The organism is Streptomyces sp. NPDC002125 (assembly GCF_053593715.1).
Genome location: NZ_JBSFDD010000017.1, coordinates 51,901 through 108,372, shown reverse-complemented (window position 1 = coordinate 108,372; position 56,472 = coordinate 51,901). Strand labels below are relative to the sequence as shown.

Annotated in this window: 56 protein-coding genes (1 of these 56 only partly in view); 36 read left to right on the top strand and 20 right to left on the bottom strand. The window is 67.8% G+C overall.

Annotation, left to right across the window (positions count from 1 at the left end):
- Window positions 1–36 carry the end of a helix-turn-helix domain-containing protein gene (locus ACWCQM_RS26475; RefSeq protein ID WP_382850460.1) on the top strand. 129 nt of this gene lie to the left of the window's left edge, so only the last 36 of its 165 coding nucleotides appear in the window; its start codon lies off the left edge, out of view; the stop codon is at window positions 34–36.
- Between the two features lie 109 nt (window positions 37–145).
- On the top strand, window positions 146–1,093 hold the full coding sequence (locus ACWCQM_RS26470; protein ID WP_450917609.1) for an AAA family ATPase: 948 nt from the start codon (window positions 146–148) through the stop codon (window positions 1,091–1,093).
- 557 nt (window positions 1,094–1,650) lie between these two features.
- On the opposite strand, the gene ACWCQM_RS26465 is transcribed toward ACWCQM_RS26470, so the two are convergent.
- From ACWCQM_RS26465 to ACWCQM_RS26450, 4 genes are all read right to left on the bottom strand, one after another.
- Window positions 1,651–3,645, bottom strand: a complete 1,995-nt coding sequence (locus ACWCQM_RS26465; RefSeq protein ID WP_450917608.1) for an ATP-binding protein — start codon at window positions 3,643–3,645, stop codon at window positions 1,651–1,653.
- Window positions 3,646–3,823: 178 nt separating this feature from the next.
- On the bottom strand, window positions 3,824–7,288 hold the full coding sequence (locus ACWCQM_RS26460) for a DEAD/DEAH box helicase family protein (RefSeq protein WP_450917607.1): 3,465 nt from the start codon (window positions 7,286–7,288) through the stop codon (window positions 3,824–3,826).
- A 65-nt stretch (window positions 7,289–7,353) separates the two neighbouring features.
- Window positions 7,354–8,562: a restriction endonuclease subunit S gene (locus ACWCQM_RS26455; RefSeq protein WP_450917606.1), complete on the bottom strand. Its 1,209-nt coding sequence runs from the start codon at window positions 8,560–8,562 to the stop codon at window positions 7,354–7,356.
- Window positions 8,559–10,079, bottom strand: coding sequence for a type I restriction-modification system subunit M (locus tag ACWCQM_RS26450; protein WP_450917605.1), 1,521 nt, complete (start codon window positions 10,077–10,079; stop codon window positions 8,559–8,561). Before ACWCQM_RS26450 ends, ACWCQM_RS26455 begins: the two co-directional genes overlap by 4 nt.
- 235 nt (window positions 10,080–10,314) lie before the next feature.
- On the opposite strand from ACWCQM_RS26450, the gene ACWCQM_RS26445 reads away from it, so the two are divergent.
- Window positions 10,315–10,797, top strand: coding sequence for a hypothetical protein (locus ACWCQM_RS26445; protein WP_450917604.1), 483 nt, complete (start codon window positions 10,315–10,317; stop codon window positions 10,795–10,797).
- A gap of 256 nt (window positions 10,798–11,053) precedes the next feature.
- Window positions 11,054–11,344, top strand: a complete 291-nt coding sequence (locus tag ACWCQM_RS26440) for a hypothetical protein (RefSeq protein ID WP_450917603.1) — start codon at window positions 11,054–11,056, stop codon at window positions 11,342–11,344.
- Between the two features lie 56 nt (window positions 11,345–11,400).
- Here ACWCQM_RS26440 and ACWCQM_RS26435 read toward each other — a convergent pair whose 3' ends face one another.
- The 12 genes from ACWCQM_RS26435 to ACWCQM_RS26380 form a co-directional block, all read right to left on the bottom strand.
- Window positions 11,401–11,661 (bottom strand): hypothetical protein, encoded by a 261-nt coding sequence (locus ACWCQM_RS26435; protein ID WP_450917602.1) that lies wholly within the window; start codon window positions 11,659–11,661, stop codon window positions 11,401–11,403.
- A gap of 10 nt (window positions 11,662–11,671) precedes the next feature.
- Window positions 11,672–11,953, bottom strand: a complete 282-nt coding sequence (locus tag ACWCQM_RS26430) for a DUF7848 domain-containing protein (RefSeq protein WP_450917601.1) — start codon at window positions 11,951–11,953, stop codon at window positions 11,672–11,674.
- Window positions 11,953–12,153 carry a hypothetical protein gene (locus ACWCQM_RS26425; protein WP_450917600.1) on the bottom strand — a complete coding sequence of 67 codons (201 nt, stop codon included), beginning with the start codon at window positions 12,151–12,153 and terminating at the stop codon, window positions 11,953–11,955. Before ACWCQM_RS26425 ends, ACWCQM_RS26430 begins: the two co-directional genes overlap by 1 nt.
- 67 nt (window positions 12,154–12,220) lie before the next feature.
- Window positions 12,221–13,051 carry a helix-turn-helix domain-containing protein gene (locus ACWCQM_RS26420; protein ID WP_450917599.1) on the bottom strand — a complete coding sequence of 277 codons (831 nt, stop codon included), beginning with the start codon at window positions 13,049–13,051 and terminating at the stop codon, window positions 12,221–12,223.
- Entirely contained in the window at window positions 13,048–13,593 is a 546-nt protein-coding gene (locus ACWCQM_RS26415) for a DUF6879 family protein (protein WP_450917598.1), read from the bottom strand. Before ACWCQM_RS26415 ends, ACWCQM_RS26420 begins: the two co-directional genes overlap by 4 nt.
- A complete protein-coding gene (locus tag ACWCQM_RS26410; protein WP_043408965.1) occupies window positions 13,577–13,768 on the bottom strand; it encodes a hypothetical protein in 192 nt (63 codons plus the stop codon). The genes ACWCQM_RS26415 and ACWCQM_RS26410 overlap by 17 nt, the downstream gene beginning before the upstream one ends.
- A gap of 457 nt (window positions 13,769–14,225) precedes the next feature.
- Window positions 14,226–15,473, bottom strand: coding sequence for a tyrosine-type recombinase/integrase (locus tag ACWCQM_RS26405; protein ID WP_299528246.1), 1,248 nt, complete (start codon window positions 15,471–15,473; stop codon window positions 14,226–14,228).
- Window positions 15,474–15,511: 38 nt separating this feature from the next.
- Window positions 15,512–15,694 (bottom strand): helix-turn-helix domain-containing protein, encoded by a 183-nt coding sequence (locus ACWCQM_RS26400; RefSeq protein ID WP_450917597.1) that lies wholly within the window; start codon window positions 15,692–15,694, stop codon window positions 15,512–15,514.
- Window positions 15,695–16,570: 876 nt separating this feature from the next.
- Window positions 16,571–16,813 carry a DUF397 domain-containing protein gene (locus ACWCQM_RS26395; protein WP_450917596.1) on the bottom strand — a complete coding sequence of 81 codons (243 nt, stop codon included), beginning with the start codon at window positions 16,811–16,813 and terminating at the stop codon, window positions 16,571–16,573.
- Window positions 16,810–17,676, bottom strand: coding sequence for a helix-turn-helix domain-containing protein (locus tag ACWCQM_RS26390; RefSeq protein WP_450917595.1), 867 nt, complete (start codon window positions 17,674–17,676; stop codon window positions 16,810–16,812). The genes ACWCQM_RS26395 and ACWCQM_RS26390 overlap by 4 nt, the downstream gene beginning before the upstream one ends.
- Before the next feature lie 935 nt (window positions 17,677–18,611).
- Window positions 18,612–19,529: a formylglycine-generating enzyme family protein gene (locus tag ACWCQM_RS26385; protein WP_299528242.1), complete on the bottom strand. Its 918-nt coding sequence runs from the start codon at window positions 19,527–19,529 to the stop codon at window positions 18,612–18,614.
- 9 nt (window positions 19,530–19,538) lie between these two features.
- Complete coding sequence (locus ACWCQM_RS26380) at window positions 19,539–20,321, bottom strand: aminotransferase class IV family protein (protein WP_299528241.1); 783 nt, start codon at window positions 20,319–20,321, stop codon at window positions 19,539–19,541.
- Between the two features lie 269 nt (window positions 20,322–20,590).
- Here ACWCQM_RS26380 and ACWCQM_RS26375 point away from each other — a divergent pair, with 269 nt between their 5' ends.
- The 28 genes from ACWCQM_RS26375 (at window position 20,591) to ACWCQM_RS26240 (ending at window position 49,121) form a co-directional block, all read left to right on the top strand.
- Window positions 20,591–21,085: a DUF6415 family natural product biosynthesis protein gene (locus ACWCQM_RS26375; RefSeq protein ID WP_450917594.1), complete on the top strand. Its 495-nt coding sequence runs from the start codon at window positions 20,591–20,593 to the stop codon at window positions 21,083–21,085.
- Window positions 21,086–21,317: 232 nt separating this feature from the next.
- Window positions 21,318–23,219, top strand: a complete 1,902-nt coding sequence (locus ACWCQM_RS26370; RefSeq protein WP_450917661.1) for a glycoside hydrolase family 15 protein — start codon at window positions 21,318–21,320, stop codon at window positions 23,217–23,219.
- 30 nt (window positions 23,220–23,249) lie between these two features.
- A complete protein-coding gene (locus ACWCQM_RS26365) occupies window positions 23,250–24,770 on the top strand; it encodes an ATP-binding protein (RefSeq protein WP_450917593.1) in 1,521 nt (506 codons plus the stop codon).
- A 76-nt stretch (window positions 24,771–24,846) separates the two neighbouring features.
- Complete coding sequence (locus tag ACWCQM_RS26360; protein ID WP_299528239.1) at window positions 24,847–25,362, top strand: roadblock/LC7 domain-containing protein; 516 nt, start codon at window positions 24,847–24,849, stop codon at window positions 25,360–25,362.
- On the top strand, window positions 25,359–25,763 hold the full coding sequence (locus ACWCQM_RS26355; RefSeq protein WP_450917592.1) for a DUF742 domain-containing protein: 405 nt from the start codon (window positions 25,359–25,361) through the stop codon (window positions 25,761–25,763). The genes ACWCQM_RS26360 and ACWCQM_RS26355 overlap by 4 nt, the downstream gene beginning before the upstream one ends.
- Window positions 25,735–26,436: a GTP-binding protein gene (locus ACWCQM_RS26350; protein WP_450917591.1), complete on the top strand. Its 702-nt coding sequence runs from the start codon at window positions 25,735–25,737 to the stop codon at window positions 26,434–26,436. Before ACWCQM_RS26355 ends, ACWCQM_RS26350 begins: the two co-directional genes overlap by 29 nt.
- Complete coding sequence (locus ACWCQM_RS26345; protein ID WP_299528236.1) at window positions 26,436–27,077, top strand: GAF domain-containing protein; 642 nt, start codon at window positions 26,436–26,438, stop codon at window positions 27,075–27,077. Before ACWCQM_RS26350 ends, ACWCQM_RS26345 begins: the two co-directional genes overlap by 1 nt.
- 87 nt (window positions 27,078–27,164) lie before the next feature.
- Window positions 27,165–28,418, top strand: coding sequence for an acyl-CoA dehydrogenase family protein (locus ACWCQM_RS26340; RefSeq protein ID WP_299528235.1), 1,254 nt, complete (start codon window positions 27,165–27,167; stop codon window positions 28,416–28,418).
- A gap of 176 nt (window positions 28,419–28,594) precedes the next feature.
- Complete coding sequence (locus ACWCQM_RS26335; RefSeq protein WP_450917590.1) at window positions 28,595–29,167, top strand: hypothetical protein; 573 nt, start codon at window positions 28,595–28,597, stop codon at window positions 29,165–29,167.
- Complete coding sequence (locus ACWCQM_RS26330) at window positions 29,164–29,739, top strand: DUF6624 domain-containing protein (RefSeq protein ID WP_299529239.1); 576 nt, start codon at window positions 29,164–29,166, stop codon at window positions 29,737–29,739. Before ACWCQM_RS26335 ends, ACWCQM_RS26330 begins: the two co-directional genes overlap by 4 nt.
- 73 nt (window positions 29,740–29,812) lie before the next feature.
- Window positions 29,813–30,280, top strand: coding sequence for a DUF6082 family protein (locus tag ACWCQM_RS26325; protein WP_450917589.1), 468 nt, complete (start codon window positions 29,813–29,815; stop codon window positions 30,278–30,280).
- A 124-nt stretch (window positions 30,281–30,404) separates the two neighbouring features.
- Window positions 30,405–30,590 (top strand): FxLD family lanthipeptide, encoded by a 186-nt coding sequence (locus tag ACWCQM_RS26320; protein ID WP_299528232.1) that lies wholly within the window; start codon window positions 30,405–30,407, stop codon window positions 30,588–30,590.
- An 88-nt stretch (window positions 30,591–30,678) separates the two neighbouring features.
- Window positions 30,679–32,718: a lantibiotic dehydratase family protein gene (locus ACWCQM_RS26315; protein WP_450917588.1), complete on the top strand. Its 2,040-nt coding sequence runs from the start codon at window positions 30,679–30,681 to the stop codon at window positions 32,716–32,718.
- Window positions 32,715–33,785, top strand: a complete 1,071-nt coding sequence (locus ACWCQM_RS26310; protein ID WP_450917587.1) for a lanthionine synthetase C family protein — start codon at window positions 32,715–32,717, stop codon at window positions 33,783–33,785. Before ACWCQM_RS26315 ends, ACWCQM_RS26310 begins: the two co-directional genes overlap by 4 nt.
- A 36-nt stretch (window positions 33,786–33,821) precedes the next feature.
- Window positions 33,822–35,867, top strand: a complete 2,046-nt coding sequence (fxlM, locus tag ACWCQM_RS26305; RefSeq protein WP_450917586.1) for a methyltransferase, FxLD system — start codon at window positions 33,822–33,824, stop codon at window positions 35,865–35,867.
- A 4-nt stretch (window positions 35,868–35,871) separates the two neighbouring features.
- Window positions 35,872–37,011 (top strand): hypothetical protein, encoded by a 1,140-nt coding sequence (locus ACWCQM_RS26300; protein WP_450917585.1) that lies wholly within the window; start codon window positions 35,872–35,874, stop codon window positions 37,009–37,011.
- Window positions 37,008–38,129 (top strand): GntR family transcriptional regulator, encoded by a 1,122-nt coding sequence (locus ACWCQM_RS26295; RefSeq protein ID WP_450917584.1) that lies wholly within the window; start codon window positions 37,008–37,010, stop codon window positions 38,127–38,129. Before ACWCQM_RS26300 ends, ACWCQM_RS26295 begins: the two co-directional genes overlap by 4 nt.
- 70 nt (window positions 38,130–38,199) lie before the next feature.
- On the top strand, window positions 38,200–39,201 hold the full coding sequence (locus ACWCQM_RS26290) for a hypothetical protein (RefSeq protein ID WP_450917583.1): 1,002 nt from the start codon (window positions 38,200–38,202) through the stop codon (window positions 39,199–39,201).
- A gap of 84 nt (window positions 39,202–39,285) precedes the next feature.
- Window positions 39,286–40,461: a bifunctional class I SAM-dependent methyltransferase/NUDIX hydrolase gene (locus ACWCQM_RS26285; protein ID WP_450917582.1), complete on the top strand. Its 1,176-nt coding sequence runs from the start codon at window positions 39,286–39,288 to the stop codon at window positions 40,459–40,461.
- A gap of 104 nt (window positions 40,462–40,565) precedes the next feature.
- A complete protein-coding gene (locus ACWCQM_RS26280) occupies window positions 40,566–41,684 on the top strand; it encodes a hypothetical protein (protein WP_450917581.1) in 1,119 nt (372 codons plus the stop codon).
- Window positions 41,671–42,720 carry an enolase C-terminal domain-like protein gene (locus ACWCQM_RS26275; protein WP_450917580.1) on the top strand — a complete coding sequence of 350 codons (1,050 nt, stop codon included), beginning with the start codon at window positions 41,671–41,673 and terminating at the stop codon, window positions 42,718–42,720. The genes ACWCQM_RS26280 and ACWCQM_RS26275 overlap by 14 nt, the downstream gene beginning before the upstream one ends.
- A gap of 71 nt (window positions 42,721–42,791) precedes the next feature.
- Window positions 42,792–43,169 carry a hypothetical protein gene (locus ACWCQM_RS26270; RefSeq protein WP_267081116.1) on the top strand — a complete coding sequence of 126 codons (378 nt, stop codon included), beginning with the start codon at window positions 42,792–42,794 and terminating at the stop codon, window positions 43,167–43,169.
- Window positions 43,170–43,189: 20 nt separating this feature from the next.
- Entirely contained in the window at window positions 43,190–43,864 is a 675-nt protein-coding gene (locus ACWCQM_RS26265; RefSeq protein WP_450917579.1) for an HAD family hydrolase, read from the top strand.
- Window positions 43,861–44,640 (top strand): class I SAM-dependent methyltransferase, encoded by a 780-nt coding sequence (locus ACWCQM_RS26260; RefSeq protein ID WP_450917578.1) that lies wholly within the window; start codon window positions 43,861–43,863, stop codon window positions 44,638–44,640. Before ACWCQM_RS26265 ends, ACWCQM_RS26260 begins: the two co-directional genes overlap by 4 nt.
- A gap of 78 nt (window positions 44,641–44,718) precedes the next feature.
- Window positions 44,719–45,489 carry a phytanoyl-CoA dioxygenase family protein gene (locus tag ACWCQM_RS26255; RefSeq protein ID WP_450917577.1) on the top strand — a complete coding sequence of 257 codons (771 nt, stop codon included), beginning with the start codon at window positions 44,719–44,721 and terminating at the stop codon, window positions 45,487–45,489.
- Window positions 45,490–45,503: 14 nt separating this feature from the next.
- The gene (locus ACWCQM_RS26250) at window positions 45,504–46,157 is read left to right on the top strand and encodes an L-threonylcarbamoyladenylate synthase (protein ID WP_450917576.1); all 654 of its coding nucleotides are present in this window, start codon (window positions 45,504–45,506) and stop codon (window positions 46,155–46,157) included.
- A complete protein-coding gene (locus ACWCQM_RS26245) occupies window positions 46,147–48,264 on the top strand; it encodes a phosphoketolase family protein (protein WP_299528210.1) in 2,118 nt (705 codons plus the stop codon). Before ACWCQM_RS26250 ends, ACWCQM_RS26245 begins: the two co-directional genes overlap by 11 nt.
- Window positions 48,261–49,121, top strand: a complete 861-nt coding sequence (locus ACWCQM_RS26240; RefSeq protein WP_299528208.1) for a phytanoyl-CoA dioxygenase family protein — start codon at window positions 48,261–48,263, stop codon at window positions 49,119–49,121. The genes ACWCQM_RS26245 and ACWCQM_RS26240 overlap by 4 nt, the downstream gene beginning before the upstream one ends.
- 91 nt (window positions 49,122–49,212) lie before the next feature.
- Here the strand turns inward: ACWCQM_RS26240 and ACWCQM_RS26235 are convergent, their stop codons facing one another.
- From ACWCQM_RS26235 to ACWCQM_RS26220, 4 genes are all read right to left on the bottom strand, one after another.
- Window positions 49,213–49,806, bottom strand: coding sequence for a hypothetical protein (locus tag ACWCQM_RS26235; RefSeq protein ID WP_450917575.1), 594 nt, complete (start codon window positions 49,804–49,806; stop codon window positions 49,213–49,215).
- The gene (locus ACWCQM_RS26230) at window positions 49,796–50,995 is read right to left on the bottom strand and encodes an MAB_1171c family putative transporter (RefSeq protein ID WP_450917574.1); all 1,200 of its coding nucleotides are present in this window, start codon (window positions 50,993–50,995) and stop codon (window positions 49,796–49,798) included. Before ACWCQM_RS26230 ends, ACWCQM_RS26235 begins: the two co-directional genes overlap by 11 nt.
- The gene (locus ACWCQM_RS26225) at window positions 50,992–51,546 is read right to left on the bottom strand and encodes a secondary metabolite protein (RefSeq protein ID WP_299528202.1); all 555 of its coding nucleotides are present in this window, start codon (window positions 51,544–51,546) and stop codon (window positions 50,992–50,994) included. Before ACWCQM_RS26225 ends, ACWCQM_RS26230 begins: the two co-directional genes overlap by 4 nt.
- A 179-nt stretch (window positions 51,547–51,725) precedes the next feature.
- On the bottom strand, window positions 51,726–52,178 hold the full coding sequence (locus ACWCQM_RS26220) for a helix-turn-helix transcriptional regulator (protein WP_450917573.1): 453 nt from the start codon (window positions 52,176–52,178) through the stop codon (window positions 51,726–51,728).
- Between the two features lie 684 nt (window positions 52,179–52,862).
- Between ACWCQM_RS26220 and ACWCQM_RS26215 the strand changes: the two genes are divergently transcribed.
- The 4 genes from ACWCQM_RS26215 to ACWCQM_RS26200 all read left to right on the top strand — a co-directional run.
- A complete protein-coding gene (locus ACWCQM_RS26215; protein WP_299528198.1) occupies window positions 52,863–53,759 on the top strand; it encodes a helix-turn-helix domain-containing protein in 897 nt (298 codons plus the stop codon).
- A 2-nt stretch (window positions 53,760–53,761) separates the two neighbouring features.
- On the top strand, window positions 53,762–54,481 hold the full coding sequence (locus tag ACWCQM_RS26210; RefSeq protein ID WP_450917572.1) for a zinc finger domain-containing protein: 720 nt from the start codon (window positions 53,762–53,764) through the stop codon (window positions 54,479–54,481).
- A gap of 169 nt (window positions 54,482–54,650) precedes the next feature.
- Window positions 54,651–55,292 carry a WhiB family transcriptional regulator gene (locus ACWCQM_RS26205; protein ID WP_299528195.1) on the top strand — a complete coding sequence of 214 codons (642 nt, stop codon included), beginning with the start codon at window positions 54,651–54,653 and terminating at the stop codon, window positions 55,290–55,292.
- The coding region (locus tag ACWCQM_RS26200; protein ID WP_450917571.1) for a hypothetical protein at window positions 55,289–56,472 on the top strand (1,184 nt) is incomplete at its 3' end. The genes ACWCQM_RS26205 and ACWCQM_RS26200, both read left to right, overlap by 4 nt.

Sequence of the window (56,472 nt, the reverse complement as noted above, 5' to 3'; positions counted from 1 at the left end):
CGCTGGATCGACCGAGAGTGCCCCGTCTCGGCCTGACTGACCTTCTCCCCGTCTGCACGCAATCGAAAGGAGGTCACATGATCCCGCCGCCCGGCGGGAGGGCATCGGCGCACCTACGCGCCGCAAGAAGGGACGGTCTCCCGCCATGGGTGCCATCAAAAACAGAGGCCGACTGCTCCACCAGATCGAGCGCGTTCCGTACGAGGACGCATTCCTCATCGGCGATCTGCTCACTACCAGGATTACGGTCCTGTCCGGGGAGCCGAAGGCCGGGAAGACCCTGCTCAGCGCAGGTATGGGCATTGCTCTGCTCAACGGAGAGCCGACGTTCCTCGGTCAGCCCGTACATCAGAAGCTGGACCACATCGTCTACGGCCTCACGGACGACGGCGCACCTGAGGAGCTGAAGGAGCGCCTGCACGGCGCCGTTCCAGACGACTCGATCACCGTGTTTCCCGTCGAGGATCCGGGGCACTCCGGCTACTGGCCCGGCATCGTGGACGACCTCATCGACATGAAGCCCGGCCTGTTCGTCCTGGACAACATCATCGGTGCGCTTGCCCCCGGCGAAGACATCTCGTCCCCCGTCACCGCACAGCGCATCATGCGCAGCCTGAAGCCGATCAGCGAAGCGGGCATCCCTACGCTGCTCGTGACCCACACCCCCAAGGGGGCAGCGGAAGGCGTGACCGTCGCCTCGTCCCCCATCGGCGGCCGTGCGATCGCAGCCGGCGCCCGAGCCGTGGTGGCCCTGCGCAACTCCGGGAAGCACGGACGCCGGATACACACCGCCATCAATCGCGCCACGGAGGACTTGGACCTGCACGTTTCCGTGCGCCCAGCCAGCGAGTCCAGCGAGGTGCCGATATGGGAGCGCGTAGATACGAAGCCTCAGCGCGAGCCGAGCATCCATACAGCGGCTCCGTGGCAGGCGCTCCTCGCCCAGCAGATCGTCAGGGAACAGCCGGAAGAGACGTCCATCGCCAGACTCGCCCACCGCTACGCCGCCACAGTCGGCAAGGCGGTCAGCACCCTCCGGGCGGAGCTCCCGAAGCTCGTCGTCCACAGCGGGGAGGGGTGGGCAGCGGCGTAGTGAGCTGCTGATGATGACGCCTCCCCCTTATAGAGACATCGTCATCAGCACCCACCTCGCTCCGCTCGGCAAGCCTCGCTCCGCACATGACTTGCGTACCTATGCAAGTACGTCAGGCCCTCTGAACTCTGGCGGCCTCCGGCCGACCAGCACGCAGGCCGCTGGGGACTGCGAAGGCCAGAAGCCTCGATGTCTCTCAGGCAAGACGGCGGCTCCCCGAAGGATTCGCTGAAACAGCAAGACGCTTTACGTAAGTACGCGAGTACGTCCAGCGGCGAAGCCGTGAGCCTGTGCAGCGGCGAAGAGCAAGTACGTGAAGGGGTAAAGCAGTTCGACCAGGAAGCGGCCTGTCGGCCGTTCTTCATGAAGACGACTCACCAGGCTCGGCTTCCCCTTCCTTGCTGACCTCTTCGCCGCTACCTTCCTCAAGCCGCAGGGGCGGCCCTCTCGTCAGGAGTTGTTCAGGCTCATGCCTCGCTCTGGCTCTTCGCCCTTGCCCGTCCACCTTTGCTCTTCACCGCCGCTGCGTACAACGTCGATCTACCCCAAGACACCCCTCAAGGGGTGACGGCAGCTCCGACCGAACCGCTGTCCCCCGACCTCGCCGCGGGTACTGTGCCGTCGTTCACCAGGTCCACGACCGTATCGGCGTGTTCCCTGATCAGATAGTCCATAGCGTGCTCGGTCGACGACTGGTACTCAAGCTGCTCGCTGTAGAAACGAAGCCGCTCCTGGGCATCCTCAATGATCTCGCCCCAGGTACGCACCCAGATCCGGTACGTCGGCTGCGTGACAGCGCATCCGGGCATTCGGTCCGGCTGGTGGGCGAGTTGACGGAGGCCTTCGTCCATCGCGTTGCCGACGAGCCAGAAGTCCCAAGTCACCTTAGGTTCCCGGAACCTGTCGTCGCTCATGACCGCTTGCGCGTAACTGTTGATCTGCGCGAACTCAGTCATACCGAGAGTGACACTCGGCCTCTTGAGTTCCACCACGAGATGGTGCCGCTCCCCTCTCCGCTGCCGGGCAGCACGGGACAGCATCAGGTCGACAATCCCCCGACTCCCGTCCTCTCTCAGGACAGGGTCCGGAGCCGGCGCGTCGCGGTCGAGTAGACGGCAGTGCTGCCTCAGCACCTCGTTGAGACTGCGGTCGCTGACATGCAGTCCGTACTCCTCACCGAAGATCCAGCACTCGTTCTCCAGGATTCGGTGCAGCTCGGTGCGTTCCTTGACCCGCCCCTTGGCCACGGGCTCGAAAACGAGGTGCTCCAGAGCCGACAAGAAGTCGAGGCGTCCGGTCGTCGCTGTCGACGCCTTGATCAGGGCGGACAGCGGCGTACGGTCCAGCAGCCGGCTGAGTTCTGTCTGCTCCTGCTTTGAGAGCGCGAAGAGCTCCTCGGCGATGCGCAGCACTTCGCCCGGCTCGTGGGTCAAGACGGAGCGCAAAAGCGCGAAGGACACCTTCTGGGCCCTCTTGCTCGCCGGCAGGTGCCGGACGACCGCGGTCGCCACGGCGTCGAAGGCCTCGCGCTCCGCGCGCTCCTGGTCATTTGCAGGCTCGCCTGCATACGGGTAGAAGCCTTCCGCACGCCACGAGTCGACGAGCTCACGACGGCGCTCGTCGGCGCGGGAACGGAAGTGCTCACGCATTCGCTCCCGGGCTTCGGCCAGTACCTCGGCAGCGGGCCCCTCCGGTGTCCAATCGGCGAAGGCGAGGTCGCCGACCGAATCGTCCTCGAACCCCGACCAGGAAAGGTACGCCGTGAAGTGGAACCCCGGAGCCTGGATCTCCGGCTTTAGCTGTGCCAACGACATACCTCGGCCGTCGCAGAGAATCAGAGCCCGGGAGTACGGACGTGACCATTCGATAATTTTCAACTGGGCCGTCGGCTGAGGACTTCCTGACGGAGCCGCCACCTCGTGCGAATCGACTCGAACCTGCTCCGACGACGGGTCCAGCCGAGTCCCGTCGTACGTGATGGAGATGTCCGGGTACGCCTCCAGGTGAAGTGCGAAAGCAGCGGTGAGCGCGGTACGGGCGGCGTCCTCGGTGAGCTTCTGGAGATCCTCGCCGCCAAAAGCTTCAAAAACCGTCCCTGTCGCTTCGGCCGTCGGCTCGGGATCGCTAACGTCGAACTCGTCCATGGAGCTGCGATCGGACTCGATGACAACACGACGGCGGATCCCCTGCGCCCCGCTCACGCTGGTCCAGCGCACCTCGCTGCCGAGCGCGAACGCCCTAACCCGGCCCCTCCCGTTCTTCCCATGCAGCACACGCTTCTTGACCTCACTGACCTGCGTGCGCTTCTTCCAAGACGTACCGATCTGCTCGAAGTAGTCGCTGCACTTCTCCGCTGCGATACCAGTGCCGTCGTCGATCACAGCTACCCGGTCGACTCCGTCGAAGTCGTTGCGCTCAAGTACGACAGTAACGTTCTCGGCATCCGCGTCGAGAGAGTTCCAGATCAGCTCCTCGACGGCTCCGACAGGATGGCGCAGGCGTGCCAGTTCCTCGACGTGCCCCCGCCCTACGGTCAACCGAAGCTTCGCCATGGGTCACCACCTTTCGCGTCATCTCGTGGGGTCTAAAGGGGAAGCGGCGGAACGCCTCCCCTGTCATTAACTCGGATGCCGGGTGAACGTCACTCGATGATGTCGAGCTGCGGCAGCCCGCCCACGAGTTTCGTCGTTTCCAGGACGACTGTGACGTTTCGCCGAGCGCTTCTCCGTGCTACGCCACGACGGCAGTGGCGCGGATGGACTTGATGACCTCCCCCATCCGGTCGATGTCGGCTTCATCGAACAGGTCCTCCGGACCGCGAGGGGCAAGGGCGTTGAACGGCGGGTCGTACAGCACGGCGACGTCGGCAATGCCGTTGCGGGCCACGTAGTCAACGAGCAGATCCACATAACGAAGCTGGGCGCTGGAGAAGGTCCGCCCCCGCTGGAACTTTTCGAAAGCGTCTCGGGCGGCCTCTCGCTCCAGGCCAGTCAGGGCGCGCAGGAAGATGCCGAGCCCGCCGTCGGCGTTTCGGGTGCGATCGAGGTCTGCCTCGGTGCCAATGCCGGCTTCAAGGAAGATCCGTTCCAACTCGCTCAGGTCGGAGGCCGTGACCTGCCGGTTTCGACGGATCTTCTGGATCGCCAGGTGATCTTCGTGCGCGCGCAGGTAGATCTTGAGCTTCTGCTCGAACCGGGTCAGGTCGGCACCGATAGCCGTGCCCTGCAACTGGGCGACGGCCAGCTCGCCCAGCTCGTCCTCGAAGTCGGTGTAGACGATGTTGCGGCGGGCCTTCGGGATGAGCTTGACCAGACTACGCAGCCGACGCCGCATCGACTCCAGCATCGGCAGCGTCACGTCCTGCCACCACTCATCGCCGACCAGCTCATCGATCAGCTCCTGCTGAGCCTGGACCGTCGGGATCGTGTACTGGTCCTGGAGCGAGGAGGCAATCTCCTGCACCTGGGCGCGCAGCCGGTCGTAACCAGGGTCGCCGCGCAGCACCGCGAGCTGCAGCCGGAGAGCAAGGAGGTCGAACCGCTTGGCCTCCTCACTGCTGTCCTCGTCGCGGAACGCGGTCGGCAGGCCGGCGAGGTGATCAAGGACCTGAGCGTGCTTCTCCTGGGTCAACGAGAGCCAGGCGTCCAAGCCGGAGAAGGCGTCCAAGTACTCCCGCTTGGGGCGGACCAGGAAGTTGTCCGGGTTCATCGCCGTGACTTCCTGGTGCAGCCGCTCGGCCAGGTCGTGGCGGAGCCCGACGGTGGTCTTCGTGCCGTCGACCGGCTGGGCTGCGGTGTCTGCCCCGTGGTCGGTCCCTGCCTTCGCCTGACCGTCCGGGGTGGATCCCTCGCCATCCAGGGCCAGCAGCAGGTCTGCGCGGCCCGTGAAGATCCTCTGCGCCAAAGACGGCCCGAGCTTGCCCTCTGCCTTCATGAGGTTCTGGTTGAAGAACTCGATGTTCTGGCACAGGTCGAAGACCAGGAACCCGTCCTTGTCCCGGTTGGGGCCGAACAGGTCAGGGCAGAGTCGGGTTCCGCGACCTATCATCTGCCAGAATTTGGTCTTGGACCTAACGAGCTTGAAGAAAACGAGGTTCACGACCTCGGGGATGTCCACGCCGGTGTCCAGCATGTCAACCGAGATGGCGATGTGCGGAGCCTTGGTCGGGCTAGAGAACTGATCGATCAGGCTCTGCGCGTACTCCTTGCGGTAGGTGATGACCTGCGCAAACTCCCCCCTGTACTCGGGGTAGTTCTCGTTGAAGCGCTTCGCGAGGTGTTCGGCGTGGTCATTGTTCGCGGCGAAGATGATGGTCTTGCCGAGCCGGTCTCCACCCGCCACCTTCACCCCGTGGGTCATCAGGGTCTGCAGGGCCAGGTCCGCCGTGTGGTCGTTGTAAAGGTACTTGTTCAGCTCCTCGGAGCTAACCTCGTCCGGAATACTGCCGTCCTCGGTCCAGTCCAGGTCGTCCCAACGCTCCTTTTCCTCGTCGGAGAGATCGGCGTACCTGATGCCACCGCGCTGGAACTTCAGCGGCACCTCCACGGCCCGGGCCGGTACGAGGTAACCGTCGGCGACGGCCTCCTCAAGGCTGTACACGTCAGTCGGAACACCGTCCTCCAGTTGGAAGCGCCGGTAGGTGTTCCGGTCGATCTCGTCCTTCGGCGTCGCGGTCAGACCGACGAGCAGAGCATCGAAGTAATCGAAGATCGCACCGTACTTCTGGTAGATCGACCGGTGTGCCTCGTCTACCACGATCAGATCGAAGTACCCCGGCCCGAAGCGACGCATGCCCGAGTCGTCCACCTCGTTGATGAGGTTTATCAGCGTCGGGTACGTCGAGACGTACACCCGAGCGTTGGTGTTCTTCTCATCCAGAAGATTCGCAACCGGCGCGCCCGGCAGCTGGTTCTTGAAGGCGTTCGCGGCCTGCTTGACCAGCACCTTGCGGTCGGCGAGGAAGAGCACTCGCTTGACCCAGTTCGCCCGCATCATCAGGTCGGACAGCGCGATCACGGTCCGGGTCTTGCCCGAGCCGGTCGCCATCACGAGCAGGGTGTGCCGCGCCGCGTCGGACTCGAACGCTTCGGCCACCCGCCGAATCGCATGCGACTGGTAAGCGCGGCCAGCGATCTGGTCGTTGATCGGAAGCTTCGCAAGATTCTGCCGCCCGGCCCTGCGCTGCACCAGGAGCCGCAGCTCCTCCTTGGTGTAGAAACCCTGAATATCGCGCGGGGGGTAGTTCAGGTCATCCCAGATATAGGTGTGGTAGCCATTGGTATAGAAGATGACCGGTCGCTGCCCGAACTGCTTCGCAAGCGCGTCCGCATAGAGCTTGGCCTGGTGCTGCCCTACCCTCGGGTCCTTCGTGGTGCGCTTGGCCTCCACGACCGCCAGAGGCTTCCCATCGTTATCCCAAAGGACGTAGTCGACTTTGCCCTTACCCGTCTTGGACACCGACTCCGGCAGGCCCGTGATCGAGAACTCCCGGTCGCTCGGCTGGTCCAGCGCCCAGCCGGCCTCCTTCAGGAGCAGGTCGATGATCAGCGTACGAGTCTCGGACTCGTTGTAGTCGTGCGTGTCGACGCGCGCCTCGTTGGCAGCCTTCGCGGCCTTGATCTCCGCGCGGAGGGTCTGCAACTCAGCATCGAGGTCCTGACTCTTCCGCCGCTCAGCTGCCAGCTCCTCCTGCTGCGCGGCGAACTGCTCCGCCAACTTCTTCAGCTCGGCCTGCTTTGCCAGTCGCACGCTGGCCGGCTCCGGGCGTGGCACGAGCGTCGAGTCGAAGGCCAGGCCCGGCGCGGGCAGGTTCGCCTTGTCCACAGCGTAGGTGCGTGCCAGCCAGTACATGACATGGAACAGTTCGCCCACGACCCGCATTGCATCGTTGACCGACACCGGCGTCTTGCGGTGCACCGCGGCGTTCCCTTGCCGCCGGATGACGTCCATCTTCGTGCGGATCGCCGGACCCACGACCCGCATAAACGTCGGCTCCGAGAGCATCGCCGCCAAGTCATCCCGATACGGCCGCTGGAGCGCCTCGTCCACCTCGAACATCCAGGTGACCCCAAGCTCCACCGACCGCCGCGCATAGAAAACGGCCGCGCGCGGATCGGCTACCGCCAGCCGCTCCGCACGCGTTGCCTCCCCGTAGAGGTCAGACCACTCGGCCTTGAGGAACTCGAAGTTGCTCACGTGGTGCCCTTCCCTAGTACTCAGGTCAACGAACGAAAGGAAAAAGCTGTCTCCGGCCCAACTGGTCAGGCTGCTGAGGAATCAACCCACAGCTCACCCCGGAACGCGCGGTGCTGGATCGAGGCCATGAGCGCATCGAGCATGGCTAGATGGTGCTCCTGCTCAGCCTTGAGCATCCGTACAGCTCGAACCCGCTGCACAAAATCGGCCTGCAACTCGATTGGCGGGAGATGCACAGGCAGCTCTTTGATGATGCCCATGTTCAAACCCGCCATGATCGCACCCTTGGCGTTGCGACCAAGGTAGGCACGGGAGACTGGATGCATCAGGAAGTAACCATGCAAGAACTCTGGAAGGCAGCGGGACTTATCGAGCGTGATGCAGCAGAGGTGCTTGGTGTTGATCGCTACGGGGATGTCATCGGGAACCACTGCGCAGCGTCCACACGTACCCATGATGGTAATCAGGACATCGCCCGGGCGAACGGTATACCGCACGAGCTTCGCGTACTTCTCCTCCGTGATAAACCTACGCCCTTGCCACTTGAACTCGTTATCGACGGCATTGTCGATGCCAAGAACGGCGATTCCAGAGTCAACGAACTCCTCATGCAGGAGTTGACTCCCAAAAGGGCCGGTCCGGATCGCCGCTTTCTGGCCATCTGTGAGATCGGCGACGGTCACACGCGGCCATGCAGCATCGGAATCGCCAAACATTTCGATGAATACTGACCTGACAAGGTCATCAAAGAGGGCGATAGCCTCATGGCGTTTGGTTCGCAATGCCTCCGCCTGATCGAGGGCCTGCACAATGCGTCGCTGCTCAGACAAGGGAGGAATAGGGATCTGCAGGCGCGCCAACTTTGACTTATTCAGCGTCCTCCCCATTGCCGCACGGTCTGCATCACCGGTTAGGTTGATAGACCGAAGAGCCCAGTACAGAAAAGCTGAGTCAATCCGCCCGGGGTCCTTGACGGGAAGGGCCGCGATCGCCTCATTAGTGTAGATTGGAATTTCGGAAATCCCCACTTTTCCGATACTCAACTTAAAGCTCAGGAGGACAGTTCCGGCGGGAACGGGTGCGCCCATCACCTTATCTGCGGCAAGGTGAGTAATCTGCTCCTTGGTGTTCTTCAGCCGGCGCCCTTGTTTCATGTCGGCAATGGAGAGCCAGGGATGTCCCACCCCCCAGTACTCTCGCTGACTGCGAGACGGAGTGCGCCCAATTCGAATTTCACAGATGTCGGAAAGGGCAGACATTTCCCACCCGCTCATCCCAGCATCCCCTTCAGCTCGCTCATCCCCCGTTGGATCTCTGTTTCAATCTGGGCGAGCTCGTCCATGATCTGAGCTGGCGAGCGATGCTCAACCTCTTCGTGCACGGTCTCCTTGTAGCGGTTAATGCTAAGGTCGTACCCTTGGGCAGCAATCTCTGCCTTGGGAACGCAGAAACTCTGTTCGGTCCGGGCACGGCCTTTCTCGCTACCGTTGCGAAGATTCCAGCGGCGCAGTACATCCGGGAGGTTGTTCTTTTCGTGCTCAGCCGCGGTCAGCACTCCCACTTCCGGCACAGCCCCAAGTCTGTCCTCATCCAACAAAGGACCGCGCTTATCATCCAGGCTCAAGCCATCAGCGGTGACCTCATAGAACCACACGTTGTCCGTGCCGCCGCTGTTGGTCTTGGTGAAAAACAGGATCGCCGTCGAAACGCCCGTGTACGGCTTGAAGACACCGCCTGGAAGGCTCACGACCGCATCGAGCTTGTGGTCTTCAACGATGATCTTCCGTAGTTCCTTATGAGCCTTCGTCGAGCCGAAGAGCACCCCGTCTGGGACGATCACCGCAGCACGTCCGCCCGGCTTGAGCAGGCGCAGGAACAATGCGAGGAACAGCAGCTCGGTGCTTCTGGTCTTAACCACCTGCTGCAAATCTTTAGCCGTGGCGTCATAATCCAGGCTTCCTGAGAACGGCGGGTTAGCGAGGATCAGCGAGTACCGCTCCGCCTCTCCTGCCGCGCTCTCCGCGAGCGAGTCACGGTAGCGAATGTCCGGGTTCTCCACCTCATGCTGGAGCATGTTCATCGAGCCAATCCGCAGCATGGTGCTGTCGAAGTCGAACCCGTGGAACATGCTCTCGTTGAAGTGCCGACGCTGCTCCGGCTCCAGCAGAGCTTCATGATGAGTCCTGCTGACGTACTCCGCCGAAGCGACGAGGAAGCCCGCTGTACCGCAAGCAGGGTCACAGATCTCGTCCTTCGGCCCCGGGCCTGTCATCTCCACCATCAAACGGATGATGTGCCGTGGCGTGCGGAACTGCCCGTTGTGTCCTGCCGTCGCAATCTTGCCGAGCATGTACTCATACAGGTCGCCCTTGACGTCCCGGTCACCAATCGGAATCTCGTCAAGCATGTCGACGACCTTCGCCAAGAGGTTCGCCGTAGTGATAGTGAACCGGGCGTCCTTCATGTGGTGGGAGTACGTCGAGTCCTCGCCACCCAGGTTGCGTAGCCACGGGAACACGCCATCGCGCACAAGGACGAGCATGCTGTCCGGCGCCTCGTTGGTGAAGCGGGACCACCGAAGCCGGTCCGTCTCCGTGGTGTAGATCGGGTTCTCGATCCGTCGGCCTGTACGGTTCGCCCGGTTCTCCTTCGCCGACTGGAGGTCATCCAGGCGGCGGATGAACATCAGGTAGGTGATCTGCTCGATCACCTCCAGCGGGTTCGAGATCCCGCCCGACCAGAAGGCATCCCATACCCGGTCGATCTTGCTCTTCAGCTCACCCGTAATCACACGCGAAGGCTAGCGGACGACACCGACAACCCGCTGAGGTCCCGGAGCTCTGCCTAGGACGACCGTGAAGAGACGCGTGCGAGCCTCACCGGCTTGCGGACCTCGGACTCCGCTGGCCACTCCCCGACCAACAGCTAGACCGAGCCAATGGCCATCAGCTCAGCCAGGTTGAAACGCCCCACTGAACTTGATCGGCAATGTCGGTAATGGCCTGACAGCCGAGAATGGATCCGGTATGTCTGTGCAAGTGGATGACCCTGCCGAGGCCCCCGAGGTCAACAACCAGAACGCCGCCACGCCCAGCGAGCCCACCCCGGAGGGCGGCGACCCTACCTCCTTCGCCGAGAAGACGAAGGACTGGTACGGGAGACACAAGCCGAAGATCCGCGTCGCTCTCGGCGTGACTCTGGCCGTGGGCCTGGTCGTGGTCGCCCATCTCCACGGGAGGCGGGACGGCGAGAGGTACGACGCCGAGGACATCGGGGATTTCGAGCCGGACTCCGACCGTGAAGCCACGGATGAGCCTCGTCAGTCCGCCCTTGACCCTGACCGCGATCCCTTCCTTCGAAGGCTCCCCGCCGGTCAGCAGGCTAGCGAGGCGGCCAAGGAGAGGTACAGAGAACTGACGGGCAACGAACTCCCGTCCGGCTACACCTTGGTCCGCCGGTGGTTCTTCTTGAACCCGGGGGACGAGGACCCTGGCGAAGCCGCAGCCTGAGCGCCAGGTCGAGGGTCACCGCGGCCTCTCATTCCTGTACGGTGCCGGCGGAGCCGCTGCAGAACGTACTACCGTCGCTGACCTGCGACTACTCTCGCCGCCGGAGGGTGCGGAGCAGGGCCCGTCGACCTTGAAACCGTGGCAGAATCCGAGGTGCTAAGACGTGGCGGTTGGGGGAGCAGGGCCAAGGGGTCATACCCCACCCCCTGGCCCGCCTGCCCTCCTGAATGATGGGTTCCGGCCGTACGCTCCCACTGTGATCAAGCTGGCGTGGGCCGTGGTGGCCGAGCACATGGACGGGTGGACGGGCAGCGACGTGGAGCAGGGCGCGGCTGTCATCGAAGACAGGGTGGGCGCCTTGGTCGACGCGAGTGGCATGCAGCCGGAGGCGATACGGCACTGGAGGACGGACTTCCTCGGACCTGTGGTCGAGTCCCTCCGCGCCGAAGGGGCGGCGGCGCTCGCCAGGGGCGAATCATGGAGCAAGGCCGCCGGACCGTTCCTGGCGTGCGCCTCCCCGTCAATGGAGCACCCGTCCACTTCGTAGTCCGGCGGGCTGACTGCGCTGCACTGTGGCCACGTCAGGTAGACGAAGAGTGAGAATCAGCACCGGGGCCCGGTGTCGGCTACTCCCGGGACGTGTGTCGCGGGCCCGTGATTTGCTTCTGACAGCACATCTCCCGCTTGGCCGCCTCCGCGCTGCTCTGCTTCCTCGCGTTCCTTGTTCTCCCGCTGCATCGCGTCGTAGGCCGCCTCCACCTGTTCCCGCGGGAAGCCGAACCTGTTCAGCACCCACCAGACACCTGCGGCCGTCGGCTCGGGGGCCTTGGCCAGCTCACGTTCGAGCCATTCTTCCTTGGTCATGGTCCTCTTCTCAGGTGGTCGTCTTCGGGGCGTGTTCGCCCTCCAGCGCACTGGGGCGTTCGTCTGCTCCTGCCCTCACCACGAAGGCGAAGGACGTACACAGACGCCGGAAGCCCCGGTGTCCGCTGCGGGCGCTGTGGCCCATGCACTCGACATCGACAGCGGCCCCGTCCTGAGACGGCTGCGCCGTCCAACCGCATGCGTAGCTCAAGCACTCGGCTTCGAAGGTCACGTCCGTGTCCGGGTGCTGGGTGATCCGATGCGTCACGTACCGCAGTACGGCGCAGGTCATTACTCGGCCCCGTGCTCGTCGCGCAGGTGCGCGCGCAGGGACACATTCACGTCGGTCGCCTTCGAGTAGTCGCCGGCCGAGACGGCGTTGGCCCGACGCACCGCGTGGTGGAGACAGTCACGGCAGCCGGAGACCGGCTCGGGCGGAGCCTTGGGGAGAGACAGGTGTACGGGACCCGACTGGACGGTGCTCGACTTCATGGCTGCTCCCCGGCTCGGTGTCGGCGCTGGTCACCGTTCCATCGTTAGGGCGCAGGTCAGGCGGGGTCTAGCTGGTTTCCTGTTGCTGCAAGAAGCCGTCGCGGATGTGCTCGACAAGGCTGCGCATGGCGTCGCCGTGCAGGGCCGTGGCCGTGAAGCGTTCGAACTTCGCGATGTACAGGGACACGTCCCTGGGGTCGGTGACGGTCATCTCCGCATGGGTCGTCTCGACGGTCACCGCGCGGTCGTCGCGGATCACGAAGGAGTGGCCCGGCGCGTCCTGCTGAGGAGCGGCCAGGGGTACGACGCAAATGTCCACGTGCGCCAGACGGGACAGGGAGAGCAGCCGGTCGAGCTGTCCCGCCATCATCAGCGGGGGCAGCATCCGCCAGCGCACCACGGGTTCGGTGAGAACGAAACGCAGGTCCTTGCTGTCGTCGTAGAGAACGGTCTGCCGTGCGATGCGGGCGCTGACCGTACGCGTCAGCATCTCCTCGCCGAGATCCTTGCCCGCCAGGACGGCCCGGATGTACTCGGGCGTCTGGAGCAGGCCGGGGACCAGGGATGGCTGGAAGAGCCGGAGCAGGGTCATGTTCTGTTCGAGCGCGTGAATCTGCTCCTGTTTGCGGTGGTAGCCCATGCGGCGATACAGGCGCCAGGCCGTCGCCTCCGTGGCCTGAGCGCGCGCCACGGACATGTACTCGGCCTTGATCTCCTCCGAGACGCCGACAGCGGTGAGGATGCGTTCCACATCGGCCACGCTCGGCGCAGCCCGACCGTTCTCGATCTTGCTGAGCTTGCTCGTGGACATGACGGCGCTGCGGGCGACGGCCTTGGCCTCCTTCCCGGATGCCTGCCGAAGCGCCCGCAGCGCCGCTCCCAGCTCTGCTCGGTTCACTCCGTCCCGTGCTTCTCCCACCACTCGGTGAAGGGCACCGACATGGCCAGGGCGACGCTCCGGTACGTGGCGTACTCGAACTCCTCGCCTGTCGGCAGAGGCGTTGCGGCCGGTACGAAGGTGGGGCCGGTGAAGGCGCCGTTCTCGTCGTAGTTGAGGATGACCGGCTCGCGGCCGTCGAAGAGCCAGAAGTCCGGCACGCCTCGCAGGGGGTTCGGGCGGTCGGTCACGTCGAGGATGTGGAACTCCTCGCCGGCCGTCATGTTCGTCAGATAGCCCCAGCCCATTTCGTAGCGCAGGTACGGGGTGAGCGGACGGGACAGGACGTGGACTCGGACCATGTGCTTGCCGCTCTCCGTGGCCCGGCGCACGGTGTCCAGCCACGCGGCGTTGTAGTCCGCGGGCTTCGCCTCCCCCGCGAGGAAAGCTTGGTAGGCGGCCGGGTTCCCGGAGTTGCTGTAGTCGTCCAGGGTCTCCAGCCGGAACGCCTCTTCCTCGAAGGTGGAGAAGCGGGCCGCCAGGTCGTTAGATGCGCTGATCACGGAGAACCTTCCGGAGGAGTTCTACGGGGATCTCGACCACGGTCTCGTGTGCGGGCAGCGTCAGCCCGTGATCGGCCGGGGTCTCGCCCTGCACAAGGACCGTGCCCCGGTCGGTGAGGTAGAGCGTCGGGCAGTCCCCGTTCTCACAGTTGCTCGCAAGCTTGGTCACGCGCACGATGCCCCCTCGGTCGACTCGATCCCTCTCTGCCCTACCCGATACTCCCGGCCGCTCAAGCGCGGGAGCAAGGGGTCTTGCTTTCCACAACAGGAAACCGGGCCGCATCACGGCCTCTCGCACAAGCCAAGGCGCCGCCCCAAGCCGTCGGATCGGCCGTGGACAGCCAGGCCAGCGCAACCGACGAGCCATCAGCAGAGTCAGCACCAAGTCAGCACACCCCCAGGAAGAGCCCGGAATCGGCAGGAGAAAACAGGAAGGGGCCAGACCCGAAGATCTGGCCCCTGAACTGGGGTTTCTTACCCTGACGAGCCACTTCGGCCGATCAGGGAATCAGGCACTACACGTTGAAGCGGAACGTTTGACACAGGGCTCCCACCTGCGGAAACGTTTCTTCTGGTGATCGGATCCAGCACCGATCCAGCACGGTAGGAAGCTATCCAGCACGCTCAGCACCTCAGGCCGCCGAGCTGTACTTACCGGGTTCCTCCGGAGTGTCGCCGAGCACCGGGCCCATGGCCTTCTGCATGATGGCACGGCAACGGTCCCACGCTTCGGGAACGAGGTGGCCATAAATGTCGACAGTGGTCTTGATCGACTTGTGGCCGAGCCAGCGCGAGACCTCGTGGATCGGGATGCCGGCCGCCAGGGCAGTCGAGGCGAAGAAGTGGCGAAGCGAGTGCGGGTGGTACTTGGGCTTCCCCTCGGCATCCACCAGCCCGGCGGCCTTGGACGCCTTCCTGAAGTGGTACGAGTAGGTGTTCGCAGTCGGCATCGTGCCTTTACCCCGTTCGCGTGGCGCAAAGAAAACTTCGACCTGCCGCGACCTCCCAGCCGCGTTCTGGAACGAGAGCGGGACTGGCTCCCAAACCTCCGCATGGGCATTGATCTCGTCGCAGACGAACTGCGGAGCAGGCACATCGCGGTACTCACCCTCGTCACGGTGCTTCAGCGCCACCAGTCGGGTCTTGCTGTCGCCTCGGTGAGCCTTCGAGCTGATCTGCCAGCGGATGCGGATCACGTCGTCGCGCAGGCATCCGACATGGAAGGCGAGGGCCTCGCTGACCCGCATGCCTATACCGGCCTGGAGCCAGATGGTCAGCTTGTACTGCGGCGACATGTGCTCGTACAGGAGGCGAACCTCGTCAAGCGTGGGGATCTCGTCCTCATCGACCGCGTGGTTACCCGGAGCAGTCTTCACATCCCTGGTCGGGTCCTCCTGGATGACCTTCTCTTCCTTGGCGGACCAGAACATGTGCTTGACGAGCTTCATGCGGTCGTGGACCGTGCTCGCGGCGAGCTTCTTACTGATGGCCGCTTTGAAGTGCTCGACATCGCGCTTCGCGACTCCGGCCATAGTCTTCCGACCGAGCAGGGGAATCAGGTGTGTATCGATGAACCCTCGATAGTTCGAGTACGTGGAGTCCCCGATCACACGGCGGTTAAGCCAGTCCTCCGCGTAAGCCCGGACGGTGATCTTCCCCGCGTTGGGGTCGATGTACGTCCCGACGCTCTTGTCGTTCTCGACCTTGCTGGCGAAGTTGTCTGCCGTCGTCTTCTTGCTGAAGCTGGCTTCCCGCTGCCCGCCAGTCCGGCCGCCTGGCTCTCTGTATCTCACGGTCCAGTCGTGACCACAGCGAACCCTCTCGCATGGAAAAAGAGGGCTCCTCTCGTCGGTCTTGCACCTCTGGAAAACGGTGGCCATGGGCTCCTCTCTCGCGCTGGGGCGTGGCTGCGCAGCCGTTACCCGTAGTGTTCATCGAGGTAGGCGACGATGTCGCGCTCACGAAATCGCAAAAGGCGTCCCACTTTCTGGGCCTTGAGACCCCATGCCCGGTATTTATTCTTTACGGTGATCTCGCTGACCTTTAGCCATGCAGCCACTTCCTCCGGAGTCAGCAGACGATTGCTGCCTCCCGCAGTCAACGCGTCACGTTTTTCACCCCGGTGGCCTTTTCTGGCCTAAACCGCACTACGTCACACTCCATCGGCGAAGGCACCGTTGCGGATTAGCGACGGACACCACGGTCATTTGGGCAACAGCGGACAGTGCCGTTCCTCCTGACAACTGAGTGCACGACGCGATCCGCTGCGTCTGCTGTAGCTCCACCGCCAAGCACAGCTACTGCGAGCTCCTCAATCGTCGCGACGATCGCCGGTTTGGCTAACCGGCGATCGTCGGCTATGTTGCCCGCCGCATCACCCGCTCGAAGGGTCTCCTCGCCTTCCCCACCCACATGGGAGAGGAGGTACGAGCAGGGGGCTCCGGACGTGCCGTCCGAGGTGACTACTAGAAGCCCGTGTGTGCGAGGTGAGCCGGCCAAGATTCGCCGTGACGCGACGTTCAGGCATCCCGAGTGGCCTGTGCAACCTCGCAGGCTGTGGCGCCGGGACGCCGTGCCACGTGCGCGAGAACCGCGCGGTCGCTGCGGTCCCCCCGCTGCAGGCGATTAGAGGAACTCACACCAGGGGCCGATATTCGCGGCACGTGATTCCAAACCGCCTTGGATCCTGATCACGATGAAGAAGCAGCACCTCCTGGCGTTGTTTTTGCGGGACGTTGTACGTTGACATAGTCCTCGCCCAGCTATCCAGTCCTTCGCCGCTTTTTCCTGTCTGCCGTGGGCGAATGCACCGATGTTGCCATCCAACGGCAGCAGAACGCAGGACCTACCAGGGCTGAAGCGAAGACGCCGACGCGCGCCTTCGGAGGCATGGGGCTTGCACGAGAAGGGCCCGCACCCCCTTGTTAAGGTCAGGGATGCGGGCCCTCCTCTACAGGCCCCGTGCGCCGGCCTGCTGCTAGCCGGCCAACTCGCAGTCGACGGCGCCGCTCTTCACCGTTCGGATGAACGACGCGTACACACCGCAGGGGAGGATCATGGCCGAACCCTGTCGGTCCTTGGAGTCACGGACTCCGACCAGGTTGCCCCGACGGGCAACCTCAACGCAATTGCCACCGCCCTGGTCGCTGAACGAAGACTTGAACCAGGATCCTTCCGGTGCGAACTCCGTAGAGGGAACGGGCTTCGTGTGATCAGTCATTTCCACAGTTTCTTGTCGAGTTCCATCAGGATTGACGGCGTCTGGGAGGGCCCTGGCGCCGCCTTGACCATGGCATCGAACTGCCTCTGGTACTGCCCAACATCGGATGGCTTCGACCACATGGTGATGGATCTGTGGCCGTCGCCCTGGACCACCGCATCCAGCTCATCGAACTCCAGCACCGTGAAGCAAAAGCCTGCGCGATAGGTGGACAAATCTTCGGGGATGATCTGCACCTCTACGTTGTCCTGTTCGCAGAGGCGGATGATCTCCGCGTACTGGCGACGCATCACATCAGGACTGCCGATCACCGTGCGCAGCGTGTTCTCGGTGAGGATGATGTGTACTTCGCGACCGCTGTCCAGCAGTGTCTTGCGTTCCATGCGGGCTTGAACGCTGCGCTCGACGGCGTCAGTCGTTCGCTCCTCCACGATCTTGGCCGAGCCCATGAGGGCCCTTGCGTACTTCTCGTCCTGAAGCAGGCCGTGCACCACGTTGTTCTCGAAGCCCCGGATGCGGACCGAATCCCGCTCCAGACCGAGGTACCGGGGCATACCTGAGGGGAGCACGTTCCGGAAGGTCGTCAACGGTTCGCTCTTGAGTGAATCGCGCTGCATCTGGAGCAGGACGTCACGGTCGGACGGCTCTATGACGTCGTACTCGTCCATCAACGCTTCGAGGTCCGCCAGCTTGGGCAGCGGGATCTCGCCGGCCTCCACCCGGCTCAGCTTCGATCGCGAGAAGTTCAGCTTCGTGGAGACAGCTTCGGCGGTATAGGAGTCCGCCTCGCCACCGGGCTCGGCCGTCGCCTCGGCTTGCTTCTTCTTTCGTTCGCGCAGTTCGCGCAACTCCTTACCGAGCATGACCCGCAGGTACGTCGGTCCCCGTCGTGCCGCCACCTGTCCCCTCACCTCGCTGCTCCGTGTACCAAGTCCTCTCCCCTGCCCGCGAGATCGTGATGCCTGTGCGTCGGCAAGGGGCCTGTGTCCGGAGTCTGACACGGCGCGTCCTCTCTGCAACACCCCCTGCCCACTAGCTGGCACATGCCAGTTAGGGCTCATTTGGGGATTCCCTTGAATGTTAATTAGCGCGCGCAGCAGAGTAGTTGCGGCTGCCGGACCAGAGGTTCGTTCGGCCACCGCTGGGGCCGTTCACCCCTGGCTTAGTGCGCGGCACGTTGCCAACCCAAGGATCGCGAAGGTAACCGCCGCGCCGACACTCCCACACCCCGTCAAGAGCCGAGGCCCGTGATGCGCCAGAGCACCGCCCGCAGGAAACCGACCTCCTGGATGGATCAGGAGCGCGATCTCGAAGAGTGGCTGAACCCCAACCGGTTCCGTGTCAGGGCCGATGCATACGGTTCCCTCGCGGCTGCACGCCGAGACAACCTTGAGCAGATCGTGGCGCGGGCACGAGCCCGTGGGCGGATGCCGCGTGTTTGCCTGTACGCGCTGGCCTTCGGGGGCCAGGAGCCCCAGCACTCCTTCAACGCAGCTGCTGCGTGCGCGGTTCGCCAGTGCTGGCAGGTGGGAGCTGGTCAGTCTTATGCCGACCACCACGGCGCCGGTGCTCCTACGGCGCGGCCCGGTTGGTGCGGTGTAAGGCGGCAGATCCTCGCTGGGTACGCGGATGGGGTCGTAGTGGTTACGGCCGACGTCATCAGTTCTCACGTTGACGAATACCGGCAGGAACTCGACTGGTTCGAGCACAGGGGCTTCGTCGCCGTGGTGATCCCCGAGACTGGCCAGGGGCAGGCATGAGGGCCAGAGCCGTCCACGTCTGGCGTGCTGACCTGGCCCTAGGGGGCAGCGACGCAGCGGAACCCTGTGTCGTTGTCCTTCATCGACGTGGAGGCAGCGTTCATCAGGGACGGCGCTGCCCGTCCGATCGGGGACGTGAACGCGGAGCCCTTCAAGTGACGCCGTCCGTTGCCGGGCTCCTCTTCGGTGCCGCACCACTCCCAGACGTTGCCGCACATGTCGAAGATGCCGAACGGGCTGGCGCCGGACTGGTAGCGGGAGACGGGGGTGGTCGTGTCGATGCCGGTCTCGGCCGTGTTTGCCTTCGCGGCTGTCGGCTCGTTGCCCCAGGGGTAGATGCGCCCGCGCGGTCCGCGAGCGGCCTTCTCCCACTGCCGTGCGGAGGGAAGCGCCTTGCCAGCCCAACGAGCGTAGGCGAACGCGTCGTGCCACGTCACCCACACCACGGGGTGGTTGGCCAGTGTGACGGGGCAGTGGCCGTCGGGCCAGTGCTGGGGTGGTCGATGACTGGTGGCCAGCACGAACTTCGCGTAGTCCTCGTTGGTCGTCGGGTAGACGTCCATGAGGAACGGCTCCAACCACACCGAGCGGTTGTCTGGACCGGAGAGAAAGATGCCCTCTTCGACGAGGGCCATGACCTTCCCGTCGACCGGGTGCCGGCGAGTGCTCGGGTCCCTTCGCAGCAGTTCCTCGGCGCGCTCGTCGTGTTCAACAGCGGCGCGTTCGGTCATGAGCGCGGCGAATCGCTGCTGGACGTCGGTCGGGGCCTGGGACAGCAGCGTATCCAGGGCCGACTGGTTGTCCAGTTCGAGTTCGATGGTCTCCCCTCGGCGTTTCCATCGAGGGACCTGGCGCGGGTTCACACCGACCAGATCGGCAAAGTCCTTCTGCTTCTCGCGCATAGCGATGCGCAGCAACTCGGCCTCTCGGCCGGTCCACCTGGTCACCCCCGCCATGGCCTTCCCCTACAGGGTCTCGCCGGGGATCGACAGGTATGCCTCCTGGAGTTGCCTCAAGACGGGGTGATCTACAGGGAACTCGGTGTCGTCAATCGCGGCCAAGGGGCGGACGCCGATCGAGGTGTTCGTGGCGAAGGCCGCGGCCATGCCCTTCGCCTGGTCCAGGGTGACGGTTGCTGTGCGGTGGTCGGCTTGCTGCTGGAGCAGAGCCATGGTGACGCCGGGCAATACGGGAGCGGCGGGCCACACCACGGTGCCCTCTTGGTCGATGAACGCCACGTTCCAGGTGCCACCTTCCGAGACGAAGCCGTCGCGACCGACGAACAGGGCATCGTCGAAGCCCGCTCGCTGGGCTGCGCCCCGGCCGTGCAGAGCACCGAAGAGGCCGACGTGCTTCACCTCGGGCAGGTCGCGCTCGTACACCTGGCTCTGGGCGCGCAGCGGGGCCGGAGGCAGGGCGCCGGCGCCGCGTACGGACACAAGAACGTGCGGCTCGTTGGCATCGGCCGGGTGGCCCATCTCGACCTTCGGGTCGTAGATCGTCACGCGCACGACGCAGGGCAGGGCCTGGCCTCCCAGGGCCTGGCGGACGTACTCGCGGACACGGTCGGGGTTCAGTGCCGCGTGCCACACGATCTCGCAGTCCCGAGTGAGGCGTTCCAGGTGCAGCGTCAGACCGCGAATGCTGCCGTCGGAGTCGACGCGCATGGACGTGAAGTGCCCGACGTTCGTAAGCGCCAGAGGGAGCAGGTCGTCTACGGATGCGGGCTTTCCATTGAGAGTCACCATGGCGCCCAGCATGTCAGGACCGTCTGCTCCGGCGGCACCCCAATGCAGGTTACTGACGGGTCAACGTCATCTGAGAGTCATTCCCAAGCCTTGGCGACGGGGTGTTCGCTGGTCACCGCGCAATCACTTCGAGTGATCGGCAGCGTGATCGGTGCTACTGCCGCGCTCTTCTGCGCTGCCCACCTGGGAGGACCCCGGTGAGCCCTGTTCCAGGCGGCGCACCAGTCGCGGCCAAGCCCAAGTGGTCTGATGTGAAGAGGAGTTCCATCATGCGTCTGCCGCTGACTTCCCGTCGGGACATCGGCTCGCGCGTTACCCCGAGCAGGCAGGGCAGTATCGGCACCACACCCGGCCCGCAGCGCGATATTGCGGTTACCGCGGCGGAGACGGTGGCGCTCGTGCTGGACGAGAAGTCGCCGCTGCCGGAGAGCGCCGGCGAGGTGGTGGAACTGGCGCGGCGCCTTCGCGGTCACATCGGACAGCTCGGGGCCGTCGTACCGCCAGGAGCCCCAGCACTGCGCGGCGCGCAGCAGCTCGCTTCGGCGGGCGTCCCCGACGGCTACATGCCGAGCAGGGTTCATCTGGTCAAGCTGGCCGAGGCCACTCAGGCACTCGTCGCGGCCGTGCAAGCTCACGGTGGTGTCCCCGCGAAGCCGATGCGGAGACGGCGTTGGTGGAGGCCACAGCTCAACGTGCTGCGCGGCTCGGTCTTCGCTGTCGCCTTCGCCCTCTTGGCTCTGGCCGCGTCGGCGCCCCGGGCATGACCGTCACCGGGGCAGTTCTGATCGCGGTGGTTCTAGGCCCGGTGGCCTGGCTGATTCTCCGCGGTGGCCGAGTGTCCTGCCGCTCCGCTCCGCAGGACGAGGACTCCGCACCGGGGCAGAACAAGCCCTCCACGCACAGGTGACCAACATGTCCCTCCTCACCTACCCTTCCCGGCCGCTGCGGCGGCCCGATGCCATCCCCGGATCCGCGGGGTCTACGGAGATCCACACGATGAAGCGTCTTCCGCGTATCGAGCAGTACGGTCTGATCGGCGATATGCAGACCAGTGCCCACGTCTGCGACGACGGGTCGATCGACTGGCTGTGCCTGCCCCGCTTCGACTCGCCTGCCATCTTCGCCGGCCTGCTCGGCACGCAGGAGCACGGCGCTTGGCAGATCGCCCCAGCCCCGCCTGCAAGTCGATCCGAGGCCGGGGCGGTCTCTGAGCGCCGGTACCTCGGTGACTCGCTCGTCCTCGAATCTTTGTGGCGCACCCCGTCCGGGTCGGCCCGGGTGCTCGACTTCATGCCGCCGCGCTCCGGGGCACCGCAAGTGATCAGGATCGTGGAGGGTGTGGCTGGCGAGGTGGAGATGGTCTCGGCTATGCGTCCGCGGCCGGGTTACGGCAGGGTCAGCCCGTGGATCCACGAGGTCGGGGGCCGTATGGTCGCCGAGGCTGGCGCGGACGCTCTGTGGTTCGACACGGGCGTTCAGCAGGTGGAGAAGAACGGCGTCATCGTCAGTACCTTCGCCATCGCCGCCGGGCAGAGCGTGGCATTCGTGCTCAGCTGGTGCCCCTCCCACGCAGCGGCACCGGACCTTCCCGACCCGGAGTCCGCGCTCGCCGAGACGCTCGCCTTCTGGCAGGACTGGGCACAGGAGTGCACCTACGACGGTCCCTACCGCGAGGCCGTGATCCGCTCCTCGATTGCACTGAAGGCCATGACCTACGCGCCGAGCGGCGGGATCGTTGCGGCGCCGACCACGTCGCTGCCCGAGGAGATCGGTGGCGAACGACAGTGGGACTACCGCTTTACCTGGCTGCGCGACGCCTCCACGACCCTGGCCGCGCTGCTGGGAACCGGGAAGCGGCAGGAGGCCCAGGCGTGGCGGCGTTGGCTGCTGCGGGCGGTGGCCGGCGACCCGGAGAACCTGCAGATCATGTACGGGATCACCGGGGAGCGTGATCTGCGGGAGCGGGAGCTGCCCTGGCTTCCGGGGTATGAGGGATCAGCACCGGTGCGGGTGGGGAACGGGGCGGCGGACCAGCTGCAACTCGACGTGTATGGCGAGGTGGTCGAGACCCTGTACCTCGCGCACCAGAGCGGTGTCGCGCACTGCGCCGACACGGCGGTCCTGCACCAGCGGCTCATCGAGCACCTGGTCCAGCGCTGGCAGGAACCCGATGAGGGAATCTGGGAGATCCGCGGGGCACGCCGGCATTTCGTCCACTCCAAGGTGATGGCCTGGGTGGCCATCGACCGCACCATCCGCCTGGCCGAGGCCGGCGCCCTAACGCTGGATCCGGTCCCCCTGGTCGAGCTGCGCGAGACGATCCACCGCGAAGTCTGCACCGAGGGGTTCGACCCGGTGCGCAACACTTTCACCCAGTCCTATGGCTCTCAGGAACTTGACGCCTCCACGCTGTTGATCGCCCGCGTCGGATTCCTTCCGCCCGACGACCCGCGCGTCGTCGGCACCGTGGACGCCGTACGCCGGGAGCTGTCCACGCCGGACGGGCTCGTGCGCCGGTACCCGACGATAGGCAAGCACACCGGGGTGGACGGCCTGACGGGTGATGAGGGTGCTTTCGTCCTCTGCTCTTTCTGGCTTGTGGACGCTCTGGCCCTGACCGGCCGCCTGGATGAGGCCCATGCCTTGTTCGAACGTCTTCTCGCGTTGCGCAACGATCTCGGCCTCCTCGCCGAGGAGTACGACCCCGTCCAGCAGCGCCAACTCGGGAACTTCCCGCAGGCATTCAGCCACATGGGCCTGGTCCAGAGCGCTCTGCTGCTGCATCAGCTGGCGGCACAATCCTCTCCTCACCGGGGCGCGGTGGCGGTTCCGGCGCGCCGTTTCCCCTCACTCGGGTTGCTACAGAACCGCAAGGCCCCGACGTCACAGCACGCCTAGCCGTCCCCTTTTCCACTGACGAGGATCCTTATGTCTGACAGCCCGTTCCCGACACGGCCGGCCGCGACCGGCCATCGCCGACGGCGATCGCGACGGACCGATGCCTTCACGGTGCACTGCGTCCGTCGTGCCGTGGTGCTGCCCCTGTTGCTTCTTTCGGGCCTGGTGGGCGTCGCCTTCGCCGTCTGGTCGACGGCTGCGGTGCCTCTCGGCTGGCTCCTGGTCGGCCTGGTCTGCGGAGTGGCCGCGGTCACGCTGGTAGCGACCCGCGGAGTGCGTACGGCCGCCGACGCCGTACAGACAGCCGCAGAGCAACGGCGAGCTGCGGTACTGACCGCCGTCGCGGGAGCGGCGGCGGCCATCGAGAAGTCGGTGGCGTGGTCGGCGGACGAACTGTGCCGAGGAACACGACCGCCCCTTCCGGACACTCAGATGCCGCAGCCGGCCAGTGCGACCGCAGAGATCGACAAGGCGCTCGGTGCACTCCAGGTGCAGGCCGTCGCCTCGCTGATACGCGTGCACGACGAATCCCAGTCCGTCGTCCTTCTGGACGTACTGCGCCGCCTGGCCACGCGGGAGCACGCCCTGGTCGGGAAAGCACTCGAAGCACTGACTCAGCTGGAGATGTTGACCGACGACCCGGAACTGCTCGCGAAGATCTTCGAGATCGATCACCTCGTGACGCGGATGCGGCGTCAGGTGGAGAGCACGGCGGTGCTGGGCGGGCAGTCCCTGCGCAGTGTGCGCCGGCCGGTGCCCGTCACGACCACGCTGCGCGGTGCGATCTCCGAGGTGGTGCAGTATCCGCGCGTGGTGGTCGCGGCGGGGTCCGTGGGGGGCGAGCTGGGGCTTCCCGGACATGTAGGCCCGGACCTGACGCACCTGCTGGCCGAGCTGATCGAGAACGCCTGCGAGTGCTCCGACCCGGCAACGAAGGTAATGGTGCGAGCGCAACGAGTGCCGAACGGGCTGGCAGTCGAAGTCGAGGACCGGGCCATCCCCATGCACCCGCAGACCCGCGCCCAGATGAACCATCTACTCAAGGCCCCCGATGAGGTCGATGTCAGCGGTCAGGTGCGAGACGGCCAGCTTGGCCTGCTGGTCGCCGCGAAGATCGCCCAGTCACACGGGCTGTCCGTTCTCCTGCAGGAGAACGTGACGGGAGGCACCACCGCTCTGGTCGTCATTCCGGCCCGGCTCCTCGTGGCGATTCCCCACGTCGGTGACGCGAACTCTCGACGCCCGGAAACACGCCCCTCCACGCTCCCGCCACGGCGGACTGCCGCAGCGATGGCTGCCCCTTCGACAGGGCAGGTCCAACATCCGACCGCCGTAGGCCAGCCGGGAGCCGACAGGGCGAGGCACGTTGCTCCAGCGCCCGACCTTCCCCGGCGTACACGGCAGGCCGGTTCCTTCCCCCCACCTCGTGAGCGGGAGCAGGCCCCTGCGACCGCACCGACGCCCGGGCTCGCAGCTGCCTTCCGCACGGGCATCCAGGTCGGCGGGGCCGCCGGCGCTCCTCCCACTCCGGCAGAGCAGCCCAGGCCCTGACCATCGCCCGTTCTCTCCCCGTTCCCGGCGGCACGGACATATCCGCCGGCCCTTCCCCCCTTCTGGAGCGATCCTCATGAACACCCACCCTGAAATGAACCCGACGACCGACATCGCGCCCGCGTCCGGGGCGACGGCGAGCCATCAGCGAGATGACATGGCCTGGCTGCTGCGGCAGTTCGCCGCCGACGTCCCGGGCGTCCTGCACGCCGTTCTGCTGTCGCGGGACGCGCTGCGGCTCCTGGACAGCGACGTCGACAAAGACTGGGCAGACGAACTGTCCGCCGCCCTCGCTGGCATGGCCTCCCTCGCGTCGAACGCCACCGGCCCCACACACCAGAAGCGGCCGGCCAAGCAGATCATCATCGAGCGCGACGACTGCCTGTTCTTCGTCCAGAGCGCCGGCCGCAGCTCGGCCTTCGACGGCCACCCCGGCAACGAACGCGGTGAGGTGGACACGATCCTCGCCGTCATCGCCGCGCCGGACGCCGACGCAGGCCCCGTCGGGTTCGAAATGGGGCGCCTGGTGAAGCGGTTCGCCCCGTACATGCAGATCCCTGTCCGCGTCGGCACGAGTGACGAGCCCCGGTGAGCACCCACGGCGATGCGGCCGAGGACTCTACGTTCGTGCGGACCTACACGCTGACGCGCGGGCGCACCAGGCCGCGGCACCTGTTGGGCCTGGACACCGTGCTGGACGCCGGCTCCGGACGGCCCGGCCCGGGCCAAGCCGAGGAATGCGAAGAGATCCTCGCCCTGTGCCGGGATCACCGACGCTCGGTGACAGAGCTGGCGGGACGCCTCGGCCGCCCCGTCACCGCCGTCAAGATCCTCATCTCGGACCTCCTGGACTCCCACGCCTTGGTCATCTCCGTCACCGATGCCTACGGCTCCGACGCAGATGAACGTCCCACCACCCACCTGTTGGCGGCCCTCTCAGTGGCCCTGAAAAGGAAGTTCCCCGATGCCAACGCCTACCGCCAGGCCGGATGACCCGCCCGTGGGCTCGCGGACTTCGCATGCCGGCGCACCGACCGTGCTGAAGATCGTGATCGCCGGGGGCTTCGGCGCCGGCAAGACCACCGCAGTGGGCGCGGTCAGCGAGATCACCCCGCTGAGTACCGAGGAGTACCTGACCGAGGCGAGCACGGACGTCGACAGCCTGAAAGGCGTCGAGGCAAAGCAGACCACCACGGTCGCCTTCGACTTCGGCCGCCTCAGCCTCCCCGACGCGCCCGTACCTCTGGAGCTGTTCCTGTTCGGCACGCCTGGCCAGGACCGGTTCGTCGACCTCTGGTACGAACTCTCCCGCGGGGCCGTCGGAGCGGTCGTCCTGGTCGACACTCGCCGACTGGAGAACAGCTTCACGCCCGTCAGCTTCTTCGAGGACATCGGCCTGCCCTTCGTCGTCGCCGTGAACCACTTCGACGGAGCCCACCGCTACCACCCCGAACAGGTCCGCGCCGCCCTCGACCTGCCCGCCTCCGTACCGGTGGTCACCGGCGTTTCGCCCCACTCGGCGGAGGGCGCGAGGGCAACCGCGTGGGACGCCCGCAATCCGAGCCATGTCGCCGGAGTCCTGCTGACCCTCATCGGCCACGCAGTGCAGAACACACCGGCTCGCCCCGCTCACCCCACATCCGCCGCCACCTTCCAGGACGCCTGATGTCATATCAGCCCAACGATCCCCACCTCGGGCCCCAAACCGCCCCGTCCGCGCTGTCCCTGCCGCAACGCGGCATGCGCGACAGCGCCCACGGGCTGCCCATCCCAGCCGGTGCTGCCGTTACCGGCCCGCAGGCCCAGCAGGCGACCGAACTGGCGCAGCGGTACGAGCTGCTGGAGCGCCTGGGCGTGTCGACCGCTGCCAGCTCGGACTTCGACGAGCTTGCCCGCGACATGGCTGAGCAAGCCGGGTTCCTGTACGGGTTCGTCAATCTGTTCCTGGAGGAGCAGACCTTCGTGGGACTGCACCAGCCGCCCGCGGACAGCGGGTACGTCATCGTCGGCCGCACCATGAGCCACGACCACGGCTGGTGCCCGGAGGTCGTGGCACGCAAGAAGGCCCTCCCGCTGCACGACGTGCACGCCAGCCCCCGTTTCAGCAGCAACCACGTGGTCGACGCGGTCGGCATCCGTTCCTACTTCGGCGCCCCGCTCATCCACGAGAGCGGCACCGTGCTGGGCACGGTCTGCGTCATCGACCCCGAGAAAAGGCCCTTGAGCGAGGCCCGACGGCTCAGAGACATCGTCATCGACGCTGGCACGCAGGTGATGAGCCGCATCGCCCGAGCGCCCGTCCGCTAGACCCGTTCCACCGCCTCCACCCGGGAGCCGCAGGCGATACCCGGCCGCTTCACCGCGCGAACTTCATCCAGGGAGAGGGAGACGACCATGCCCGCCACATCCGCCACGCCGCCTCCGGCGCTGCGTCCTTATCTCACCGCCCGCCACGACCTGCTGTGGAGCGAGGCGGACGCCTTCGCGGCCGAGCACGTCGCGCCGCGCGCCGTGCGGATGGAGGCCGCTCCGGGCCGGGTGGAGCGCAAGGTCGCCGATCTGATGGCTGCGCGGGGCTGGTTCGCCGTCACCATCCCGCCCGTCTTCGGCGGGCTGGGTGCCGGCCATGTGGCCAAGACGGTTCTGATCCACCGCATCGCGCGGGTCTCGGCAGCTGCCGCAGCCATCCTGCAGGCCACCCTGATCCCCGTCGGCGCCCTGCTGCACTTCGCCACCCCTGAGCAGAAAGCCCGGTGGCTGCCCCAGGTGGCTGACGGTTCGCTGCTCCTGTCGATCGCGGTGACCGAACCGGCCGCCGGCGGACACATCGGCGGCATCGAGACGACCGCCGAGCAGGCCGGCAACCACTGGCTGATCACCGGCAGCAAGATCCACATCGGCAACAGCCACCTCGCGGGAGCCCACCTCGTGCTCGCCCGGACCGCCGAGGCGGGCGTGCGCACCTCGCAGGCGCTGACCGCGTTCATGGTCGAATCCGACCGCCATGGGCTCTCCGTCCCTGCCCACCGTCCCGGCCTCGGCCTGCACGGCTTCTCCGCCGGCCGCCTCGACCTCGATCACGTCCGCGTCCCCGTCGACAACGTGATCGGACAGATCGGCCAGGGGCTGAGCGTTGCCCAGAGCAGCAGCATTCTGTATGGGCGCCCCAACCTGGCCGCTGTCAGCCTGGGCATCCACGAGGCTGTCGCAGCCACCACGACTTCCTACCTCAAGGCCCGGCCCCGCTACCAGGGCGCCCTGTCTGATCTGCCGGTCCTGCGGGACCGCGTCGGCGACGTGGAGGCCCGCCTGCGCGCGGCACGCATCCTGGCCTACCAGTCCGTGCATCTCCTCGACCAGGGCCTGTCCTGTGACGCCGATCTGATCAACGCAAAGTACCTGGGCCACCAGTGGGCCATGACGTCCGCCCAGGACGCCATGGAGCTGCACGGCGCCCACGCCCTCGACCGCGAGTACGTCCTCCAGCGCCTGTGGCGCGATATCCAGCACACCCACCCGCCGGCGGGAACGGGCGAAGTCCAGCGAATACGTCTGGCCGACGCCGCTTTCGACGAGGACGACATCCAGTGGTCCGAGCGTCTCGCAACCGAGACCGCCTGGGCGCAGCCCGACCCCACCGCCGCATGAACCCCCGTGCGCGGCACCCCGTGAATCCCGACCGCCGTGCACGGGCCCGTGCCGCCGGCCCCCGTCCCCCGCGGGGACCGGCGGCACCCAGTCCCCTGAACGCCTTTCCAGACGAGAAAGAGACACCCGTGACCGCGCCCACATCACTCCACCAGCGCACCCCACGGTTATCAGCCGTGTACGAGATGCGGACTCTGTGCACGGACGCCGAGCGGGACGAGGCCGCGGCGCTCGTCCAGGACCGCCAGAGCTGGCTCACCATGCGCAGCCTGCCGGTGCCCGCCCGTACCGATGTCCCACCCCTGTTCCGCGATCCTCAGTCGAAGCCTGCTGGACTGTTCGAGGACGGTGTGCTGCTGGCCTGCATGATTCCGCAGCGAGCGCCTGACCTCGGATGGGGTCCGGGCCCGAGTCTCTTCCTGAGTTGCCTCCACACCCTGCCCGACCGCTCCGACGACACCATTCTGCTAATCACCCTGTGGGCCTCCGACTTCGCCGCACGACTCGACCTGCCGCTCGTTCGCGCAGAGGCCCTGGCCCGCCAGCCCCTCGACGTTGATCCGATCGCCCGCTTTCTTCGCCGACTCACCGACATGGGCTGGGACGTGCGCGGATCTGGCACGGGGCAGCACGAGGAGCGCGCCGCTCACCTCGAACTCATCGCCGAGCGACGTTCTGGACTGAGTGCGCTCATATCTTGCCGGGTCCAGGAACCGCAGTCCTCCGCAGACAGCCGGACCACCACGTGACGGCCGCCGAACCGCTGCGGCCGGACCTCGCCCGCGAACTCATCGACCGAGCCACGAAGGCGGCAGCGCGCAGAGCCAAGCGCCTGCGCAACCAGCTCGACGCCGTTCAGCTCGGCCAGGACCGCCACGCCGACCACGCCGACGCCAAGGTGCTGCGCCGCGTCCTGGCCGAACACGACTGGCCCGGTCACCGCCTCGTCGGCCCCGAAGCGGCACGTGCCGCCTGGAGCCTGGCTCTTCACGCCGACGACGACGCCGATTTTCAACGGGCAGCCACCATCCTGCTGGAACGCGCAGTCCAGGGCGGCGACGCGCGCATCCAGCACTGGGCTCACCTCTACGACCGCACCCTGGTCAACAGCGGTCGCCCCCAGGAGTTCGGGACCCAACAGGCGGTCACTGCAACAGGGGTTGTTCTGTGTCCGGTGCGCGCGCTCGATGCCTTGGACCAGCGAAGGGCATCCATCGGGCTGTCACCGATCGCCACGGGCCTGGAGAAGGTGCGTCTCCGGTGCGCCCGGGATCACCCGGTCGACGACTCCTCGACCGTCGTACTCGCGGCGGTCGCATGACCCAGCCAGCCCCGCCCACTTCACCGATCCGACGCACCCACCGATCCCCTCATACGAAAAGGACCGTTGCCGTATGAAGTTCACCACCGCCGTCCTCGTTGCTGGCACCGCAGTCACCCTCGTGACCGCCGTGGTCGGAGCTGCCCCGCTCTGGCAGGACGCGCGGCACCAGGCCGAACGCAACGAGGCGCTCCTCGCGGGCAACCAGATCGACTGGCTGGGGCAGGTGTCCACCAATCCCGACCTCGCCGAGCTCTGGAAGCCCGAGAACATGGAGACCGAGGAGTACATGCGGCTCATGTCGGCCAACCGGCTCCTCTGCATGCTCAGCCTGCGCCACCGCCTCGGCTTCGTCCCGAAGTGGCACCTGCCCTTCCACGCCGCGTGGATCATGAAAAGCGACGTCAGCCGCCGGTACTGGAAGCGCTTCGGTGACCTCCGCGCGCAGGAGGCCGAGGGCGACGAGCGGGCCGAGCACTTCACCCGGGTACTGGACCGCGCCGCCGCGAACGCCCCGCTGGCGCGACCCGCGGCAGTCTGACGGCACCCCACCCGACTCTCAGACGCCATGGTCCAGGTGACTTCACCGGCCTGTTCGTCTGTCATCAGACCCCGAGGCCCGACCGGGCCCCGGCATCCCGTACCACCACTCCCAGGAGGCATGCATGACCGCCATCCAGACCGAAAGGCCGACCGCCCCCGCGCAGGCGGACCTCGTGAAGGCCGACGACGACCCGTTCGGGCTCGACATCACCTTCATCGAGGGCACGCCGGCGACCGAGACGGTCCTGATGTGCAGCACCGGCGACACCTGCGGCAGCTCCTGCCCCAGCGCCTGCACCACCTCGTAAGCCGGATCACCCCGGCAACGCGGGCCGGACGGGGTTCTCCCCGCCCGGCCCGCCCCGCCCGCCACGCAAGAAGATGAGGAGAGCCCTGATGACACGGCATCGGCCCAGCCTGTACGAGGCCACGGGGCAGACCATGCTGCGCGCCGCGGTCCACACGACCCAGCCCGCCATGCCGCCCTGGCCGACAGCCACGGCACTCGCGGAGGAGTGGCGCGCGTGGCTGAGCACGGTGTGGTCCGACACCGACTTCCGCCTGACCGTGTCGCAGGCGAGCCCTCACCTGGCCGAGCAGGTGCAGGCCATCATCGACGGCCGCACACCAAGGGCACGCCGGATGCGCCGGGTGGCACTGTCCACAGCCCGCTACGCGATCCGCTACGCCCACCGCTCCACCCCTTACGGCCTGTTCGCCGGCGTCGCCCCGCTCGCCTTCGCCCAGACCACGTCTGTCCGCATCGGTAACGAGCACCAGGCCGTGCCCCGCCCCGGGCCTGCCGGGCTCGATGCAGTCCTCAGCGCCTGGGAGACTGACGCCGCACGCATGGCCGACATCGAGGTCTGCGTCAACACCCTGATCTATCAGCGCGACCGGCACATTCACGTGCCCTCCGAGGGAGACGCCGAGTTCCGCCTCGCTCTGAGCCCGGCACTGCGTCTCGTGCTCGACCTCGCCCGATCGCCCATCGGGTACCGCCAGTTGTCCGACAAGCTGGCTGCGGAGTTCCCCGCTGTGAGCGACACCGCGCGTGACCGGCTGCTCGGTGAACTGCTTCGCGTGCGGCTGCTGCGCTCTTCGCTGCGCGCACCCGCCACCGTCGCCGACCCCACCGACGTCCTACCGCCTGAGGCGCGCGCTCAAGCAGCCGGCCTGCGGACGGCGTGCGACCTGCGGCTGGATGCCGACGTGCAGCTGCCCGAGCAGGTACTGATCGAAGCGGAGACCGCTGCGACCGTACTGGCCCGCCTGGTCACCCATCCGAACGGAACACCGACGTGGCGCCGGTGGATCGAGCAGTTCACCGAGCGCTACGGCGAAAACACCGCGGTACCGGTGGACGTGGCCACAGACCCCGACCGGGGCGTGGGCTTACCGGCAGGGTTCGTCAAGGCGAGCGAACCACCTCGGCCGATGTCCCGGCGCGACCGCCTGCTGCTGGAGCTGGCCGGCACCGCCGCCGCCGAAGGTAGCCGCACCATCGCGGTGACCGGGGCGATGATCGCGGAACTGGAAGCAGCGGCCGGCGACAAGCCTCACGGCCGCGCGCCCCACCTCGAACTGGCTGCACAGCTCCACTCCTCCTCCGTCACGGCCTTGGACCGGGGCGACTTCCGGTTGCGTGTCCTGACCGTCTCACGCTCGGCCGGATCGATGACCGGCCGGTTCTGGCACCTTTTCCCCGGCGCCGAGGCAACGTACGCGAACCTGCCGACCGTTGATCCGCAGGCGGAACTCCTGCAGCTCTCCTTCCACGCCGGTCGGATGCCGGCCGACCTGCTCACCCGCGCGCCGCAAGCCCTGCCGCGGATCGTGAGCGTCGGCGAATTCCGCCGCCCCGCCCCGCACGTCCTCTTTCCCCGGGACCTCTCGGTCACCGTCACCGGTGGCCGGCCCCAGCTGGTGGAGTCGGCGACGGGCAAGCCGCTGGAGCTGCTGGCCCCCACTGCCATCAATTTCCTGTGGCACAACTACACGCCGCCGATGGTCCGCTTCCTCGGTGAGATCAGCCGGGCGACCTCCCCGCAGGTGACCTGGTTCGACTGGGGAGCGGCCTGGGCCCTGCCCTTCACTCCCGCCCTCACCTACCGGCGCACCATCCTCACCGATGCCCGGTGGAAGATCAGCAGCCGTACGTTGCCCGCGCGCACCGCCCCGCTCCAGCAGTGGGCGGACCAACTCCATTCCTGGCGTAATCGGTTTCGGGTGCCGGAGCGGGTGCTGCTCACGGAGGACGATCAGCATCTGCCCCTCGACCTCACCCGCCCCCTCGACTTGGACCTCCTGCGCGCGCACCTGGACGCCAGCCCCTTCGGCATCGCCACCCTGCATGAGGCGCCTCCGCCGGACGCGGACGGGTGGATCGGCGGCCGGGCCCACAGCATCGTCGTTCCCCTGGCCAGGCGCTCATGACCGCGACGACCGTGCCCCGTACGCAGGACCTGTCCGAGGGCGCCCTCGGGATGGCTCTGCTCGATATCGAACGCCATGACCTGTCCACCGCCCGCCGCCACCTCACCCAGGCCATCGCCCGCGGGGTCAGCACCGGAAACAACGCCAGCCTTTTCCACGGCGCCCCGGCCCTGGAGTTCGTCCTGGCTCGCGTCAACGGGGCCGGCGACGATGTCCGCGCGGCCGTCGACCGCGTTGTGGACGCCCGGCTCGCCGCCGCCCGCCGCCGTCAGGCGGCTGGCGTGCTGCCCCACCTCGCCGAATGGGACCTCATCCGCGGCCTGACCGGACTTGCCGCCCTCCTGCTGTCCCGAAAACCGCCCGCTCACCGGCTGCCCGACGTGCTCGCCTGCCTCGTCGCGCTCGCCGACCCCGCCCGCAGTGACGGCCGGATGCTGCCCGGGTGGTGGTCGACGGTAGGCCCGGACGGGAAGGAGATGGCTGGCGGTCACGGCAACAACGGCTTGGCCCACGGCATCGCCGGGCCCCTTGCCGTGCTCTCCCTCGCCCTGTGCGAAGGCGTCAGCGTCCCCGGCCAAGAGCAGGCCGTCAGCGCGTTCGCGAGCTGGCTCGACCGGCACGGCGTCCACTACTGGTCCACCGCAGAACACCTGGACGCCGCCCAGCCGGCCGCGCCTGAGCCGGCCCGCCAGTCCTGGTGCTATGGCCAGCCCGGCATCGCCCGCGCCCAGCAACTTGCCGGGCTCGCCCTGGGTGACCCTGCCCGTCGCCGGGCGGCCGAGGACACCGTCGCGGCCATCCTGACCGACCCGCTGCGGCTCGCCCGCATCACCGACTCCACGCTCTGCCACGGCTGGGCCGGACTAGTGATGCTCACCCGCGCGGTCGCCGCCGACAGCCCTGCGCCCGACCGCTTCACCCCGATCATCCAGGACCTGCACCGACGGCTGGCCGTGGGCTGGCAGCACCTGCCCAAGCTCGGCTTCATGGAAGGCCGCGCTGGAGCCCAACTCGCTCTGCAGCCCGCCGATACCACCGGCTGGAGCCGCGCCCTCCTGCTCACCTGACCCCGAACCTGCCGCCGTGCAAGGAGTTTCCTAGTTATGACCTTCGACGACGAGAACCTGCCGATCCCTCCGGCCACGTCCTGGTGGCACGCATCCGTGGCTTTCGCCGATCCGCATGTGGACGCCGCTCGGGCCCTGGCGACCGCGCTGGCCGAACACCGCTTTCACTTCTTGCGCAAGGACGCTGGCGTGCGCCTGCGCACCGAGCAGCCCGCCACCGCTCTCCTCGACCAGCTCATCGCTGACAGCCTGATCACCGGCTGGACGGGTGGGATTTATGAGCCGGAGACTCATGCCTTCGGTGGCTCTGAGGGTATGGCGGTCGCGCACGAGTTGTTCTGCGCAGACAGCCCGGCCGCGCTCGCCGAGACCGGCACCCCCGGCACCCGCGAGCGCAGCGTGATGCTGCTGTCCGCCATGATCCGCGCGGCCGGGCTGGACCCGTTCGAAGCCGGAGATGTCTACGCCCAGTGGGCCGCCCTGCGACCCCCCGTCACCCCGCCCCAGGGGCCTGCCCTGGAGAAGACCGTCTCCGCGATGCGGCGGCTGATGAACGCGGACGCGGCTCTGCGCCCCGAGGCGGAAGCTGGCTGGGCCGAGCGCGTCGCCGCGTTCGAGGATGCCGGCCGTCACCTGCGCCGGCTCGCCGCCGACGGCCGACTGATACGCGGAGTCCGGGGCGTCCTCGCCCATCACGCGATCTTCGCGTTCAACCGCGCGGGCGTACCTGCCGATGCGCAGGCCGCCACCGCGTGGCTCGGCCGTCACGTCGCCTTCTCCACCGGAGAAGGAGCCGACGTGCCTACCCACAGGTCCGTATCCGCGGACCCTCGCCTCCCTCGAATGGAGACCACCGTGACACCCGTAACCGACCCCAGCCAGCTGCGCGAAGCCCTCGCCAAGAGGCTCGTCGACAGCGGCCACCTGCGCAGCAAGGCCGCCATCGACGCCTTCCGCACCACCGACCGGAGCATGTTCCTGCCCGGCATCGACCTGGAGAGCGCGTACAAGGAGGACGCGGTCCCGATCAAGCACGACGAGCACGGGGAGATGATCTCCTGCATCTCCGCGCCGTCCATCGTCGCCACCCAGCTCGAACAACTCGGCGCCCAGCCCGGCCACAAAGTCCTGGAAGCCGGAGCCGCCACCGGCTACAACGCCGCCCTCCTCGGCAAGATCGTCTACCCCAGCGGGCAGGTGTGGACCCTCGACGTCGACCCGGACCTCGTCGCCGGCGCGAGCCGGCACCTCGCCGAGGCCGGCGTCGACAACGCCACCGCGGTCATGGCCGACGGCGCGGCCGGCCTGCCCGAGCACGCCCCCTACGACCGGATCGTCTTCACCGTCGGCGCCGGAGACGTGCCCGTGAAGATCCTCGACCAGCTCGCGCCCGGCGGACGGCTGGTCCTGCCGATGCGCATCCGCGGCAGCATCTCCCGCTCCTTCGCCTTCGAACGCGACGGCGACACGTGGAAGACCGTCTCCTGCGAGATGGCCACCTTCATCCCGCTGCGCAAGGGCGTCTGCGACGACGTGTACACGCTGGTGCCGATCGCCGGCGACGGCAACGTGCGCCTGGAGACGTTCAGCGAGCAGGACGTCGACCGCGACGCCCTGCGCACCGTCCTCGACCAGCAGCAGACCAAGCTCTACACCGGGGTGAAGTTCCGCCAGGGCTCCGCCTGGGAGTGGCTGTACCTGTACCTGGCCTGCGTGCTGCCCAACGGCCTGTCCCGCCTGCCCGGCCAGCGCCCCGGGTTCACCCCGCACTTCGGGTGGGGCTCCATGGCCGCCCTCGACGGCGGATCGCTCGCGTACCTGACCATCCGGGAGGACGAGGACGAGAAGGGCCGCTACTGGGAGGTCGGCGTGATCGGCCACGGTGAGGCGGGTGCCGGCCTCGCCGAGCACGTCGTGGACGAGATCCGCGCCTGGGACGCGACAGGGGGCAACGACGCCCCCGCACCGGGCTTCCGGATGGCCACCGCCGACTCCCTCGACCTGCTGACGGCGGGCGACCCGCGCTTCGTCGTCGACAAGCCCTACAGCCGACTGGTCGTCGACTGGGCGCGCAAGGGCTGAGCCGATGATCCCCGCGATAGCCAGCCGCATCCCCCTGGTCCTCCGGACCAAGGCGCCCGCGCTCCCCTTGGACGAGCGCCTCAACCACCTCACCGGGCTGACCGTCGCACCCGCAGGTGCGAGCCACCACGACCTGGTGGCCCGCACCTGCGGGGTTCTCAACTACGCCGCGCTCATCACCTCCGACGTCGGCCTGCCCGACCTGGCCACCGACCTGTGCTGGCGCCAGCACCAGGTCTTCGCCGACGCCGGACGCCTCAGCGGACGGATCGCGGTCATGTCGCTGATGCCACTCGTGAACCTCGCCCGGCTGCGGATCCGCGCCGGTCAAGGGGAAGCCGCTCACGACCTGCTGGTCCGTCTCAATGATGCCGCGCGGCACCGGGAGAAGACCGAGGTCGACGGCCGCAGCGTCGACCTCTCGGCTCTGACCGACACGGACGAGGACCACCGCGCGGTGTGCCAGGAGCTGTACATCACCCTGCTCGTGGACGGTGCCCGCGCCCTCGCCCGCATCGGACGGTGGACCGAAGCCGCGGACGCCATGGCCCAGCACCGCGGCATCGGCAACCGGCTCCTCGACGGCCGCCAGATCAAGATCATGGCCTTGATGGAGCAGGGCCTGGACGAGCAGGCCCGCGCCCTGATCGACACCACCCAGCCCACCGAGCCGTGGGAGGAAGCCGTCGCCCTCCTCCTGCACGCCCATTGTCAGCCCGCAGACGTCCCCGTGCCTGCACCCGACCTCGACCGCACCCTGGAAGAGGCACTCCAGCTCCTTGACCTCCCCGATCCGCCGACCGCCGCCTTCCAGACCCGGGTGGGCCTGTCAGCCCTGGAACTCGACCACACCGGACGCCATACCGCACGCATCCTCGACTGCCTCGTCGGCGTCGCCCGACTCGACGCCTACGCCGCACGGGAAGCGCTGCACCACCCACTCGCCGCGTCCGCCCTGGACGACCGCGCGACAGACGAACTTCACGCAGTGATCACCACGGCGGGACTGGAATCCGGAGTTCTCTCCGCCTGCCACCACGAGGCACTGACGAGCACGGTCCACCACGCCGAGACAGAGTTGGAGAACCTGCTGCAGGCTGCACACGATTCTGGCGCCTGTGCAACACCGGAGTCCGTCCGATGACGAAAAAGTCCACGCAACCGGTGGAGTTGGAGGCCATCCTCAGCCTTCTCCTCCGGGACCAGATCAGCACCGGTGACTGGCCCACAGGTACCGCCCTGCCCCTGCGTCTCCTCGCAGAGCGCTACTCGACGGACAGGCGCACCATGCGGCGGGTCCTTGACGCACTGGCCGCGGACGGCCTCGTCGAGCGGAGCAGCCGCGGATGGCTGCCCATCGGCATGACGAAGGCACCCTCCCCGCCGTCGTCAGCGGATACATCACCCGTCAGACGCTCCACGGCTGGCTCGCCCCCAGGTGTACCGGACAGCGTGGCGGCGAAGGCCCGGAGGATTGAGGGCATTCTGCGCCGCCGCCTGGAGGCAGGGGAGTACCCCCCTGGTTCCCTTTTCCCCAGACAGGCCGACCTCTGCGCCGAGTTCTCCATGTCGCAGACACCGGTCTACATGGCCGTGCGGGCCCTCGCCGAGAGCGGCCTGCTGGTCATGGGAGCCGGGGGGCGGCCAACGGCGGTCGCCATCCCGTCGCCCGGCACGCCGCAGGCGCCTTTGCCGCTTCTGACGGGCGGTGAGCAGGACGCCGCCCACCGGTTGCGCACGTATATACATCTGCACAAATGGCGGCGGGGGGACCTCTATCAAGCCAACTCGGTCGCGGGCTTGGTGCCCGGCATCCCGGTGTACATGGATCTGCGGAATGTCCTCGTGCATCTGCGGGAGGAGAACCTGGTCGAGTACCAGCCTCCGCTCGGGTGGCGTCTCAACGTCGCGGGCACGGGGTGGGAGCTCCCGGCCGGATGCCCTCTCTTTTTCTACATCGACCGCGAACTGCGAGACCGGTTCCGCGCAGGCCGTTATGTAGAGGGCACCCGCCTCTCCGTGCGGCACCTCGCCTACGGATTCACCGCGCCGCAGAGCCTACTCCGCCGAGTTCTGCGGACGCTGGTCAGCGACGGACTTCTGCAGACCGTGGACGCCGGCCACGTCGCCACCGGCCGGACCGAACGCGAGCCACCCGCCCCGCCGCCCCGCATGCACATCCCGGGGCCGCGACTGGCGCTGCCCAAGCCCTTCGAAAGCCGCGCGCAGCCTAGCGCCACGACGAGAACATCCCCGCAGTGAGGCGGGTCGACCCGGTCCACCCATCCACCCCACAAGCGCAGTAATTAACCAGTGAGCGAGCGAGTATCCAATGATCGTCACCGCGGACAAGTTGCGCCTGAGCCCGGTTCAGTTGCGGGCCGTCACACTGCTGGCTGACGGCCTCGTGGACAAGGAGATAGCCGCCAACCTTCGGATGCCCCAGACCAAGCTGCGGCGGATCGTGCTGGAGGCCCGCAACGCCGTAGGCGTGGGCACCAACAGGGCCTTGGTGCACAGAGTCCTGCAGGTCGGGCTGATCTCGCCCAGTGGCGCCCAGCGCGTGGACCTGGACGTCCTGACCCCGCTGCAGCGCGATGTGTGGCGGCTGCTTCCCATCGACGAGACGCAGTACTACCTGCCCGCCGTCATCGCCACCCGGCTCGGACTGACTGCCGGGACGATCAGGCCGGTGCTGGCTGCCATCAAGCGGCTAACTGGGGTTGAGCTGCCGGCCTGCGTCCGTATTGGGTACGAACTGGGCATCCTTGCCGACGACGACGAACTCGTCGTCCACCTGCCGATCACCCGCCGGAAACAGGTCCCGGTCCGCAGTACCTCGGCCCTCACGCGCATGCCTGCTGCCACCCGCACACCACGACCCGCCCTGTTCGATCTCCTCCCCCGCGAGCTGGCCACCCTCAGCCCAGACCACACCGCGGTCCCGCCGGAGGCGCGGGTCCTGACCCTGCGCCTGCACGACGCCCGTGACCTCTTCACCCGCATCGCCCCCACAGACGTAGGTCCCGCGATCATCGACCCGTACGCAAGGTGCGTCCGTCTCTTTCTCGCCCCCTCGACAGTCGGTGACGGCCGCCCGCAGTGCGGCAGCCTCGCGCGCCCCGACTACAAACCTCCACTGCCGCGGTCTTCCTCCCCCTCCGGCGATACCCCCCACTGGCTACTCCCGCCCTACCTGGCGCCATGGGACTACCGCCTGCTCGCACCCTTGCTCGGCGACCTCAACACGTCACCAGCTCGACCCGTCTGCCCCGCCTCGGAGCGCGCACCGGGGTGGGGCAGGCCGTCGCCTCGCCTCAACGCCGTCGAGTGACCAGCGCGAGGGAGCCCACCTACCTGATCAAGCCCTCTGATCCCTGCCATTCGCCACTCGTCACTCGCCACCCAGGAGGCAACCGTGCACGCCGAGGACACCAATACCCGGGCTTGGCAGATCTATGGCCAGCGCCAACTCGCCCGCGCCTACACTCCTCCCGTACCCGACCGGCTCAGCTGGACGTCCTGGGAAGGTGTTGGACCGGGAGCCGAGGTTCTCGGTGACGTCACCGGCCGCCGTGTCCTGGACATCGGCTCCGGGGCTGGCCACCACGCCGTTTACCTCGCCCAGGCACACGGAGCGCGTGTCACTGGGATCGAGTTGTCCGCGACGCAGCACGAACGCGCCGTCGGCGCCCACGCGGGCGTGGACGGGGCAGAGTTCGTCCAAGCAGACGTGACCGAGTACCTGGCCGGAGCCGAGCCGTTCGACGCGGCGTACGCGATCGGAACCCTGGCCTTCATCGACCCGCACCGCTCGCTGCCGGCACTGCGCGACGGCCTGCTTCCTGGCGCCCCACTAATCCTTTCACTCCTGCACACCGACCTGCACGGCTGCGGTCCGTCCACCGAGGTGGCGCCGCGCGACCAGGTGATCCTGCTGCGCGACGACCCGCCGCTGCTGACGCAGATGTGGGTCCTGGCACCGCAACTGTGGGAGGACCTGCTTACCGAGTACGGCTTCCGCGTCGAGGCCATCGACCTGTTCCCGCACCCCGACGAGAGCGCCTCAGTCATCCAGCAGTTCATCCGCGCCCGACGCCTTCCCGACCGGCCGGCGCGCGTCTCCAGCCGACCCCGCAGCACCCAAGCCCCGGCCGCCCACGCGGCAGTCGGCGTCGGAGCCATCCTGCTCAGCGAGCAGGGCATTCTGCTGGGCCAACACCGCCGGGGCACCATCGAACTGCCCGGCGGAAGCGTCGAGGCCGTTGGTGAATCCTTCGAGGACGCGGTTGTCCGAGAACTCGCGGAAGAAACCGGCCTGATCGCTCGAACCGGCGACGTGGAACTGCTGGGCACGCTCGTCGACCACGTCGAAGGTGTCCTGCGAGTCACCGTCGGCGCGCTCGTCCACGCCTGGCAGGGGCAGCCGGCCACACAGCCGAACGAGAGCGTCGGCGGCTGGGAGTGGTACCCGGTCGATCAGCTCCCCGACGGACTGTTCGTGTGCAGCGCCCAGATCCTCACGGCCTGGCGTCCCAACCTGCCCATTGACCACCCGCCAGCGCACTTCACCGCCTTTACCCCTGCCACATAGGCGCCGCTGACACGTCAGTCGCCCCCTGTGCCCTCCTGCGACACGACATCGGTGCCGCACCCCGGTAGCAACACATACCGCTCGACTTCAAGCTGGAGTTTCCCATGCCGCATCTCTCCATCCGCCGGTCCATATCCTCGGACGGCGCCGTCGGCGCCGACCGACTGCACGATCTGGAGCAGGCTGCCCTGCGCCACGGAGTCCCCGTCGAGGACGTGCTATTGATCGCCGTCAACCTGTACGGGATCACCTCCGACCACGACCGGCACCGGGCCCGGGTCAACCTCCGGCTCGTACGACGCCCCGACAATGCCTGGCAGATCATCGTCCCGCTGAACCAACCGGCCAGCCCGTTCCGGCTCCGCGGCGACGAGCTGTCGCTGAACGGCTCGTTAGTCGCGCACGTCGAGCGCATCGATGCCGACGAGGCCGTCGGCGGGTACTTCCGCAACGACGGCCGGGCCGCAACGCTCAACCCCAACGCCCGAAGCCGCTGCGTCGGGTGCGGCTGGTGCCCGAACACTTTGGAAGCCGCCGCCGATCCGAGAATGCAGGAGGACCAAGGGCTCGATGCCCTGCTACTGGCCCTTGAGGAGCAGCACCCCCGGCGCAGACTGGCCGAGTTGGAAGAAGTCACCGTCTCCACCGGCTGCTTCGAGCGCGAGGGCGCCGCCGTCGCGCACCTGACCGCCCTGCGTCCCGCCTTGGAGCGGGCCGGCGTCACGGCCCGGATCGGCCTCCTCACCTCCGTGCTGCGCACCGACGAGGCGTTCGAGACCATCGCGTCGCAGGTGTCGCCATTCGTGCTCCGGCTGACGGCCGAGCACTTCACTCGGCGCGAGGCCCTCATGAAGGCCACCAAGGCCGACCTGCAGCCGGAGCAGATGCCGGACCTGCTGGCACGGGCGCGTAAGGCGGGGCTGGACACCTCGTATACGTACATCGTGGGTCTGGACCCGATGGACGACCTCGCCCGCGGTGTGAACGAGCTGGTCGACGAGGTCACCGCGTTCCCGAATATCCAGGTCTTCCAGGCACACAACCTGATCATGCAGGGGATGCGGACGCCAGCAGCGGAGAGCCTGGAGTACTACCTGCAGGCGCGCACGGTGATCGAGCGGGCCATGGCACCGACCGGGCTGCGGCCGGTGGGCTGGGAGTGCTACCGGCCGCTGTGGTACTTCACCTACGCGGGAGAGGACCTCGTCGATGGGCTTCGCTGACCCGGTCATCGACCGGGTGAGAGTCGAGCGCCTCGACGAGAACGGGGCGGGCCCATGGGAGGCCGGTGACAGCCAGTTCGCGGTGGTGGTCGAGTCCGGCGGGGTGGCCGGAGTGTTCGCTCCGGTCGACGAGCTGCCCGCCGCCTTGGTAGCCACCCGGCTCGGGCAGAGCGCTCTGCACCACCCGGTGGTCGACCACGACGGTCTGCTGCGCAGACTCCTGGGCGAACTCGGTCCGCACGCGGCGGGGCTCGGACGCTGGGCGGTCGGGGCGCTGGATTGCGCGGTATGGGACCTGCACGGGCACCTCGCCGGCCTCCCGGTCGCGGCCCTGCTCAGCGACCGTCCCGCACGGCAGGTGCCGGTGTACGCCTCCTGGCTCTCCCTGGACCTGAACGCGGCTTCGGCCGTCGAGTCGGTCAAGGCCACCGCTGGCCAGGGGTTCGCCTTCACCAAATGGGCGCTGCGCGAGGCCGAAGCCGACGAACTGGCGCTGCTGGCCGAACGGGCCGCGGAGTGGGCGGGGCAGAGCGTGGCGGTGGACGCCCTGGGCACGTGGGGCCACACACGGTCCAGGGAAGTTGCACGGCGGCTCACACTGGAGGCCGTGCGCTGGGTAGAGGACCCGCTCCCGCGGACCGATCTGGCCGCCTACACACTTCTGCGCAGCCAGACGAAAGGTCTACCGGTCGCGGTGGGCGAGCGGCTGTCCTGCCTGGAGGAGGTCGCAGTCCTGCTGAGGCGATGCCGACTCGAGGCGCTTACGTTCGACGCGGTGTGGTGCGGCGGCATCACCGAAGCGCGGGACTGGCTGGGTGTCGCTCACGATGCCGGGGTGCCGGTCCATCTACACGGGCGGGCGTTCCTTCCCGCCGTGCACCTGGCTGCGGCCTTCCCTCACGCGGCGGGCGCGGTGGAGTACCAGGTGGTGTGGGAGCCGCGCCGGCAGCGGACGCTGCGCGGCACGCTCCGGCCGGAGGGCGGGCATGTGGCCCTACCCGACCGGCCCGGTCTCGGGGTGGAGGTGCGCTGGTAATGCCTCGACACACAAGTGAGTTAGTGGTCCGCGGACGTCTGGAGCGGCGCGAAGGAGCCGTCCTGCTCGTCGTGGACGAGCGGCTGAGCGGACACGACACTTTCCTGTCGACAACTCTCCGCCTCGACCAGCCGGTGCGCCTGCCCGACCTCCCTGTCCGGATCCTCACGTTCGACGACGTCACCGTTCTGGCGCCCCTCGTCTCCGTCCTGCCCCAGTCGCAGGACGGCGAGGAGTGGGGCGGTACCTTGCTGATTCCGCACGGCGCCCGCCCGCCGACGATCCCCGACGACCTCGCCCAGGCTGCTGCCGAGGCCGGTGTCGACACCAGCAGCTGGTCGCCGGCCGAAGCCCGGCACTTGCTGACCTTCCTCAGCGAAGCTGGTTCCGGGCCAGTGCGCACCGAGCGGATCGGCCTGATCATCGCGGCTCTGGCGGGTCTGTCGTGAACGCAGGTGGGGTGCGGCTGGTGAGCCTCGATGTCGGATACACCCTGGGCGAGCCGTCAGGGACAACGCTGACGCAGCGCCTGGTGGAGCTGTCCCCGCTCCCGGCCCGTGAGGCGAAGCAGGTCGCCCAGCGGATCCTGCACGCCCTGGACCCGCGCCGTGATGCGTCGGGGCCGCAGACGGTGTGCGCCGCTCTGGGTCTCGCGCCGTCTGCCTTCCCCCACGACCACCGCCCGCCTCACTTCACTCTGTGGCCCGGCGCGGTAGTGGCGGTGGCACGAATCGCCCGGATCGTGCCAGTGGTCACCCTGTCGAACGTGAGCCACTGGGACGAGCGGGAGACCGACGTCGCCGCCCTTCTCGCCCCCCACCTGCGGGCCCACCACCCCTCCTGGCAGCTCGGGTTCACCAAGCCCGACCCACGCGCTGTGCAGACTATTGCCTTGTTGCACGAGCGTGATCCCTCAGAGGTCCTGCACGTAGGCGACAGCCTCGACTACGACGTGCGCGGCGCCCTCGCCGCCGGAGCCCAAGCTCTGTGGATCACCCCGCGCCCGCCGTCGGCCGAAGCCCTCCGGCTGCTGGCCGAGCACCCCGGGCGGGTCACGGTCGTACCCGACCTCGCCCGCGCGGTCGGGCACATCGAGCAAACCGTCCTTCCGTCACCCCACACGATCAGGAGCACCACCCCGTGAGCCAGTTCGACACCACCGCCCCGTTCTACGCCGCCTACCGGCCCGGCATCCCGAAGGAGGCCGTCGAGCTGCTCGCGCGGCGGGTGGCCGGCAAGGAGCACCGGGTCCTGCTCGACCTCGGGTCCGGCACCGGACAGGTCCCCCTCGCCCTGGCCGGGACGGTGACGGAGATCGACGTCGTCGAGCAGGACGCGGGCATGCTCGCCGAGGCAGACAAGGCGCTCGCCGGGCTGCCGGTCACCGTCCGCCTGCACAACGCCTCGGCCGAGCAGTTCACCCCGCGCACCTCCACCCGGGCCGATCTCGTCACGGTCTGCCGCGCGTTCCACTGGATGGACCAGGAGGTGGTGTTGTCGCGTCTGGAGGGCATGACCGCGCCGGACGCGACCGTCGCGGTCATGGGCGACGGCAGCCTGTGGACCGCACGCACCGGGTGGACCGACGCCCTGCGGGCCCTGATCCAGGAATACCTGGGCGAGAAGCGTCGAGCCGGAGTGGGCAAGAAGTACGAGGCGCACGACCGGCCATACAGCGAGATCCTCGCCGAGTCCGCCTTCGGCCAGGTCGAGGAGCACACCATCGCGGTCGAGCGAGAGTGGACCACCGACGGCGTGATCGGCTACCTGTACTCGACTTCCTTCGCCGCCCGGCCGCTGTTCGGCGAGCGAGTCGAGAACTTCGAGCGCCGTGCCCGAGCTCTGCTCGACGAACACACCGCCGCAGGCGGGCTGATCGAGCACGCCTCCTTCCAGGTCGTCCTCGGTCGGCGCAGCTAACCCGCTCTTCCCTCTACGCCGGGGCGGCCCACTCCCCGCTCCGGCTCTATGTCCCGTCCCTCCGGAAGGAGAACCACCATGCCCCGACCTCAGACGTGGAGCGACGACGAGCGGCGCCGGTTCCTCGACGACGGCGTCCTCATACGCCGTGGCCTGGTCCACGGCGAAGTCCTGTCCCGGGCCCGTGACCTCGTCAGCGACTGGTTAGCCGAGGCGTACGACCCCGCGCGGCTCACCGCCTACACCGACCGCAGCTTCGCCCCCGAACTGGAAGAACACCCCGCCCTCCTCGCCCTCTACCAGCGAAGCGGCCTGGCCGAGCTGGCCGGAGACCTGCTCCGGCCCGCGAGGACCGCCCCGGTCACCCGGGCACAGATCCAGATCCGGATGCCGCACTCCGCAGAGCAGCCGGTGAAGCGGATGCATGTCGACGGCGTCTCCTGCCCGCACCTGGAGCCCCGCGATCTGCGCACGTTCACGTTCATCGTCGGCGTCGTCCTGGACGGCGGCGCCACCGCGGACGCCGGCGCTCTGCACTACGTGCCCGGCGGGCATCACCGGATGGCCGACTACTTCGCCACGGACTGGGTCCTGGGTCAGCCGGCCCAGACCCCCGACGACATCAACGCCCAGGACGGCACCGCTCTCACTGCCGAGCCCGGCGACGTGATCGTGATGCACCACCTCGTCCCCCACCGGGTCGGCATCAACGCGAGCAGCACACCCAGGGTGATGGCGTACTTCCGCGTCAGCCACGCCCAGCACCCCGACCTCGCCCTTCGCGCTCTGTCGGACCCGTGGCTGGAGTACCCGGCACTCGCCGCACTCACCCGCCCCGGAACCGTGTGAGAGGGAAGAACGCCATGGACATCCTCGCCCGCGACCAGCTCCCCGACGCGGCCCGATTCCTGGCCATCGGGAAGGTGGTCGCCGTGCCCACGCCCCGCTGGTACATGCTGTGTGCCCGCGCGGCCGACACCGACGCCACCAGCGCGGTCTTCCGAATCAAGCAGCGCCCCCGCACCAAGCCGCTGCTGCTCCTGCTCGACAACCCGGCCACGGCCGAGACCTTGTTCGACCTGAGCGACGACGCCCGCCTACTGACCGGTGACCTGTGGCCGGGGGACCTCGCGTTACGTCTTCCGTGGAAGCCCGGGGTGGAGCCCGTCGCGGCGGTCGGCTCCCCGGCGCTCGTCGGCTGCCCCAACGGGATCCTGGGACAGCTGGTCACCCTGGTCGGCGAACCGCTGGCCGCCGCCGTGTGCAGCATCTCCGCCCCTGCCGCCGGCGACCAGGACCACCCGGCCCTCACCGCCGACCACGTCACCGCCTTCGACCAGACCACGGAGGCAGGCATCGCCGCGGTCGTTGACGGCGGGATCTGCCCGCACGGCCGGCACATGACCATCGTCGACTGCCCCGCGGGCGCCGCCGCGCGCTTGGAACGGGAGGGCACCGTCCACGCCCGCGCTGTCGAAGCCGCGCTCGCCCCGGCAGGAGGACCCTATGTGGGCTGACCTCGCCCGCCGTTCGAACCGCCTGGTGCCCGACGTCTCGGTCGCCGCCGTCGCCGACGCGCTCGATTACCTCTGTCTCGCCCAGCTCTACCTGCGCGACAACCCGCTCCTGGCCCGGCCCCTGGCCCCGGCCGACGTCAAGACTCGACCGGTCGGCCACTGGGGGGTGTGCCCGCCCGTCAACCGGATGCTCGCCGCCCTGGGCCCGCTCCAGGCAGCCGTGCCCGAAGGCTACGAGCTGCACGTCCTGCACGGTGCCGGGCACGCCGGTCCTTCCGCCCTCGCCCACGCCTACCTCACCGGCCGGCTCGGCCGCGCCCATCCCGATCTGTCCCAAGGCGAGGCCGGGCTAGGCGAACTCGTCGCGGGCTTCCCCCGGGCCGACATCGGCGGGGAGATCACCCCGATGATCCCCGGCCACCTGCACACCGGAGGCCAGCTCGGGCCCGCCCTCGCGATCGGGCAGGGCACCGTCCTCGACGCCGCCCACCGGCTGTCGGTGGTCCTGATCGGCGACGGAGAGTGCGAGACCGGAACGACCGCCGCCTCCTGGCTCGCCACCCGCGCCCTGCACGGTACGGGCGACCACGGCACCGTCCTTCCCGTCGTCCTGCTCAACAGGATGCGCATGGGCGGGCCGAGCGTACTGTCCACCCTGAGCCGCACCGAACTCACCGCCTATTTCACCGGCCTCGGCCACCGGCCCGTCTACAGCGACGGCCTCGACATCGGCCAGCTCCGCCAGGCAGTGACCGAAGCCCTCGGCGCTGCCCAGCCCCTGGGCATCCCAGGGCCCTCCAGCGTCCTTGTGCTCACCCTGGACAAGGGCCACGGCGCCCCCGCCCACCTCGCCGGTACCCCGGCGGTCCACAAGACGCCGCTGCGCGACCCGGCCGAAGTGCCCGCCGAGTTCGACGCGCTCGCCGACTGGCTGGCCTCCTACCAGCCCGCCCAGCTCCTGACCCCCAGCGGCCGGCCCCGGCCTCACCTGCTGCCCGCGCTCCCCCTACCCCGGCCCGAGCCCGCCGGCCTCCCGGCACCGCGCGGGTGCGTCGCCGCCTCCACCCAGGTCGCCGCCCAAGCCGCCGGGCGCCCGTTCGCGCAGGTAGTCCCCGAGGTCCTGCGAGCCCGCGCCGGGCAGGGAGCGTTCCGCGTGTTCAGCCCCGACGAGCTGGCCTCCAACCGCCTCGACCTCACCGACGAACACGGACGCCCGGCGCCGTGGGCGGTGGAAGTCCTCAGCGAGGAGCTGTGCCACGCCTGGGCCCAGGGCTACACGGAGACCGGCCGGCACGCGCTCGTCGCCACCTACGAGGCGTTCGCGCCGATCACGCTCAGCCTCATCCAGCAGCAGCTCAAACACCGGGCGGTGCGCCGGCACGCCGGGCTCGCCCCGCTGCCCAGCCTGGTCTACCTCCTGACCAGCCTGGGCTGGCACAACACCCTCACCCACCAAAATCCCAGCCTTACCTCGGCGCTTCTGGCCAGCGGCGACCCCACGCTCCACGTCCTCACCCCCGCTGACCCCGCGCGCACCGCCGCCACCCTCACCTTCGCCCTGCGCAAGCTGGACCGGTGCACGATCGTCGTCGCCAGCAAGCACACCACGGTCCAGCACCCCCTGGGGACACTCGACGAGGAACTGCGGCACGGCATCGCGATCTGGCCCCACCTCACCCAACCCGGCTCAGGCGAACCCGGCCTGGTCCTCGCCTCCGCCGGCGACCTGCCCGCCGAGGCCCTGACCACCCTCGCCCAGCGGCTGCGCGCCGAACGCCCCGGCCTGCGCGTGCAGTACGTCCACGTCCACGACCTCACGGTCCTGGCCGAGGACGGCTCCCGCCCTCTCGCCCTCGCCCCGGACACATTCGCTCGTCACTTCGGCACCCGAGCGCCAATCGTCCTGGCCACCAGCGGACACCCCGCCGACATCCACGCGCTCCTCGGACGCCGCCACCCCGGGCCCCGGCTCACCGTCCTCGGCTACCGCGACCCCAGCCGCCCCGTCTCCCAGAACCGCCTTCGCCAGCTCTGCGGTCTTGACGACGCTGGCCTGTGGCAGCTCGCCACCAACCTCACCGACAACCCGAAGGAGATACCGGCATGAGGTCCCCGCTCCCGCCTGTCGCCCCAGACGCAGGCACCCTCGACGCTTTCGAACGCGACGGGTACACGGTCGTGCGCGACGCGATTACCCCGGCCCTTCGCGACCGGCTCCTGACCGCCGCCGAGAAGCTGCTAGCCAGCGACATCACCAAAGGCCGCGACCGAGGGGGCGACGGCAAGGACGGCTTCCGCGGATGCCTCAACCTCGACGGCGCCTTCCTCCCGCTCCTCGCCAACCCGGCCGTCCTGCCCACCGTCGTCCAGCTCCTCAGCCCGAACATCCACCTGCTCTCCGCCCACCTCATCGCACTGCCCAGCGGCCCGCCCCGCACCATCCGCATCCCCGGGCGCCACGGCTGGCACCGCGACATGTACGGCGTAACCGCCGACCTCGGCTTCCCGAGCACCCCCCGGATGGCAATCAAGGCCGCTCACTACCTCACCCCCGTCACCCCCGGCTGCGGGCTGACCATGTTCCTCCCTGGCAGCCACCTCCTCACCGAGGAACCCGTCGTTCCCACCGGCGCAATCGACCCGCCCGGCGCCGTCACGCCCGACATCACTGGGACCGACGCAGTCCTCTTCGAGAACAGGGTCTGGCACACCGGAGGCATCAACCTCTCCGGCCAACCCCGCATCGCCCTCATGCTCCAGTACGGCTACCGCTGGCTCCACCCCGTCGACGACCCCACCACTAACCTCCGCAAAGACGCCGCCCTCACCCCGATCGAGCAGCAACTCCTCGGCCTGCCTGACCGCCGTCCGGACGGATCCCTCGCCAAGGGCAGCGGAGCCGCTCCCATCCGTTCCTGGTGGGAGAGCAGCTCATGGAATTCCGTACCAACGCAAAAGAGCTAGTCGAACGTTGGATCCACCAACCAGCCGAAGCCCGAGATGATCATTGCCGCCGAAGAAGCCGACCATCTCGCTCCCGGCGGACGGTGTCAGATCAACGCGCCAGGTGAAAGACGGCTGCGGCCACGATGGTGCCAAGGATCGTCCCTGCGATCACTTGGTTGCGTGTGTGGTCACGCAGTTCGACACGGGACCAGCCAACGACAACGACCAAGAGAAAGCCGAAAGCCATCCACGGGCCGTAAGTCTGCACAAGCATCGCGCAGGCGCCCGCAGACACGGCCTGATGGACGGAGATCTTCCAGGCAAAGGTGATCGCGGTGAGGATCGCCAACGTCACGAGCATCGAGACGATGAGGGCAACCATGGTGCGAGGCGCCCCCGCAACAAGCATCAAGACGATGCCAGTAGCTACGGAGAGCAGGATGACAGCCATCACGATGAGACGCGCACGCTTCGCCCCAACGTGTCTGTCGCCCCAATGGCCCTTGCGAATTCCATACTTAATGAAGGTGATCGGGATGACAGCCGCGAAAAGAGCACCGACCACTCCCCACGCCACACCCGCCCATTGCGCGGTGCGCCAACCGACCAACAGCGTGACGGCGATAATCCAGTTCTTCGGCTCAAGCCAGTCCGTGATACGGCGGGCCAGCTGTGACTCGCTGGCGCGAACATCAGTTGTCATGCGAAGAGATCCTTTCCGCATCGCCCTGCCCACGGAAGACAGACGACTTTTCTTGCCGGGCAAAAGCTGAAACAACCGGCGAGGATAGATATGCGCTGGCAACGGTACGCAACCATGAAAGTTCACTCGCCCTGTCTCGCCCTGTGACACCGAGGGGCGGATATTCAACACCCTGCAGACGAACCCCACTTCGAGCACACTGGGCGGCTGTACGCAACCAGCAGGCTTCCGCAACCGCATCGGAGTATTGCGCGTCGACCCCCTCCTGGCGGACAAATTTCCGAGCCTCTGCGTAAACGTCGACTGACACGTACTCGCGGAGCGCTAGGCAGGCATCCTCGATCTCGATTACGCAGCGTTCCAACCGGAAGGGGATGCGCCTCCTGGCTACGGAGGTCGCCAGCACCACATACGGGGCTGCCTCCGTGAGCTGCACCCAGAGGGGTCGCAGCTTCCGCAGAGTGCTCCACGCCGCGGCGTACTCCACGGCGACGGAGAGAGGAGGCAAGCAGACACCCAGCGCGACCGACAGGACCGTCGCCTGCTTAAGCGCTGTGGAGAGCAGGTTCTCCAAGTCCGGATAGTTGGCACCAGAGGCGAGCTGAACCGTCACGAAGACAATGCGCTGTATGGCGTACAGGCTTCCCAACAGGGTCCCCAAGCCCAGGAATCCGAGGCCGGCCTTCCCAAGGAGAGTCCGGCTGTGACGCACCCCGCTAAGGAACAGCCACGTGGCTACGACCATGGCAATGCCGATGTACAGCGTGAAGACCGCCATATAGAGGACAGGAAAGAGGGCAGCACGCCCTCCCCCGAGCCTGACCGGCCCTCCCGGCGTCCAGTTAGCCAAGGCGTAGAAGGCAAGCATGAGGGGCAGCGTCACGCCGGCCGCCACCAGTCGTGTGCGACGCGCCAGGCCCTGGGGTCGAACGACTGCGATGACGAAGTCGAGCAGGTACGCCGCCGAGGTAACGCCGAGCAGGTGCTTCAACAGCGGCGATAGCCTGGCATCTGCACCGACGGCGGCATCAACCGCCTCTTTGACCGGCGGGACCTCAAACGTCATGGCAACCGCGAGAGTCACCAGGGTCAGCGCCAGGCTTCGCTGCTTGTGAGAGTGCCGGATAGACGGCAGTCGCCACAGAGCCACCAGCCAGAGAACGCCGGCGACGATGGTGGATGTGCTCATGAGCGGCGGTTCCTCCGTGGATGGACGAGAGCGTCTTCGAGCCGCGACACCGCGCCGGACCGGCCGTGCTCGCGGCCCGAGTGGGCAAGATCATGGAAAAGCTCCCCCAGGCAGGAGGCAGCCATCTCGGCGTCATACTCGGTCTCGCTGTCATAGCTCGTCCGGCCGAGAGCGGAGAGCACAGCAGAGGGGTCGACCCCGTCAGGGAGGACTCTCAGCAAGGACTGAACGACGCTCTCATTACTACCGGCGTGCCCGAGCAGCAGGTGCGCTAGCTCGTGACGCACGATCTGCGCACGATGGCGCTCGCTCGTAGCCGCCACGTGAAAGACGTAATCCCCATGGTCGAAAGAGAGAACCATCCCGCAGGGAGCGTTAGCCCCTCCGGTCTCAGGCAATTCGTGTAGGTACAGAGGGCGGCCACGCTGGATGGCGAGCTGTCGGCATATTTCATCCACCGCGTAGGGATCAGATATCTCGACCCCCCGCAACTGCTCTTCACAAAGCTGCCTCAGCTGCGCCTCTCTGCGCGCATATCGCCGATTGAACATGGACGAGATCCTTGCTGTAGCCCCCGAATGAGCGCTGGCACGGTCTGCGCTAACCGGAACCCACCATTCCGCGTGGTTCCAGCGGAGCTTTACATACGTTCAGATGGTTGCCCAGGGCGACTTGAAGGATCACGTACGGCATACCAGGCAAATCCACCCAGCAGGTGAGAGAGGTCACATCACTGACCGGGCCTGTCGAGCCCTTCCCACCGGCGCGCCTGATTGATCACGTTCGTGATCATCTTCAAGCTGTCCGCCGAGAGGCCATTGGCCCGAAGCGCAAGACCGCGCACCTCACTGTCGGCCACAGCCTCGATCAGCTCCATGGAGGCACGCACCTTCTCGGCCTCATCGGCGTCGTAGTCCGCGAAGAAATACTGCGCTTCGACGTGAAAGTGGCCCGCGAGGCGCTCCACGGTCTTCAGGGTGGGGTTGGGCTTGGCCCCGGTCCGCAACTGCGAGATCGCACTCTCCGACACGGAGATCACCCGTGCGACCTCGGCGTTGGTGTAGCGCTTCCCGGTCGCCGGGTTCTTCCTGGTCTCGAACAGGTGGTTGAGCTTGTCGGCCAAAGAGCGTCGCGCGTCGGCCGCGCCACCGGGCACCTCCGCCGGTCCGCTGGACTCCGACATCACCAACTCCTCCCATCTAGACGTTGGACCCTGGACTGTACTGCAGTGCAGTTCCTGAGGCCAAAGACCGATGACCTTCACTTCAGTGTTGACAGGTAGGGATCACTTTGGCGTAGGTTTCCGATCAAGACTTCACTGAAGTGTTGCGAGGCGGCAGGGTGCAGCAGACGCTCCTTGTTCGGTCTTCGCGGCATACGTACGCGCTAGGACCCGCCCATGATCGCTCCGCCCCCGTCGTCGCAGCTCAGGCGACTTCTACAGGGTTTAAGAACCAACTCTGGACCTTGACGCGGCGCCGTGCGTATGTTCGTCGTCCCCGCCGGGCAGACCGCCCGCATGGACGAGCCCAGGAGCAATGACGTGTACAACCTCCAGGCTTCATAGGTCCCTGGACACAGCGACGGCGTCCGAGAGCAGCAACTCCCGGACGCCGACGCCTAACGGCTGTACCCGCCCCAGCAAGGGCGGAGATCGCCACCATCACCACGCTGATCCCTTCCACGGGGCGTCTCAGCGTGGCAACACCAAAGGAGAACCCTACATGCGCTCCGCCCTGCGCAAAAGGCCCTTCCGCCCGGCCTGCGCGGCAGCCACCTCCGCCTCGGCGCCTCAGTTCCCCGAGTCGGACCGCATCCTCCTGGCCCCGGCGGGCCGCCGGTCCCGCCTGCTCCTCGGGAGCGGCCGATGAGCAGCGAAGCCCGCGAGTGGGTGTGGGAGCACAGCTCAAGCCGAGGGGCTGCGCGTCTGGTCCTGCTGTCGATCGCCGACCGGGTGGCCGACGACCAGTGCATCTCCTGGGCCTCGCTGTCCAGCCTGGCCAAGCGCACACGCGCCTCGGTCTCCACGGTGCGCGAAGCCATCGAGCGCTTGATCCTCGCCGACGAGCTGGAACAGCTCGACGACCTCGTCGGTCCGCAGCGGAGCACCGTCTACCGCCTGCCCCTCGCCGCCGACGCTCTCGCACAGGCCCGGTGCGAGCAGCAGGGGGAGGACGGGGACGCAACGGTGTCGGACGAGCCGGCCGCCCCTGCGCAGCTCCGGCTCTCGGCTCTGCGGCGGTACGGAATCCGCCCTCGTGAGGTGCCGGAATCCCCCGCGAGGGGCCGGAAACCGGCAGTACCGGAAACCGGCAGGTCCAGAAGGAAACCGGCACAGCGGCGTACCGGCCACCGGCACAGCGATGTACCGGCTACCGGCACACAGAACCGTAGTGAACCTGATTTGAACCGGAGGTACAGCAGTAGTGGTGCTGCCGTCACCTCGGCTGCGGAGTGGCAGGTCGACCCCGCCACCCACACCTGGACCCGCCAGCAGGGACACCTCGACCGCCTCGGCGAGCAGGGCCTGCAGTCCGCCGACGCGAAGTGGCGTGCACACCGGGCAGGCCATGCTCCGAGGCCGGCGGAAGCCTGGGCTGCCGACTGGCGCTCCTGGATCACCCGGGAGCACGCCCCCAGCCGCCCGAACCTCCACGCCGTGCCCGGCAAGAACACCGCTGCGCCTGGCGGGATGACGCGGGCGGAGGCCCATACCGCCGCCCTTCTCGCCGCTCTCGACGAGCCGACCGGACTGGAGGGCTGACCGTGGACCGCCGCGAAATAGCCGCCCTGCTGGCCTACATCGGCCGGCTCGACCCCCGCAGCATCCGCACCGACGAGGGCGAGGCCCGCGATCAGCTCGCCCAGTGGAACGAGCTGCTCGGTGACGTGCCGATAGCCACCCCGCACGGCTGGGACGCCCGCGTCGCCGCCCGCCAGCACTACCGCACCTCGCCCTACCAGATACAGCCGGCGGACGTGGTCCGCCCCTGGGAGAGCTACCGGCGAAACCGCCTGGCCCTCCACTCCGACCCCACACCGTCCGCGGACCCGGACGACCAGGCGGCCTGGACCGCCGAGTTGGTCGGCACCCGGCGCGCCGTCGCCGTCGGCATCGCGCAGCCCGTCCAGGCCCGAGCGATTACCACCGGTCGTGACGGGATCAATCCGCGGCTTAAGGCGAGGCTGCGGGAGGTTGGCTCCTGCATACCGCCCGCCGCCCGCGCCGCCCTCGCGCCCTACCGGCCCGCCCGAGCAGCACGCGAGGCAGCCGTCGCGCAGGGTCTGCCGGACGCTCTGAGTGTCCCGTGCGAGTGGGAGGGGTGCCTGGCCCAGCCCGGTGAGCCGTGCCGCCGCCGCAGGATCGGCCCCGACGGCGGTGCCCGTGGCACCTCCCAGTGCGCGCCTCATCCCAGCCGCCTCGACCTCGCTGCCGTCCAGCAGGCCGGGCAGACCGAGCAGGTCCAGCAGCCCGCCGTGGCCTGACCTGCGAGCAAGGCCGGTACATCCCGTCCGGTGCACCGCCCTCCCCACACACCCTCCCGCCCCGGCTGCGGCGCCCGCTCTCGCGCCGCAGCCGGCCCCCGACGCCGCGTCCGCCTCGACGGCCCTCGAGGCCCCCCGCGGCCGACGCGGCAGCACATCGGAGATCCCCTTGCACCACATCACCACCCACGACGCGCCGGCCACCGGCCTGCGTGGCATCGGAGACACCAGCTGGCACACCCGCGGAGCCTGCTACGGCCTGGATGTCGAGGACGCCGAGGCGGTCTTCTTCCCCGGCCCCCGGGACCACGAAGAGATCGCGGAGGCGAAGGAACTGTGCGGCTGGTGCCCCGTACGACATGACTGCCTCGACTTCGCCCTGGAGAACGGCCTCAAGGAGGGCGTCTGGGGCGGCCTCACCGAGGCCGAGCGGCGTCCCCTGCACGATGGTCTGCCCCAGCGCCTGGACTACCGGCGTGTGACGGCCTTCTTCCGGGGACGCGACGTCCATCTCACCGAAGTAGAGCGGCAGGTCGTCATCGACCACGCCTACGTCCGTGGCTGGAGTCCCTACCGGCTCGGGGCCGCCCTGCAGATCAGCCGCAAGCACGCCCGTGACCTGCTCCGGCAGTCCGCCAACAAGGTCCTCGATCGCGACCGCACCTACGGCGTGCCACGGCCCAAGAAGAAGCGGAAGAAGACCGCTCCGGCAGCAGGCGGCCCTGCACCCGTCAAGCCCTGCACCCAGCAGGCCGTACCCCGCCCGGCAGCGTCGACGCCGGCGACGTCCCCTCTCGGAAAGGCCGCATGACCCATCCCGTCCTGGCCCTCGGTGTCGCTCCGGACCTCCCTCTCCTCCTCGCCGCCGTCGTGCCCGCCGCCCTGGTTCTCGTACTGACCGCCTGGGCGGCCCGGCGCCGGACAACCCGCACGCAGAAGCGTCGCGGCGGGCCAGCGGTCAAGGTCGCAGCGCTCGCCGCCCTCGGCTGCACCGCCTACAGCGCCGACACGAGCTGGCGCTTCGCCGCCGACTACCTCGACATGGCCGGCACCGCCGAGCGGATCATGATGTTCGCCGCGGCCGAACTGGCACTCTTCGCGACCGCCCTGATGGCCCGGCAGAACCTGGCCACCCAGGGCGCCCCCGGCCTGCCGGGCACGCTGGTCTGGGTGATCACCGGCGTGCAGGTGATCCCCGCCTTCGCTGAGAGCGGCCTCGTCGGCGGCACGGTCCGGGCCTTCGTCGGACCGATCATGGCGGCGATGCTGTGGCATCTCGCCATGGGGATCGAGCTGCGCCTGCACACTCCTGGTGCCGCCTCCCACGGGCTGATCGCCGTCCTGGGCCGGGAGGCCCGCGAACGGCTCCTGTCCCGCCTCGGCATCGCCGCCCGAGACCGCGACGCCGCGCAGATCACCCGGGACCGAGCCACCGCCCGCGCGGTCACCCTCGCCGCCAAGCTCGCCGAGCGCACACCCCAGCAGCAGCAGAGCCGACGCGGGCGGCGTCTCACCCGGCGCCTGTCGACAGCGGTCGGCAGGGCCTCGGTCGGCACCGACCCGCTGCAGCGCACACAACTACTCGACCAGCTCGCCGCACGACGGCACGCACTCGCGCTCGCCACGGTCCCGCTGCCTTCCCCCTGGTCCCCGGAACCCGACACCGCGCCGGCCGCCACCGTCCCCCCGCAGCCGACGACGAACGGGGACCGCGGACCGAGCGACGCGAAAGGACCGGTCCTTGAAGTCGAGACCTTGACGGCGCGAGAACGCCCGGGGACCGAGGACGGGTACGCGGGGACCATCGTGGGGACCACGACTCCAGAAGCAGGCGCGGCCCCGGGGGCAGGACCCTCTCGATGGAAGGGGACACAGGAGGGCGCCGTAGGCACGGGGACCGACCGTCCCGTGCAGAAAGTGCCTGCTCAAGTCCCTGATTCGTATCGGGGACCGACTGCCGCCGAGTCGGGGACCGAACCCATCGGGGACCG

What these genes read in the sequence shown, in the direction of transcription:
- ACWCQM_RS26310 (WP_450917587.1), top strand. Translation starts at nt 32,715, where the DNA reads ATGACCGCGACGACCGTGCCCCGTACGCAGGACCTGTCCGAGGGCGCC.
- ACWCQM_RS26425 (WP_450917600.1), bottom strand. Translation starts at nt 12,153, where the DNA reads ATGAAGTCGAGCACCGTCCAGTCGGGTCCCGTACACCTGTCTCTCCCC.
- ACWCQM_RS26215 (WP_299528198.1), top strand. Translation starts at nt 52,863, where the DNA reads ATGAGCAGCGAAGCCCGCGAGTGGGTGTGGGAGCACAGCTCAAGCCGA.
- ACWCQM_RS26340 (WP_299528235.1), top strand. Translation starts at nt 27,165, where the DNA reads ATGCCCGCCACATCCGCCACGCCGCCTCCGGCGCTGCGTCCTTATCTC.
- ACWCQM_RS26295 (WP_450917584.1), top strand. Translation starts at nt 37,008, where the DNA reads ATGACGAAAAAGTCCACGCAACCGGTGGAGTTGGAGGCCATCCTCAGC.
- ACWCQM_RS26240 (WP_299528208.1), top strand. Translation starts at nt 48,261, where the DNA reads ATGAGGTCCCCGCTCCCGCCTGTCGCCCCAGACGCAGGCACCCTCGAC.
- ACWCQM_RS26290 (WP_450917583.1), top strand. Translation starts at nt 38,200, where the DNA reads ATGATCGTCACCGCGGACAAGTTGCGCCTGAGCCCGGTTCAGTTGCGG.
- ACWCQM_RS26220 (WP_450917573.1), bottom strand. Translation starts at nt 52,178, where the DNA reads ATGTCGGAGTCCAGCGGACCGGCGGAGGTGCCCGGTGGCGCGGCCGAC.
- fxlM (WP_450917586.1), top strand. Translation starts at nt 33,822, where the DNA reads ATGACCTTCGACGACGAGAACCTGCCGATCCCTCCGGCCACGTCCTGG.
- ACWCQM_RS26275 (WP_450917580.1), top strand. Translation starts at nt 41,671, where the DNA reads ATGGGCTTCGCTGACCCGGTCATCGACCGGGTGAGAGTCGAGCGCCTC.
- ACWCQM_RS26365 (WP_450917593.1), top strand. Translation starts at nt 23,250, where the DNA reads ATGTCTGACAGCCCGTTCCCGACACGGCCGGCCGCGACCGGCCATCGC.
- ACWCQM_RS26315 (WP_450917588.1), top strand. Translation starts at nt 30,679, where the DNA reads ATGACACGGCATCGGCCCAGCCTGTACGAGGCCACGGGGCAGACCATG.
- ACWCQM_RS26385 (WP_299528242.1), bottom strand. Translation starts at nt 19,529, where the DNA reads ATGGCGGGGGTGACCAGGTGGACCGGCCGAGAGGCCGAGTTGCTGCGC.
- ACWCQM_RS26345 (WP_299528236.1), top strand. Translation starts at nt 26,436, where the DNA reads ATGTCATATCAGCCCAACGATCCCCACCTCGGGCCCCAAACCGCCCCG.
- ACWCQM_RS26360 (WP_299528239.1), top strand. Translation starts at nt 24,847, where the DNA reads ATGAACACCCACCCTGAAATGAACCCGACGACCGACATCGCGCCCGCG.
- ACWCQM_RS26255 (WP_450917577.1), top strand. Translation starts at nt 44,719, where the DNA reads ATGCCCCGACCTCAGACGTGGAGCGACGACGAGCGGCGCCGGTTCCTC.
- ACWCQM_RS26280 (WP_450917581.1), top strand. Translation starts at nt 40,566, where the DNA reads ATGCCGCATCTCTCCATCCGCCGGTCCATATCCTCGGACGGCGCCGTC.
- ACWCQM_RS26350 (WP_450917591.1), top strand. Translation starts at nt 25,735, where the DNA reads ATGCCAACGCCTACCGCCAGGCCGGATGACCCGCCCGTGGGCTCGCGG.
- ACWCQM_RS26390 (WP_450917595.1), bottom strand. Translation starts at nt 17,676, where the DNA reads ATGCTCGGTAAGGAGTTGCGCGAACTGCGCGAACGAAAGAAGAAGCAA.
- ACWCQM_RS26225 (WP_299528202.1), bottom strand. Translation starts at nt 51,546, where the DNA reads ATGTTCAATCGGCGATATGCGCGCAGAGAGGCGCAGCTGAGGCAGCTT.
- ACWCQM_RS26230 (WP_450917574.1), bottom strand. Translation starts at nt 50,995, where the DNA reads ATGAGCACATCCACCATCGTCGCCGGCGTTCTCTGGCTGGTGGCTCTG.
- ACWCQM_RS26375 (WP_450917594.1), top strand. Translation starts at nt 20,591, where the DNA reads ATGCGTCTGCCGCTGACTTCCCGTCGGGACATCGGCTCGCGCGTTACC.
- ACWCQM_RS26235 (WP_450917575.1), bottom strand. Translation starts at nt 49,806, where the DNA reads ATGACAACTGATGTTCGCGCCAGCGAGTCACAGCTGGCCCGCCGTATC.
- ACWCQM_RS26370 (WP_450917661.1), top strand. Translation starts at nt 21,318, where the DNA reads ATGAAGCGTCTTCCGCGTATCGAGCAGTACGGTCTGATCGGCGATATG.
- ACWCQM_RS26250 (WP_450917576.1), top strand. Translation starts at nt 45,504, where the DNA reads ATGGACATCCTCGCCCGCGACCAGCTCCCCGACGCGGCCCGATTCCTG.
- ACWCQM_RS26245 (WP_299528210.1), top strand. Translation starts at nt 46,147, where the DNA reads ATGTGGGCTGACCTCGCCCGCCGTTCGAACCGCCTGGTGCCCGACGTC.
- ACWCQM_RS26325 (WP_450917589.1), top strand. Translation starts at nt 29,813, where the DNA reads ATGAAGTTCACCACCGCCGTCCTCGTTGCTGGCACCGCAGTCACCCTC.
- ACWCQM_RS26455 (WP_450917606.1), bottom strand. Translation starts at nt 8,562, where the DNA reads ATGAGCGGGTGGGAAATGTCTGCCCTTTCCGACATCTGTGAAATTCGA.
- ACWCQM_RS26300 (WP_450917585.1), top strand. Translation starts at nt 35,872, where the DNA reads ATGATCCCCGCGATAGCCAGCCGCATCCCCCTGGTCCTCCGGACCAAG.
- ACWCQM_RS26320 (WP_299528232.1), top strand. Translation starts at nt 30,405, where the DNA reads ATGACCGCCATCCAGACCGAAAGGCCGACCGCCCCCGCGCAGGCGGAC.
- ACWCQM_RS26470 (WP_450917609.1), top strand. Translation starts at nt 146, where the DNA reads ATGGGTGCCATCAAAAACAGAGGCCGACTGCTCCACCAGATCGAGCGC.
- ACWCQM_RS26405 (WP_299528246.1), bottom strand. Translation starts at nt 15,473, where the DNA reads ATGGCCACCGTTTTCCAGAGGTGCAAGACCGACGAGAGGAGCCCTCTT.
- ACWCQM_RS26430 (WP_450917601.1), bottom strand. Translation starts at nt 11,953, where the DNA reads ATGACCTGCGCCGTACTGCGGTACGTGACGCATCGGATCACCCAGCAC.
- ACWCQM_RS26445 (WP_450917604.1), top strand. Translation starts at nt 10,315, where the DNA reads ATGTCTGTGCAAGTGGATGACCCTGCCGAGGCCCCCGAGGTCAACAAC.
- ACWCQM_RS26465 (WP_450917608.1), bottom strand. Translation starts at nt 3,645, where the DNA reads ATGGCGAAGCTTCGGTTGACCGTAGGGCGGGGGCACGTCGAGGAACTG.
- ACWCQM_RS26380 (WP_299528241.1), bottom strand. Translation starts at nt 20,321, where the DNA reads ATGGTGACTCTCAATGGAAAGCCCGCATCCGTAGACGACCTGCTCCCT.
- ACWCQM_RS26395 (WP_450917596.1), bottom strand. Translation starts at nt 16,813, where the DNA reads ATGACTGATCACACGAAGCCCGTTCCCTCTACGGAGTTCGCACCGGAA.
- ACWCQM_RS26435 (WP_450917602.1), bottom strand. Translation starts at nt 11,661, where the DNA reads ATGACCAAGGAAGAATGGCTCGAACGTGAGCTGGCCAAGGCCCCCGAG.